Annotated in this window: 48 protein-coding genes, 1 tRNA gene, 1 pseudogene and 1 riboswitch (1 of these 51 only partly in view); of the genes and pseudogenes, 21 read left to right on the top strand and 29 right to left on the bottom strand. The window is 73.3% G+C overall.

The window, feature by feature from the left end; genetic code table 11:
- The 7 genes from IE263_RS43800 to IE263_RS43775 form a co-directional block, all read right to left on the bottom strand.
- Positions 1-957, bottom strand: the 5' portion of a protein-coding gene (locus tag IE263_RS43800; RefSeq protein WP_189943721.1) for an ABC transporter substrate-binding protein. Its footprint begins 69 nt before the window's first position; only the first 957 of its 1,026 coding nucleotides appear in the window; it begins with the start codon at positions 955-957; its stop codon lies off the left edge, out of view.
- Between the two features lie 82 nt (positions 958-1,039).
- The gene (locus tag IE263_RS43795; protein WP_189943720.1) at positions 1,040-1,822 is read right to left on the bottom strand and encodes an amino acid ABC transporter ATP-binding protein; all 783 of its coding nucleotides are present in this window, start codon (positions 1,820-1,822) and stop codon (positions 1,040-1,042) included.
- On the bottom strand, positions 1,819-2,802 hold the full coding sequence (locus IE263_RS43790) for an amino acid ABC transporter permease (protein WP_189943719.1): 984 nt from the start codon (positions 2,800-2,802) through the stop codon (positions 1,819-1,821). Before IE263_RS43790 ends, IE263_RS43795 begins: the two co-directional genes overlap by 4 nt.
- Positions 2,803-3,159: 357 nt before the next feature.
- Positions 3,160-3,268, bottom strand: a riboswitch (SAM riboswitch).
- A gap of 68 nt (positions 3,269-3,336) precedes the next feature.
- Complete coding sequence (locus IE263_RS43785; RefSeq protein WP_189943718.1) at positions 3,337-4,233, bottom strand: glutathione S-transferase C-terminal domain-containing protein; 897 nt, start codon at positions 4,231-4,233, stop codon at positions 3,337-3,339.
- A gap of 141 nt (positions 4,234-4,374) precedes the next feature.
- Positions 4,375-4,494 (bottom strand): putative leader peptide, encoded by a 120-nt coding sequence (locus tag IE263_RS50235; protein WP_373312278.1) that lies wholly within the window; start codon positions 4,492-4,494, stop codon positions 4,375-4,377.
- Between the two features lie 340 nt (positions 4,495-4,834).
- Positions 4,835-5,764 carry a carbohydrate kinase family protein gene (locus IE263_RS43780; RefSeq protein ID WP_189943717.1) on the bottom strand — a complete coding sequence of 310 codons (930 nt, stop codon included), beginning with the start codon at positions 5,762-5,764 and terminating at the stop codon, positions 4,835-4,837.
- Positions 5,761-6,447 carry a class II aldolase/adducin family protein gene (locus tag IE263_RS43775; protein ID WP_189943716.1) on the bottom strand — a complete coding sequence of 229 codons (687 nt, stop codon included), beginning with the start codon at positions 6,445-6,447 and terminating at the stop codon, positions 5,761-5,763. Before IE263_RS43775 ends, IE263_RS43780 begins: the two co-directional genes overlap by 4 nt.
- A 57-nt stretch (positions 6,448-6,504) precedes the next feature.
- On the opposite strand from IE263_RS43775, the gene IE263_RS43770 reads away from it, so the two are divergent.
- From IE263_RS43770 to hypA, 10 genes are all read left to right on the top strand, one after another.
- Positions 6,505-7,155: a TetR/AcrR family transcriptional regulator gene (locus IE263_RS43770; RefSeq protein WP_189943715.1), complete on the top strand. Its 651-nt coding sequence runs from the start codon at positions 6,505-6,507 to the stop codon at positions 7,153-7,155.
- A 148-nt stretch (positions 7,156-7,303) separates the two neighbouring features.
- On the top strand, positions 7,304-7,813 hold the full coding sequence (locus IE263_RS43765) for a hypothetical protein (protein WP_189943714.1): 510 nt from the start codon (positions 7,304-7,306) through the stop codon (positions 7,811-7,813).
- A gap of 174 nt (positions 7,814-7,987) precedes the next feature.
- Positions 7,988-9,664, top strand: a complete 1,677-nt coding sequence (locus IE263_RS43760) for a hypothetical protein (RefSeq protein WP_229911501.1) — start codon at positions 7,988-7,990, stop codon at positions 9,662-9,664.
- A gap of 264 nt (positions 9,665-9,928) precedes the next feature.
- Positions 9,929-11,017, top strand: a complete 1,089-nt coding sequence (locus tag IE263_RS43755; protein ID WP_189943713.1) for an NADH-quinone oxidoreductase subunit B family protein — start codon at positions 9,929-9,931, stop codon at positions 11,015-11,017.
- 93 nt (positions 11,018-11,110) lie between these two features.
- Positions 11,111-12,910: a nickel-dependent hydrogenase large subunit gene (locus IE263_RS43750; RefSeq protein WP_189943712.1), complete on the top strand. Its 1,800-nt coding sequence runs from the start codon at positions 11,111-11,113 to the stop codon at positions 12,908-12,910.
- Positions 12,903-13,511, top strand: a complete 609-nt coding sequence (locus IE263_RS43745; protein WP_189943711.1) for a NifU-related iron-sulfur-binding protein — start codon at positions 12,903-12,905, stop codon at positions 13,509-13,511. Before IE263_RS43750 ends, IE263_RS43745 begins: the two co-directional genes overlap by 8 nt.
- Entirely contained in the window at positions 13,508-14,104 is a 597-nt protein-coding gene (locus IE263_RS43740; protein ID WP_189943710.1) for a DUF5947 family protein, read from the top strand. Before IE263_RS43745 ends, IE263_RS43740 begins: the two co-directional genes overlap by 4 nt.
- Before the next feature lie 64 nt (positions 14,105-14,168).
- Positions 14,169-14,375: a hypothetical protein gene (locus IE263_RS43735; RefSeq protein ID WP_189943709.1), complete on the top strand. Its 207-nt coding sequence runs from the start codon at positions 14,169-14,171 to the stop codon at positions 14,373-14,375.
- 50 nt (positions 14,376-14,425) lie between these two features.
- Positions 14,426-14,590, top strand: coding sequence for a hypothetical protein (locus IE263_RS43730; protein WP_189943708.1), 165 nt, complete (start codon positions 14,426-14,428; stop codon positions 14,588-14,590).
- Entirely contained in the window at positions 14,583-14,939 is a 357-nt protein-coding gene (gene hypA / locus IE263_RS43725) for a hydrogenase maturation nickel metallochaperone HypA (protein ID WP_189943707.1), read from the top strand. The genes IE263_RS43730 and hypA overlap by 8 nt, the downstream gene beginning before the upstream one ends.
- Positions 14,940-15,016: 77 nt before the next feature.
- Here hypA and hypE read toward each other — a convergent pair whose 3' ends face one another.
- The 8 genes from hypE to IE263_RS43685 all read right to left on the bottom strand — a co-directional run bounded on the left by hypE (position 15,017) and on the right by IE263_RS43685 (position 23,480).
- A complete protein-coding gene (gene hypE / locus IE263_RS43720; RefSeq protein WP_229911504.1) occupies positions 15,017-16,006 on the bottom strand; it encodes a hydrogenase expression/formation protein HypE in 990 nt (329 codons plus the stop codon).
- A gap of 79 nt (positions 16,007-16,085) precedes the next feature.
- On the bottom strand, positions 16,086-17,228 hold the full coding sequence (gene hypD, locus IE263_RS43715) for a hydrogenase formation protein HypD (protein ID WP_189943705.1): 1,143 nt from the start codon (positions 17,226-17,228) through the stop codon (positions 16,086-16,088).
- The gene (locus IE263_RS43710; protein WP_189943704.1) at positions 17,225-17,560 is read right to left on the bottom strand and encodes a HypC/HybG/HupF family hydrogenase formation chaperone; all 336 of its coding nucleotides are present in this window, start codon (positions 17,558-17,560) and stop codon (positions 17,225-17,227) included. Before IE263_RS43710 ends, hypD begins: the two co-directional genes overlap by 4 nt.
- 3 nt (positions 17,561-17,563) lie before the next feature.
- The gene (hypF, locus tag IE263_RS43705; RefSeq protein WP_189943703.1) at positions 17,564-19,945 is read right to left on the bottom strand and encodes a carbamoyltransferase HypF; all 2,382 of its coding nucleotides are present in this window, start codon (positions 19,943-19,945) and stop codon (positions 17,564-17,566) included.
- Entirely contained in the window at positions 19,942-20,697 is a 756-nt protein-coding gene (gene hypB, locus IE263_RS43700; RefSeq protein ID WP_189943702.1) for a hydrogenase nickel incorporation protein HypB, read from the bottom strand. Before hypB ends, hypF begins: the two co-directional genes overlap by 4 nt.
- 147 nt (positions 20,698-20,844) lie before the next feature.
- Complete coding sequence (locus tag IE263_RS43695; protein WP_189943701.1) at positions 20,845-21,438, bottom strand: hydrogenase maturation protease; 594 nt, start codon at positions 21,436-21,438, stop codon at positions 20,845-20,847.
- The gene (locus IE263_RS43690) at positions 21,435-23,231 is read right to left on the bottom strand and encodes an enoyl-CoA hydratase-related protein (RefSeq protein WP_189943700.1); all 1,797 of its coding nucleotides are present in this window, start codon (positions 23,229-23,231) and stop codon (positions 21,435-21,437) included. The genes IE263_RS43695 and IE263_RS43690 overlap by 4 nt, the downstream gene beginning before the upstream one ends.
- Before the next feature lie 175 nt (positions 23,232-23,406).
- Positions 23,407-23,480, bottom strand: a tRNA-Pro gene (locus IE263_RS43685).
- Positions 23,481-24,182: 702 nt separating this feature from the next.
- Between IE263_RS43685 and IE263_RS43680 the strand changes: the two genes are divergently transcribed.
- Genes IE263_RS43680 through IE263_RS43655 form a run of 6 tightly spaced genes read left to right on the top strand, consistent with a single transcriptional unit; the run spans position 24,183 to position 39,582 of the window.
- Positions 24,183-31,409: a type I polyketide synthase gene (locus tag IE263_RS43680; RefSeq protein ID WP_189943699.1), complete on the top strand. Its 7,227-nt coding sequence runs from the start codon at positions 24,183-24,185 to the stop codon at positions 31,407-31,409.
- A gap of 8 nt (positions 31,410-31,417) precedes the next feature.
- Positions 31,418-36,235: a beta-ketoacyl synthase N-terminal-like domain-containing protein gene (locus tag IE263_RS43675; protein WP_373312277.1), complete on the top strand. Its 4,818-nt coding sequence runs from the start codon at positions 31,418-31,420 to the stop codon at positions 36,233-36,235.
- Positions 36,232-36,549, top strand: coding sequence for an acyl carrier protein (locus tag IE263_RS43670; RefSeq protein WP_189943698.1), 318 nt, complete (start codon positions 36,232-36,234; stop codon positions 36,547-36,549). The genes IE263_RS43675 and IE263_RS43670 overlap by 4 nt, the downstream gene beginning before the upstream one ends.
- Positions 36,550-36,551: 2 nt before the next feature.
- Positions 36,552-37,364, top strand: a complete 813-nt coding sequence (locus IE263_RS43665) for an alpha/beta fold hydrolase (protein WP_189943697.1) — start codon at positions 36,552-36,554, stop codon at positions 37,362-37,364.
- Positions 37,361-38,515 (top strand): glycosyltransferase, encoded by a 1,155-nt coding sequence (locus IE263_RS43660; RefSeq protein ID WP_189943696.1) that lies wholly within the window; start codon positions 37,361-37,363, stop codon positions 38,513-38,515. The genes IE263_RS43665 and IE263_RS43660 overlap by 4 nt, the downstream gene beginning before the upstream one ends.
- A complete protein-coding gene (locus tag IE263_RS43655) occupies positions 38,515-39,582 on the top strand; it encodes a class I SAM-dependent methyltransferase (RefSeq protein WP_189943695.1) in 1,068 nt (355 codons plus the stop codon). Before IE263_RS43660 ends, IE263_RS43655 begins: the two co-directional genes overlap by 1 nt.
- A 130-nt stretch (positions 39,583-39,712) precedes the next feature.
- Here IE263_RS43655 and IE263_RS43650 read toward each other — a convergent pair whose 3' ends face one another.
- The 9 genes and pseudogenes from IE263_RS43650 to IE263_RS43610 form a co-directional block, all read right to left on the bottom strand.
- Positions 39,713-40,264, bottom strand: coding sequence for an Ldh family oxidoreductase (locus tag IE263_RS43650; RefSeq protein ID WP_229911499.1), 552 nt, complete (start codon positions 40,262-40,264; stop codon positions 39,713-39,715).
- A 317-nt stretch (positions 40,265-40,581) separates the two neighbouring features.
- Positions 40,582-41,058, bottom strand: a pseudogene (locus tag IE263_RS43645) (MFS transporter); the annotation flags it as partial.
- Positions 41,059-41,064: 6 nt separating this feature from the next.
- Positions 41,065-42,015 (bottom strand): catechol 2,3-dioxygenase, encoded by a 951-nt coding sequence (locus IE263_RS43640; RefSeq protein WP_189943694.1) that lies wholly within the window; start codon positions 42,013-42,015, stop codon positions 41,065-41,067.
- Entirely contained in the window at positions 42,012-43,088 is a 1,077-nt protein-coding gene (locus IE263_RS43635; RefSeq protein WP_229911503.1) for a 4-oxalomesaconate tautomerase, read from the bottom strand. The genes IE263_RS43640 and IE263_RS43635 overlap by 4 nt, the downstream gene beginning before the upstream one ends.
- Before the next feature lie 32 nt (positions 43,089-43,120).
- A complete protein-coding gene (locus IE263_RS43630; protein ID WP_189943692.1) occupies positions 43,121-43,828 on the bottom strand; it encodes a 4-carboxy-4-hydroxy-2-oxoadipate aldolase/oxaloacetate decarboxylase in 708 nt (235 codons plus the stop codon).
- Between the two features lie 100 nt (positions 43,829-43,928).
- The gene (locus IE263_RS43625; protein ID WP_189943691.1) at positions 43,929-44,678 is read right to left on the bottom strand and encodes a PIG-L deacetylase family protein; all 750 of its coding nucleotides are present in this window, start codon (positions 44,676-44,678) and stop codon (positions 43,929-43,931) included.
- A gap of 49 nt (positions 44,679-44,727) precedes the next feature.
- Entirely contained in the window at positions 44,728-45,378 is a 651-nt protein-coding gene (locus IE263_RS43620; RefSeq protein ID WP_189943690.1) for a GntR family transcriptional regulator, read from the bottom strand.
- A 172-nt stretch (positions 45,379-45,550) separates the two neighbouring features.
- A complete protein-coding gene (locus IE263_RS43615) occupies positions 45,551-46,063 on the bottom strand; it encodes a hypothetical protein (RefSeq protein WP_189943689.1) in 513 nt (170 codons plus the stop codon).
- A gap of 67 nt (positions 46,064-46,130) precedes the next feature.
- A complete protein-coding gene (locus IE263_RS43610) occupies positions 46,131-47,138 on the bottom strand; it encodes a LacI family DNA-binding transcriptional regulator (protein ID WP_189943688.1) in 1,008 nt (335 codons plus the stop codon).
- A 131-nt stretch (positions 47,139-47,269) separates the two neighbouring features.
- On the opposite strand from IE263_RS43610, the gene IE263_RS43605 reads away from it, so the two are divergent.
- Complete coding sequence (locus tag IE263_RS43605) at positions 47,270-48,433, top strand: Gfo/Idh/MocA family protein (RefSeq protein ID WP_189943687.1); 1,164 nt, start codon at positions 47,270-47,272, stop codon at positions 48,431-48,433.
- A 352-nt stretch (positions 48,434-48,785) separates the two neighbouring features.
- Here IE263_RS43605 and IE263_RS43600 read toward each other — a convergent pair whose 3' ends face one another.
- A complete protein-coding gene (locus IE263_RS43600) occupies positions 48,786-49,820 on the bottom strand; it encodes a LacI family DNA-binding transcriptional regulator (protein ID WP_189943686.1) in 1,035 nt (344 codons plus the stop codon).
- A gap of 120 nt (positions 49,821-49,940) precedes the next feature.
- Here IE263_RS43600 and IE263_RS43595 point away from each other — a divergent pair, with 120 nt between their 5' ends.
- Genes IE263_RS43595 through IE263_RS43585 form a run of 3 tightly spaced genes read left to right on the top strand, consistent with a single transcriptional unit; the run spans position 49,941 to position 52,948 of the window.
- On the top strand, positions 49,941-51,104 hold the full coding sequence (locus tag IE263_RS43595) for a phytanoyl-CoA dioxygenase family protein (RefSeq protein ID WP_189943685.1): 1,164 nt from the start codon (positions 49,941-49,943) through the stop codon (positions 51,102-51,104).
- Positions 51,105-51,120: 16 nt separating this feature from the next.
- Positions 51,121-51,897: an SDR family oxidoreductase gene (locus IE263_RS43590; RefSeq protein ID WP_189943684.1), complete on the top strand. Its 777-nt coding sequence runs from the start codon at positions 51,121-51,123 to the stop codon at positions 51,895-51,897.
- Positions 51,898-51,943: 46 nt separating this feature from the next.
- Positions 51,944-52,948, top strand: a complete 1,005-nt coding sequence (locus tag IE263_RS43585) for a Gfo/Idh/MocA family protein (protein ID WP_189943683.1) — start codon at positions 51,944-51,946, stop codon at positions 52,946-52,948.
- 54 nt (positions 52,949-53,002) lie between these two features.
- Here the strand turns inward: IE263_RS43585 and IE263_RS43580 are convergent, their stop codons facing one another.
- Positions 53,003-54,247, bottom strand: coding sequence for a serine hydrolase domain-containing protein (locus tag IE263_RS43580; RefSeq protein WP_189943682.1), 1,245 nt, complete (start codon positions 54,245-54,247; stop codon positions 53,003-53,005).
- 194 nt (positions 54,248-54,441) lie between these two features.
- Between IE263_RS43580 and IE263_RS43575 the strand changes: the two genes are divergently transcribed.
- On the top strand, positions 54,442-54,654 hold the full coding sequence (locus tag IE263_RS43575; RefSeq protein ID WP_189943681.1) for a hypothetical protein: 213 nt from the start codon (positions 54,442-54,444) through the stop codon (positions 54,652-54,654).
- A gap of 18 nt (positions 54,655-54,672) precedes the next feature.
- On the opposite strand, the gene IE263_RS43570 is transcribed toward IE263_RS43575, so the two are convergent.
- The 3 genes from IE263_RS43570 to IE263_RS43560 all read right to left on the bottom strand — a co-directional run.
- Complete coding sequence (locus IE263_RS43570; protein ID WP_189943680.1) at positions 54,673-55,230, bottom strand: GNAT family N-acetyltransferase; 558 nt, start codon at positions 55,228-55,230, stop codon at positions 54,673-54,675.
- A gap of 26 nt (positions 55,231-55,256) precedes the next feature.
- Positions 55,257-56,159 carry a sugar phosphate isomerase/epimerase family protein gene (locus tag IE263_RS43565; protein ID WP_189943679.1) on the bottom strand — a complete coding sequence of 301 codons (903 nt, stop codon included), beginning with the start codon at positions 56,157-56,159 and terminating at the stop codon, positions 55,257-55,259.
- 1 nt (position 56,160) lies between these two features.
- Positions 56,161-56,823: ATP-binding cassette domain-containing protein (locus IE263_RS43560; protein WP_189943678.1), on the bottom strand; the 663-nt coding region annotated here is incomplete at its 5' end.

Here is a 56,823-nt window from a genome sequence, read left to right as displayed (position 1 = left end):
CCAGGCGGCGAGCCACTTGGCGTACTGACCGTTCTCGATGAGGTGGTTGATGGCGTCGGCGAGGGGCTTGGCGAGGCCGCTGTCCTTCTTGGCGGTCGCGGCGATCAGGCCCTGGAGCGTCTCACCGGCACCGGAGAACTGGCCCCCGATACGGGTCGCCTGGGGCGTGCCCGCGGTCTTCGCCGCATGGTAGGCGAGGTTCGGGTTGGGGCCGAAGTAGGCGTCGATCTTGCCGCTGTTCAGCGCCAGATAGATGCTGTTGGTCTCCTGGAAGTACTTGACCGTGAGGGGCTTCTTGCCCTCCTTGGCCAGCTTCGCCTTCCACTCCAGGAGGATCTTCTCCTGGTTGGTGCCGTTGCCCACGGAGACCGTCTTGCCGGCGAGGCTCTCGTAGTTGCCGTCGAAGTTCCAGGTGTTGTCCTTCTTCACCTCGAAGGCGAGGTCGTCCTTCCGGTAGGAGGCGAACTCGTACTTCTTCTTGCGCTCCTCGGTGTCGGTGATGTTCGAGAAGCCGACGTCGACCTTTCCGCTGTCGATGCCGATGAACAGGTTCTCCCAGGTCGACCGGCGCACCTCGGGCTCGAGACCGAGGACGGCGGCCACCAGCCGGCCGAGGTCGACCTCGGAGCCCGTGAGCGTCTTCTGGTCGCTTCCCACGAAGCCGAGCGGGGGGCTGCCGGACGGCAGCGTGCCGGATCCGATCACCAGCTTGCCGCTCTTCTTCAGGGCCTCGGGAAGTTCGGCGCTGATGGACTTCACCTCGGAGACCTTCAGGGTGGTCTCCTTGGCCGCACCGTTGGACAGCCGGCCCACGGTGACCGTGCCGGCGGCGTCGGTCGTCTTGGTGGCGGCGTCGCTCTCGCCCCCGCAGGCGGCGAGCCCGGTGGCGAGGGTGGCGACGGCGGTCGCCGTGGTGATGCCGCGTATCAGGCTGCGTCGGGAGAACTGGGTGGGCATGGCTGTCCTTGTCGTTCGGAGTGGGTGGTGGAGGTGACGTGGGGGGTGGGGGGATGCAGGGGTACCGGCGGAGCCGGCCGGGTCAGAGCACCTTGCTCAGGAAGTCCCGGGTGCGCTCGTGTCGCGGCTTGTCCAGGACCTCGGCGGGCGGGCCCTGTTCGACGATCCGTCCGCCGTCGATGAAGACGACCCGGTCGGCGATCTCACGGGCGAACCCGATCTCATGGGTGACGATCACCAGGGTGGTGCCGCTTCTCGCCAGGTCCTTGATGACGGCGAGGACCTCCCCGACGAGTTCGGGGTCGAGGGCGGAGGTCGGCTCGTCGAAGAGGATGACCCCGGGACGCAGCGCCAGGGCGCGGGCGATGGCCACGCGCTGTTGCTGACCGCCCGACAACTGCCGTGGGTAGGCGGCGGACTTGTCGCCCAGACCGACCCGGTCCAGCAGTTCGCGGGCGAGTTCCTGGGCCTCGGCCCTGCCGAGCTTGCCGGTCGCCACCGGGGCGGCGGCCACGTTGTCGAGCACGGTCAGGTGCGGGAAGAGGTTGAAGTTCTGGAACACGAAGCCGATACGGCTGCGCTGGGTCAGGATGATCCGCTCGCTCAGCTCCTTCAGCCGGTCGCCCTGCCGGCGTACGCCGATCAGCTCGCCGTTGACGCTGACGTGGCCGATCTCGGGCTTCTCCAGGTGGTTGATGACCCGCAGCAGGGTGGACTTGCCGGACCCCGACGGGCCGAGGATCACGGTGACCTCGCCGGGCCGCACCGTCAGGTCGACCCCGTTCAGCACCCGGTGGGTGCCGTACCACTTGTGCACGTCGTGCACCTCGACGGCGGCGGCGTTCTGAGTCGTCTCGGCGGTCATACGGCGGCCTCCCGGCGGATGCGGGCCCGCAGGTCGGTGAGACCGGTCCGCAGCTTCTGCAACGGCGTCGGCGGCAGGGTGCGCGTGGCACCCCGGGCGTAGTACCGCTCGACGTAGAACTGGATGACGGACACGACGCTGGTGAGGATCAGGTACCAGACGGTGACGACCAGCAGCAGCGGCACGATGTCACCGGGGTAGGTGGAACCCATCGTCTGCGCGGTGCCGAACAGGTCGAGCAGCGACACGTAGAAGACCAGCGAGGTGCTCTTGATCAGGCCGATGAGCTGGTTGACGTAGTTCGGGGTGATGGAACGCAGGGCCTGCGGCCAGACGATCTTCCGGAACTGGTAGCTCTTCGGCAGGCCGAGCGCGGAGGCCGCCTCGTGCTGGCCCTGGTCGACGGAGAGGATGCCGCCGCGGACGACCTCGGCCGCGTACGCCGCCTCGTTGAGGCTGAGGCCGACGACGGCGACGACCATGTCGGTGGCGAGCCGGGACTCGTCGAAGGTGAAGAAGGCCGGTCCGAAGGGGACACCCACGCTGAGGGTCTGGTACAGGGCGCTGAAGTTGTAGAGGAACAGCAGGACCACGATCAGCGGGATCGAGCGCAGCGCCCAGACGTAGGTCCAGCTGACCGCGCGCAGCACCGGGCTCCTCGAGAGCCGGGCCAGGGCGAGCAGGATGCCGCCGAGGAGGCCCAGCACCGCGCTGTAGGCGGTGACTTCGAGGGTGATGAGGAGCCCGTCGAGGATGGTGGGCCGCAGGAACCAGTAGCCGAAACGGTCCCACTGGTAGAAGGGGTTGGAGACCAGACCGTGGACGAACTGGGCCGCGAGGACGAGGACGATCGCGGTGGCGATCCAGCGGCCGGGTCGCCGCAGCGGAAGAACTCGCTGGGCGGCGAGCTGTTTTGACGGGGTGTCGGAGGACGGAGGTGCCTCGGTGACGGACACGGCGGCGCCTGGGGGTTGACTCATGAGGGGCTCCGGCGGAGTCGGGACCCCCCGGGACACGGCGGACACGCTGTGGCCACGCCGGCCGCTCAGCGGCAGGACGGGACACAGGGAGACGCACGGGCACCGGGGGCTGGGCGGACGGACACACCGCGACAGGAGCGGCGTTCGTCAGGAAGGCGGGGCTGCGGAGGGGGACGTCAGCCCCGACAGCGGGCACAGCCCGGTGCGGTACACAGTGCGCTGTTCACACGCAGCAGATCGACGGCCCGGTCGGCGACGAGCAGGTCTGCGGGCGGCTGTCCGCAGCCCTGAGGGCGGCGTACGGCCGTCCTGGGAGCTGCGTACATGTCCGTCACCCGTCTCTTCCGGCCCCGTGGGCCTTCGCGCTTACCGAATCGTCGTCGGTCCGGTCGTCACCTGGGGCACCCCACCGCGGTGCGAGGGTTGCCGGTCAGCAAGCCAGGGCTTGTCGCTGACGCTCATGACCGTTCTGGCCCGTAAGTAAGACAGCCGGCCGAACGGATGTCAACGCCGTGTCCACGGAGTGGACTTGGTTCAGGGGCGGTTGACCTGCGGTCGTGTGCCCGTGGCTGGGGTCGAGTGGGTCGCCCAGTCCAGGATCTGGACCGCGGCGCCGGCGGCCTCCAGGCCCTGGCAGCGGGCTCGGTGGCGGCGGTGGATACCGTCGAGGTCGAGGTGGGTGCCGAAGGCCGGGTGGGCGGCCAGACGGCGCGCGTAGGACCACAGGGCGGGGTGGTCGGCGATGCGCTGGACGGCGGCCGCGTCGAGGTGGGTGCGGTGCACGGTGTCGAGTTGGACGAGGGTCACCCACAACTCGACGTCGGCAGCGGTGATCTGATCCCCGATCAGGTACTTGTGCACTCCGAGCCCTTGTTCCAGTACGCCGAGCGTGGCGAGCAGGGTGTCGAGGGCGGCGGTGCGCTCCACCTCCCCGACGCCGGCCGCTCCGGCGCGCTGCGCGGCCTCCTCGATGCCCTGCGCGCACATCCGCTCGACGGCCTCGAGCTCCGACTCGGCGCCGCAGGGGTACAGCGTGACCCGGCCGCCGGCGAAACGCCGGGCGAGATCGCGGGCGATGTCGGGGCCGTGGGTGGAGACGATCCGCCCGGACCAGTCGTCGCTGAGCACCGGCCCGAGGGCGGGTCCGGTGTAGCGGTGGGCGCTGGCGTCGTAGAGCGGGCGCAGCGCGGCATGACCGCCGTCCGGACAGTCGGGGACGGCGGGCAGGAACGTCACGGGACAGGCCCGGTCGAGGCCGAGGAGGCCATGGGTGACGGCGATGCGCAGCCCGTCGGGGTCGGCCGGTGAGAGGTGGAGGCGGTAGCGGCGCGGCACGGCGTAGTGGCCGCTGCGTGCGTCGCGGCCGATCCGGCCCCGGAAGGCGGGGGCGGGGCGGACGGACGGGTGGGCGGCCGGCGGTGTGACGGACATGGGTCTCCCCGGGGGCGGGCGCGCGACGGACGCGCGGCGGATGCGACGTCGGACGGGGGGCGCGGCTCCGGTCCGCGCGCGCCGGACGGGACGGCGTCCAGGGGACACCGCCGGTGCGGTTCGGCGCGGGGACGGGCCGGTTCAGCCCAGGGGGATCGCGCTGCAGACGCGCAGCAGATCGATGTGACGGCGGGAGGTGAGAAGGGGCGACGACCATGCCGCGCGGCTCGCTCGGCCGGTGACCCGCTCAAGGCACCCCATGTTTCCCTACCTGTTCACTAGGATTCCTGGATCCGAGTGTCGATCCGCCTCCGGCCGGCGTCAAGAGGGTGTCCATCAGGTGAGTGGAGGCCCCGAAAAAGGCGTCCGCGACGGCCGTCGGCTGCAGGACTCGGCGAAGGCTCCGGCGGTCAGGAACCCGCCAAGAAGGCTGCGCCCCCCGGAGGACGGCATCGCGGAGCACCGCCACGAAGGCGGCGTCCGCCGCGAGTCCACCTGACCCGCGCGGCCCGGCCGGCGGACGACGCCGGCGAGGCCCCCGCAGGGAGTTGCGGGGGCCTCGTCACACGCAGTGCTGCGGTTTCACCTCACGGGCGGGTCCTCACGGGCGGGTCTTCTGGTTCGCCGCGAACTCGTCGGCGGCGGCGAGGTCGAAGTCCCCGTGGTCGCTGCCGAGGCCCTGCGCGACGAGTGCCGCCGCGGCGCATCCCAGTACGGCGGCGTCCCGGGGCGCGCGCCCGAGGCCCACGCCTCGCAGGTAGCCCGCCGAGAAGGCGTCACCGCACCCGGTGGTGTCGACGACGTCGACCGCGAAGGCGGGCACTGTCTCGCCGCCCTCCCCGGTCGCCACGAGCGCGCCCTCCCCGCCCCGCGTGACCGCGACGACCCCCGCACCGGCGCCGAGCAGCTTCTCGACGCCCGCCGCCAGGTTCTCCTCCCCGGAGAAACCGAGCACCTGGTCCTCGTTGGGCAGCAGATGGTCGACGTAGGGCAGCGCGGCCGCGATCTGCTCGAAGCTGCCGAGGACGCCGGGGGCGAGCAGGTCCACCGAGGTGACGGTGCCGTGCTCCTTGGCGTACGACAGGATGCGCGTGGCGACGTCGACGCCGATCAGCTCGGGGCCGCCGAGGTGCAGGTGGGTGGCCTCGGCGAGGGCGTCCCAGGGCACGTCGTCGAGGCCGTAGGTGATGTTGGCGCCGAGGAGGTGCAGGGAGGGCCGGTCGCCGTTGGGGCGGATCGGCAGGACGCTCGCGGAGGTGGGGGTGTCGGCGCGGCGGACGAGGAACTCGGTGCCGATTCCGGCGCGTCGGAGGAGCTGGACGAGCATGTCGCCGGTCGGGTCGGTGCCGATGGCGCCCGCGCTGCGGACCGACGCACCGAGCTTGGCGAGGGTGAGGGCGGTGCCGCCGGCCGTACCGGCGGCGGTCATCCGGATGTCCTCCACCAGCGTCGCGCCCTGGCCCTCGGGTATGGCCTCCACCGGCCGTACCAGCACGTCCAGGACGTGCACGCCCATCGTGACGACCTTCATCGGTTTCCCTCCTGCGCGGGTGGTACGGGGTGAGTGGTGCCGTAGTCGCGGGCGAGCGCGGCCTCGATCACCGCGAGCTGCTGCTGTTCGTCGAGGACCCGGGGCCGGCCCATGGAGGCGGCCCGCTGGTAGACACCGCAGGCCCATTCGAGCAGCAGCGCATGCTCGACCGCCTTGCCGAGGGTGGCCGCGTGGGTCACGGCGCCGTGGTTCGCCATCAGGGCGGCGCCGCGCCCGTCGAGCGCGTCGAGCACCGACTCGGCGAGCTCCGGGGTACCGAAGGTGGCGTACGGCGCGACGCGCACGGTGCCGCCCAGGGCGAGCAACTGGTAGTGAACACAGGGGAGTTCGTCGAGCACACAGGAGACGGCGGTGGCCATCGGCGCGTGGGTGTGGACGACCGCGCCGGCGCCGTACCGGCGGTAGACGCCGAGGTGCAGCTCCAGTTCGGAGGTCGGCTGAAGGGTCCCGGCCACGACCTTCCCGTCGAGGTCCACGACCGTCACCTGGTCCGCGGTCAGTTCGGCGAGGACCGCTCCGGTCGCGGTGATCGCGACCCGCTCCCCCGCCCGCAGGCTGACGTTCCCGGCCGTGCCGATGAGGAGGCCCTCGGCCCCCAGGCGCCGGCAGGCGTCGGCCACGGCGGCCCGCTCCTGACCCAGCGCGGAGCTTGAGTCGGTCATGGGCGCGACGCTAGCGTAAAGGTGAAACAATGTCACGTTCATGTTCGGAGGCCGTCCTTGGGCCAGGCGACCGCTGATCCGGGCCGCACTCCCCTGCGCCGTACACCCCGCCAGGCGCGCAGCAAGGCGCGGCTCGCGCTCGTCCTGGAGGCCGCTGAGCGCGTACTGGTCGACGAGGGGGTCGAGGCGCTCACGACGACCCGGGTGGCGGCCGAGGCACAGGTGTCGGTGGGCTCGCTGTACCAGTACCTGCCCGACCGGGACGCCATCGTCGACGCCCTCGCGGCGGGCTGCTTCACGCGTCTCGAGGCCGTCATGGACGACCTGGTCCGGGCCGCGGCGGCCGAGCGGTGGGACGACCCCGTGGGCGTCCTGATCGACACGTTCGCCGGCCTCTACCGCACCGAACACGGTTTCCGTGCCCTGTGGTTCGGCAGCGGGCTGACCGAACGGACCCGTGCGGCCGACCGCGAGCACAAGCGCCGCATGGCCGAGGGCGTCCGCCGCGTCCTGCTCGCGCTGGGCACCGTCCGGGACGACGAGGCCCTCGCCCGGTCGTGTCACGCGGCGGTCCTGGCGGCGGACGCGCTGGCGCAGGAGGCGTTCCGGCGGGACGCCGGGGGTGACGCGGAGCTTCTCGACGAGGCGAAGGTGATGTTGCGGGGTTATCTGGCCGCGGTCGTGGGGCGCTCTCCGTCCCGCCCGTGAAGGCCGACGCCCGACCGCCCGGGACGTCGCCTCGGCGGGATCGTTGAGGCAAACGGTGCAACTCGGGGCGCAGTCCTCGTCACCGCGCTGCTTTCCTGTCTGCGGAAACCCTCATCGGGAGGGCCCCTACAGGAAGGCGAGGACGACCATGACCGAGGCAGACCGGAGGCCGTCCGCCCTGCTCCGGGCCGGTGCCCGGGGGCTGGTGGCCGCCATGGCGATGACGGGCATCCGCACGGTCACCACGACCCTGGCACCGCAGCAGAAGTCGCCACCGGAGGCGATCGTGGAGAGGTTCGCGCCGACCGCGGTCCTGCGGTCGCGGGAACACCGCCGGGAGGCGGTCACGGAACTGCTCCACTGGACCTACGGCGCCACCGGCGGTGCCGTGTTCGGGCTGCTGCCGGCCCGTCTGCGGGGCATGCCGATGACCGGGCCCGCCTACGGACTGCTGGTCTGGCTCGGCTTCGAGCTGGCCGTCGCTCCGGCGCTCGGCGTGCAGCGCGCGGAGCAGCGGCGCGCGCTGTGGCGGGTGGTCGTCGCGCTCGACCACATGCTCTACGGCGTCGTGGTGGCCGGACGCCTGGCTCCTGAACCCGCGGTCACCGCCCGCACGGCCGAGGCGGTCGACGACGAGGACGACGGCGTGCGCCGGTAGGCCCGGCTCCCCGACCGGCCCCACTTCTCCCCGGGCGTTCCACGGTCGTTTCCAGCACTTGGGTGCCCTCGATCCCCCTGAAGGCCCAATCCCGCCGCGCTCGCCGGGTGCGCTCGCGCAAGGAATGTCACGGTATGGGAGGAACTGCACACATATGCTGATCGGAGGAGCGGAATGCCGCAGGCCGGAGTCGACGATGCCGTCACGTCCGCTGTCGCGACAGCGGACGCGGCCGTGGCCGTGGCCGTGGCCTCGCCGGGCCCGGGGCGTGACTTCGGTCGGTTGAGCGCCGTCGCCGACGCGGTCCTCTACGAGGGCTACCTGCTCTACCCCTACCGCCGCTCGTCGCCCAAGAACCGGGTGCGCTGGCAGTTCGGTGTGCTGTTCCCCCGTGACTGGGTGGAGCGGGAGGGCCCGGTCACTCCCGGGCTCTCGGGTTCCGCCGACTCCTGGTACCAGCAGACCGAGTGCCTGCTGCGGATCCAGCGGCCGGAGGCGGTGGTGCGCGTGCGGGTGCGGTACCTGCAGATGCAGCACAAGCAGGTCGAGGAGGCCGGCCGGGACGGAAGGCACCGTCCGGTCGAGTCGCTGCGCACGGCCGACGGCACGGTGCACCTGACCTTCGACGAGGCGGTACCGCGCGAGACGGACCTCGTCGTCCGCCTGGACGAACTGCTGCGGCGGGAGTCCGTCTTCCCGGTCGGCGCACCCGCCGGGGAGGAGACCGAGGAGATCCCCGGGGGCACCGGGCGGGTGGTACGGCGGCGTGCCGCCGTCCGGGCGAGCACAGCCGTCGTCGCCGAGCGGCTCGGGGACGACGTCTGCAGGCTTCGGATCCGTACCGAGAATCAGGGGCCGGCGCCGGACCCGCGGGCCGTTCGCGACGAGGCACTGCGGGGCGCGCTCATCGCGACGCACACGCTCGTCGGCGGCGACGGCGTGGAGTTCGTCTCGCTGATCGACCCGCCCACGGACCTGCTCGGGCACGCCCGGGCGTGCCACAACGCGTTCACCTTCCCCGTCCTCGGCGGACCACCCCCCGAGGGGGTCCCCGATGAGAACGGCGCCGCGGGAGCCCGGGACGGAGCCTGCGGCTCCACCCTCATCTCCTCGCCGATCATCCTGCCCGACCATCCGCAGGTGGCCCCGGAGAGTCCGGGAGACCTGCACGACGCCGCGGAGATCGACGAGATCCTGACGCTGCGCACGCTGCTGCTGACCGACGAGGAGAAGCGCGAGGCGCGCGCCACCGACCCGCGGGCCGCCCGGATCCTGGACCGGGTGGAGACCATGCCGCCGGAGGTCTTCGCCCGGCTGCACGGCGCCATCCGGTCACTGACCCCGGCCACGCCGTCGCACTGCGCACCGCCCTCGTCGGCCCCCGCGCCCACGGCCTCCCCCGGTCCCGCGTCCGCCCCCACGGCCGACCGGCCCGCATGGTGGCGGGAGGGCGCCGACGACGGCCTGTCCCCCACGACCGACACAGTGCCGGTCGACGGCGTCCCGGTGGGCGGCGGCAGCCGGGTGCGGCTACGCCCGCGGGGCCGGGGTGCCGACGCCCAGGACATGTTCCTGGCCGGGCGGACCGCACGGGTCGCGGCCGTCTTCCACGACGTGGACGGCAGCGTGCACCTCGCCGTGACGCTGGACGACGATCCGGCGGCCGAGCTGAACGGCTGGTACGGCCGTTTCCACTACTTCCGGCCCGACGAACTCGAGCCTCTGGAGCCCCCGGTGTCCCGGCTCGCCGCGGGTCGGGCGGAGCCGTTCGAGCCGTCCCGGCCGCCGCACGAGCGGCCCGAGCAGCCGGCCGGCGAGCCGGCGGAGGGACGGTCCGGTGGACAGGCCTGAGAGACCGGCACCGGGCCACCGGGCGGCCGGCCGGCCGGGGTGCGGACCGTCCGGGCACGCGGCGCCGGACGAGCGGGCGAACCGTTTCCTCGCCGTGCGGCCGGCGCCCGACGGCGAGAAGCCGGCCCGCGACGGCCTCGGCGCACGACGCACCGCACCGGCCCGGCCGCATCCTCCCGCCCCGGACCGTCCGCCCGCGCTGGCTGGGCCGTCGGCCGCGGGGCACGACCGACTCGGGGACCGACTGCAGCGGAGGCCCAAGACATGACCATCGACAGCGGCACGCACGACGTTGCCACCGAGCCGAGCCGTGCCGAGGCACGCGAAGGCTTCGACGAGATCACCATCCTCTGGATCTCCGAGGGGATGAGCTGCGACGGCGACTCGGTGTCGTTCACCGCGGCCGGCCAGCCCGCGATCGAGGACCTGGTCCTGGGACTCATCCCCGGTCTGCCGAAGGTGAACCTGCACAACAAGGTGCTCTCGCCGAGCCTCGGCGGCGAGGACTTCCTCGCTCCGTACCGCGCGGCGCTCCGCGGTGAGATCGCACCGTTCATCCTGGTCATCGAGGGCTCGATCCCGAACCAGAAGATCATCGAGGGCGACGGGTACTGGACGTCGTTCGGCAACGACCCGGAGACCGGTGAACCGCTGACCCTCAACTGGTGGATCGACCGGCTGGCCCCGAAGGCGTGGGCGGTGGTCGCCGCCGGCACCTGTGCCACGTACGGCGGCATCCACGCGATGGCGGGCAACCCCACCGGCTGCATGGGCCTGGCCGACTACCTCGGCTGGGACTTCACGTCGCAGGGCGGCCTGCCGATCGTGAACGTCCCCGGCTGCCCCATCCAGCCGGAGAACTTCATGGAGACCCTGGTCTGGGTCCTCTACCACGCGGCCGGGTCCGCCCCGCCGCCCCCGCTGGACCAGATGCTGCGCCCGCAGTGGCTGTTCGGCAAGACCGTGCACGAGGGCTGCGACCGCGCGGCGTACTACGAGCAGGCCGACTTCGCCCGGGACTACAACTCCCCCAAGTGCCAGGTGAAAGTGGGCTGCTGGGGACCCGTCGTCAACTGCAACGTCCCCAAACGCGGCTGGATGGCGGGGATCGGCGGATGCCCCAACGTCGGCGGCATCTGCATCGGCTGCACCATGCCCGGCTTCCCCGACGCGTTCATGCCGTTCATGGACGAGCCGCCCGGCGGCAGCTTCTCCACCCTCATGGTCAAGCCCTACGGGGCCTTCGTCCGGCGGATGCGCGGCATCACCAACGCCGTCGTCAACCGCGAGCCGAAGTGGCACCACAACAAGCCGGTGCTCACCTCCGGCTACGACCCCCACTGGCGGCCGTGACCTGGAGCCCGGCACCACCGTGCCGGGCCGCGTCACCCGCCGCACACCCTCCTCCACCGTCCGACGCAGCGCGCAGCGAGAACAGGAACGCACATGACCGCAACCGAGGACCGGACCCGGGCCGCCGAGCGGAAACCTCCGCAGATCGTGGACATGTCCTGGGACCCGATCACCCGGATCATCGGCAACCTCGGCATCTACACGAAGATCGACTTCGCCAACCAGGAAGTGGTGGAGTGCCACAGCACCTCGTCCCTCTTCCGCGGCTACTCGGTGTTCATGAAGGGCAAGGACCCGCGCGACGCCGGCTTCATCACCTCCCGCATCTGCGGCATCTGCGGCGACAACCACACCACGTGCTCGAACTACGCGCAGCAGATGGCCTACGGCGTGAAGACACCCCCGCTGGCCGAACACATCGTCAACCTCGGCGAGGCAGCCGAGTACATGTTCGACCACACGATCTTCCAGGACAATCTCGTCTTCGTCGACTTCTGCGAGGCGATGGTCAAGGCCACCAACCCGAGCGTGCTGGCCCGGGCCGAGCGGACCCCGGCGCCCCGCGGGGACATCCACGGCTACCGGACCATCGCCGACATCATGCGCGCCTTCAACCCCTTCGAGGGCGAGGTGTACCGGGAGGCCCTGAAGGTCAGCCGCATCACCCGCGAGATGTTCTGTCTGATGGAGGGGCGCCATGTCCACCCGTCGACGATGTATCCCGCCGGCGTCGGCACGATGCCGCAGCCGAGCACCTTCACCGACTACCTCTCCCGCCTGACGAGGGTCATCGACTTCGTCAAGGAGGCCGTGGCGCTCAACGACGACGTCTTCGACTTCTTCTACGAGGCGCTGCCCGGCTACGAGGAGGTGGGCCGCCGCCGCATCCTGCTCGGCTGCTGGGGCGCCTGGCAGGACCCGGCCGTCGTCGACTACCGCTACGAGAACATGAACCGCTGGGGCAAGGCGATGTACGTCACCCCGGGCATCATCGTCGACGGCGAACTGGTCACCAACGACCTCGTCGACATCAACCTCGGCCTGCGCGTCCTGCTGGGCAGCTCCTACTACGAGGACTGGGAGCGCCAGGAGCCCTTCGTCACCCACGACCCGCTCGGCAACCCGGTCGACATGCGCCACCCGTGGAACCAGACCACCGTGCCGGTGCCGCAGAAGCGCGACTTCGACGGCAAGTACAGCTGGGTGATGAGCCCGCGCTGGTACCACCAGCCCAGCGACTCCCACCTCGCCCTCGACACCGGCGGCGGCCCGCTCGCCCGGCTGTGGTCCACGGCCCTGAGCGGCCTGGTCGACACCCCGTACATCAAGGCCACCGGGCACAGTGTGCGGATCTCGCTGCCGAAGAGCGAGAAGCTGCCGGAGACGACGCTGGAATGGCACATCCCGAGGTGGAGCAACACCATCGAACGGGACCGGGCCCGCCCGTACTTCGTCGCCTACGCCGCGGCCATGGCCTACCAGTTCCTGGAGGAGGCGATGCAGATGATGCGCGCCGGCGAGACCAAGGTGTTCCAGGACTTCGAGGTGCCCGACGAGGCCATCGGTGTCGGCTTCCACGAGGCGGTGCGCGGGGTCCTCTCGCACCACCTGGTGATCAAGGACAGGAAGATCGCCAACTACCACCCGTATCCGCCCACCCCCTGGAACGCGAGCCCGCGCGACAGCCACGGCACTCCCGGCCCGTACGAGGACGCCGTCCAGGGCCAGCCCGTTTTCGAGGAGAACGGGCCGGACGACTTCAAGGGCGTCGACATCATGCGCACCGTACGCAGCTTCGACCCCTGTCTGCCCTGCGGTGTGCACATGTACCTGGGCAAGGGCAAGACGCTCACCACGATGCACTCCCCCACCTACGGGGCGTCCCATGGCTGAGCCCGGCGCCGCGGCGGTCGTGGAACCGCGCGACGCCGCCGGGCCGGCCTCCCGGCTGGACGACGGCGAGGTGGCGGCGCGGGTCGCGCGGATCGACGAGCTGCTGGAGAAGGTGCAGATCGCGCCCGGGCCCATGGCGCAGACCGCCCTCGACACCGTGCGCGCGCTCACCGAGGTCTACGGCGAGGCGCTGGCCCGGGTCCTGGACCAGGCGGACGCCGCCCTGGCCGGGCGCCTGGCCGAGGACGAACTCGTCGGCCACCTGATGGTGCTGCACGACCTGCACCCCGAGCCACCCGAGCGCCGCGCCGCCCGCGCCGTCGAGCGGCTGCGGCCCGCCGTGCGGGAGCGCGGCGGGGACGTGACGCTGGACGGTGTCGAGGGGCCGGTGGCCCGCGTGCGGCTGCGCACCGCCGGATGCGGCTCCGGCTGCGGCTCGGGGTCCTCCGGGGTCGAGGAAGCCGTCCGGGAGGCCGTGCTCGCCGCGGCGCCGGAGCTGACGACGGTCGAAACGGTGCCGGAGACCGAGTCCCGGCCGGCCGCGTTCGTCCCCGTCGACTCGCTGCTGCGCCGGCCCGCTCGGCCCCAGGGGGCGACGTGACCGCCGGCGGCGCCCTGGCCGCGCTCATCCGCTCCTCCGCCGACCGTCGGGCGGGCGGTCCCGAGGAGCGGTGCGAGCTGTGCGCCGCGCCGCTCGCGGGAGACCACCGGCACCTGTACGACACCGGCCGTGAGGAGGCGCTGTGCGCCTGCCCGGCGTGCTCGGTGCTGTTCGCGGACAACGGGGCGGGCGACGGCCAGTACCGGTTGATCCCGCAGCGGCGGCGCAGGCTGCCACCGGTCGAGACCGGGCCGCTCGGCGTGCCCGTCGGCCTGGCGTTCTTCGTGCCCGAAGCGGACGGCACGGTGATCGCGCACTACCCGAGCCCGGCGGGGGCCACCCGGTGGGAGGTGGACGCCTCGGCGTGGCGGGAGACGGTGTCACGGTGTCCGGATCTCGGCGGCGTGGTACCCGAGGTGGAAGCGCTGCTGGTGAACACCGCCCGGGGCCTGCGGCACCACTGGATCGTGCCCGTCGACGACTGCTTCCGGCTGGTGGCCCTCGTCCGCCGGGAGTGGCGGGGGCTGTCCGGCGGCGGCCGGGTGTGGCCCGCCGTCGACGCGTTCTTCGCCGGGCTGGCCGAACGGCCGTGACCGGCGCGGCGACAGATCCGCCACCGTGACCCGGTGGCGGACCACCAAGGGAAAGGAGCACGCCATGGGCACGATCAAGGTCGGCAGGCGACAGGCGAAGCCCACCACGCCCACTCACGTCAGAGGCCTCCACCAGGGCAACTGGGGCCCGCGCCGCCGGCAGCCCGGGCACCACGAGGACGGCACGGCCGACGCGCGCCGCTCCACCGGGATCCACTGGAAGCGGCACAACAGGGTCATGGACAGCATGCCGAGCATCTCCCCGGGCTGAGCCCGGCGGACGGGCACGGCACGAGGAACACGAGCGAGCAGGGAGCGGCGATGAACGCCAAACGGATTCTGATGGCCGAGGCGGTGGTGCTCGGCGGAGCGGCCCTCGCGCTGCTGGTCGCGGAGTTCCCGGGGATCGTGCGGGAGATGCGGCTGTGGCGCATGGCCGGCTTCCGCCCCGGCCCCGGCAACCCCCTCCGGGCCAAGCGTGCATGAGCTGTCGATCGCGACCGCGATCGTGGAACAGGCCGGCGAACTGGCGCGGGCGGACGGGACGGACGCCGTCTCGGCGGTGACCGTACGGGTCGGCGAGCTGGCGGGTGTGGTGCCCGAGGCCCTCGATTTCGCCTTCGAGGTGGCCCGCGAGGGCACCGCCCTCGCCACGGCCAGGCTCGTCGTGGAGCGGGTGCCCGCCCGCGCCTGGTGCGAGCCGTGCGCCGAGGAGTTCCCGGTGGGCATGCCACCGTTCTTCTGGTGCCCGGACTGCGACCGGCCCGCCCCGACGCTGCGCAGCGGCCGGGAACTTCAGATCGTCGGGGTCGAGGCGGCACCGGTGCGGTCCTGACCGGCCGACGGGTACGGCCCTGACGGTGCGGGTGATGTCACCCCTCCGTCAGGGCCGTTCGGCGTGTGCCGGACGCGTCAGCAGATACGCGGCAGCTGCTCTCCGAGGGGCATGTCCACCACCCGGGTGCCACCCAGGCCGGTGGAGACCACCACCATGCCGGGGTGTTCGGCGACGCACTCGCCGACGATCACGGCGCCCGCGCCCCGCGGGTGGGCGCGCATCGCCGCCAGGACCTCGTCGGCGGCCGGGCGGGGTACGAAGGCGACCAGGCGGCCCTCGTTGGCGACGTACAGCGGGTCCAGCCCCAGGAAACCGCAGGCGTTGGCGACCGCCTCCGGCACCGGCACGTCCCGCTCGCGCAGCCGTACGCCGGTGCCGGACGCGCGGGCGATCTCGTTGAGCGACGCGGCGAGCCCGCCCCGGGTCGGGTCGCGCAGCACATGGACGTCGGCGGTGGCCGCGAGCACGGCCGCCACCAGGTCGGCGAGGGGCGCCGTGTCGCTGGCCACCTCGACGCCGAAGTCCAGGCCCTCTCGTACGCTCATGATCGCCACGCCGTGCAGGCCGATCGGGCCGCTGACGATGACGGCGTCGCCCGGCCGCGCCCGCTGTGGGCGGATGTCCACACCGTCGGGGACGAGCCCGATCCCGGCGGTGGTGACGTACACGCCGTCGCCGTGCCCCGCCTCCACCACCTTGGTGTCTCCCGTGACCACCGTGACCCCCGCGGCCTCGGCCGCCTGCCCGAGAGCGCGCGCGATCCGCTCGACCACGGCCACCTCGACGCCCTCCTCCAGGACGAACGCGGCGGACAGATGGGCGGGCCGGGCGCCACTCATCGCCAGGTCGTTGACGGTGCCGTTGACCGCGAGGTCGCCGAGGCTGCCGCCGGGGAAGAACAGCGGCCTGACCACGTAGGAGTCGGTGGAGAACGCCAGCCGGGCGCCGCCGAGGTCGAGGACCGCGGAGTCACCGAGCGCGGCGAGCGTGGCGTTGCCGTACGCGGGGGTGAAGACCTGCTCGACCAGTTCGGCGGACAGGGTGCCGCCTCCCCCGTGTCCCATCACCACGATCGGCTGGTCGCGCAGGGGGGCCGGGCACGTCCAGTTCGCCGGGTCGACGAGGACCGAGGGGTCAGCGAGTTCAGCCAACGGGGTTCATCTCCTCCTGCGGGGCCCGGGAGCCCCGCGGGGCCGGGCCGTCCATCCGGCGGTACAGGTAGTAGGCCGCGCAGGCGCCCTCGCTGGAGACCATGGTGGCGCCGAGCGGGGTGCGCGGGGTGCAGTCGGTGCCGAACGCGGGGCACTCGGTGGGCTTGATCAGCCCCTGGAGCACCTCGCCGCTGCGGCAGACCGCGGGTTCCTCGGTGCGGATGCCGGTGACGTCGAAGCGGTGCTCGGCGTCGAAGGCGCGGTAGGCGTCCGTGAGTCGCCAGCCGCTGGCGGGGATGCGGCCGATGCCGCGCCAGGACCGGTCGGTGACCTCGAAGACCTCCTCGATCATGCGTAGCGCGGCCGGGTTGCCCTCCGGGCGCACGGCGCGGGCGTAGGCGTTCTCCACGCGGTGCTCGCCGCGCTCCAGCTGGTGGACCGCGAGGCGGATGCCTTCGAGGATGTCCAGCGGTTCGAAGCCGGTCACCACGATCGGTACCCGGTGGCGTTCGGCCAGGTCCGGGTATTCGGCCGTGCCCATCACGCTGCACACGTGCCCGGCGGCCAGGAAGCCCTGCACCCGGCAGGCGGGGGCGGTCATGACGGCCTCGACGGCGGGCGGGACGCGCACATGGGACACCAGCAGGCTGAAGTTGCCGACGCCGAGGCGGCGGGCCTGGTGGACGGCCATCGCGTTGGCGGGCGCGGTGGTCTCGAAGCCGATGGCGAAGAACACCACCTCGCGGTCCGGGTGCCGGCGGGCGAGCCGGAGCGCGTCGAGCGGGGAGTACACCACGCGGACGTCGCCGCCCTCGCCCTTGACCCGGAACAGGTCCCGGCCGGTGCCCGGCACCCGCAGCATGTCGCCGAACGAGCAGAAGACGACCTCGGGGCGGGAAGCGATCTCCAGCGCCTTGTCGATCATCTCCAGCGGGGTGACGCACACGGGGCAGCCGGGCCCGTGGATCAGCTCGACCTCGTCCGGCAGCAACTGGTCGATGCCGTGCCGGATGATCGAGTGGGTCTGGCCGCCGCACACCTCCATCAGCGCCCACGGCCGGGTGACCGTCGCGCGGATCTCGTCCAGCAGCCGCCGGGCCAGGTCCGGGTCGTTGAACTCGTCGATGTACTTCACCGGGCCGAGCTCCCGCTCTCCCCGCGCTCGACGCCGGCGGGGGCGTGCGGGGCCTCGCTCCCGGCCTGCTGCGCCGCCTGCTGCCAGGCGTCGCCGAACTCCTCCTCCAGCAGCCCCAGTTGCTCGAAGAGCTCCAGGGACGCCCGGGCCGACTCCTCGTCGAGCTTCTGGAGGGCGAACCCGACGTGGACGATGACGTACTCCCCGACCCGCACGTCGGGCACGTACTCCAGGCACACCTGTTTCTGCACGCCCCCGAAGTCGATCGTCCCGGTGAGCGGGTCGGCACGGTCGTCGATGGCCACGACTCTGCCGGGCACTGCCAGACACATGGGTCACTCCGTCTCGTCGCTGTGTGCGGTTGTCGTTTCCTCGTGCCGCACCCGGGCCGCGACCACGAGCTGACCGAGGGCCAGTCCCCCGTCGCCGGGCGGTACCTCGCCGTGGCGGAGCACCGTGAAGCCGTCCGCGGCCAGCAGTGCCGTGCACTCCTGCTCCAGCAGGCCGTTGGTGAACACGCCGCCGGTCAGGGCGACGGTGGCCAGTCCGGTGGCGCGGCGCGCCCTCCGGCAGATCTCGGCGACGGCCCCGGCGACGCCCCGGTGGAACCGGGCCGCGAGCACCGGCGCCGGGGTGCCGCGGCGCAGATCGGTGACGAGGGCGCGCAGCACCGGCGCGGGATCGCAGCGCACGGGGCCGCCTGCGGCCGCGAACCCGAAGGCGTACGTCGCCGTGTCCGCGTCCCACGCGCCGGCGGCCGCGGCCTCCAGCTCCAGCGCGGCCTGCGCCTCGTACGCCACGCGGTGGCACACGCCCGCCAGGGAGGACACGGCATCGAAGAGCCGCCCCATGCTCGATGTGGGCACACACGCGACCTCGCTCACCAACTGCCGTCCCAGCAGGGTCAGTTCCTCGCGTGAGCAGGCGGCGACGCTGGGCAGCCCGAGGTCCCACGGCAGGCCCGCGGCCCACAGCCGGGCCAGTGCCGCGCGGCAGGGGTTGGCGACGGCCGCGTCCCCGCCGGGCAGCGGGGCCGGGGTCAGATGGGCGAAACGCCGGTAGCCGGCGTAGTCGGCGAGCAGCACCTCGCCGCCCCAGACCGTGCCGTCGTCGCCGTATCCGGTGCCGTCGAAGGCGACGCCGATCACGGGGGTGGTGCCGTCGAGGCCGGCTTCGGCCATCGCCGAGGCGATGTGCGCGTGATGGTGCTGCACGAGTACGGGCCGCGTCCGCGCCAGTTCTTCGGCGCGGCGGCGGGCCCATCGGGTGGAGTGGTAGCCCGGGTGCTGGTCGGCGGCGACGAGTGCGGGGGTGACGCCGGTCAGGCGCCGCAGGTGCCGCTCCGCGCGCCCGGCGGCCTCCAGGGCGGCCAGGTCGCCCAGGTCGCCGATGTGCGGGCCGAACCAGGCGTGGTCGCCGTCGCCGAGGCAGAGCGCGTTCTTCAGGTCGCCGCCCACGGCGAGCGCCGGGCGGACCGCCAGCGGGAGCCGCAGCGGGCGGGGCACGTAGCCGCGGGAGCGGCGCAGCACCTGCTCTGTTCCGTCGGGGCGCACCCGCAGCAGCGAGTCGTCGCAGGGCGAGGCGATGCCACGGTCGTGGACGAGCCAGGCGTCGGCCACCTCCGCCAGCCGGGTCAGGGCCTCGTCGTCGTCCGTGACGATCGGCTCGCCGGAGCGGTTGCCGCTGGTCATGACGAGCGCGCGAGGGCCCGGAGGATCGCCGGGCAGTCCGAACAGCAGGGTGTGCACCGGGGTGTACGGCAGCAGCACGCCGAGGTGCGGGCTGCCCGGACACACCCCGTCCGCGAGCCGGAGGCCGTCCGGTTCGGTGCGTCGGCGCAGCAGCACGATGGGGCGCCGGGGGCTGGTGAGCGCCGCCCGTTCGCCGTCGGAGAGCCGGGCGATGCGCCGCACGGTCGGCAGGTCGGCGCACATCACCGCGAACGGCTTGCCGCCCCGCGCCTTGCGGGAGCGCAGCGCGGCGACGGCCCGCTCGTCGCTGGCGTCGCACGCCAGGTGGTAGCCGCCGACGCCCTTCACGGCGACGATCCGCCCGGCGGCCAGCAGCCCGCGGGCCGCCGCCAGGGCATCCGCGTCCCGCGCCGGGCGGACACCGGTGCCGGCGGCGGGCACCAGGCGCAGCCGGGGCCCGCAGTCCCGACAGGCCACGGGCTGGGCGTGGAAGCGCCGGTCGCCGGGGTCGCCGTACTCCTGCGCGCAGGCGGTACACATCGGGAAGTCCGCCATGGTCGTGGCGGCCCGGTCGTACGGCAGGGCCGTGGCGATGGTGAAGCGGGGACCGCAGTGGGTGCAGGTGACGAACGGGTGCCGGTGGCGGCGGTCGGCCGGGTCGGCCAGCTCACGCAGGCAGTCGGCGCAGGTCGCGGTGTCGGGCGGGAGCTGGGTGCGTCCGGGTGACTGCTCGGAGGGCCGGATGGTGAAGCCTTCGGCGGCGCCCGTGGCGGGAACGTCCTGCACGCCGACACCGGTCACGGCGGCCAGCGGCGGCGGCTCCTGGGCCAGCCGGGAGCAGAACCGCTCGACGCCTGTGGGCGGCCCCTCCACCTCGATCAGCACCCCCTGTGCGGTGTTGCTGACGAACCCGGCCAGTGCGAGGTCGGCGGCCAGGCGGTGCACGTACGGGCGGAATCCCACGCCCTGCACGGTGCCCCGCACGGTGATGCGGCGGCGCACCGCCGCGGTGGCGGGCGCGGTCACGAGGCGGGGGCGGACGTGACGTGCGGGTGCGGGGCCGCGGCACCGTCGGGCCCGTGGACGTGCGGGGTGGGTGTGAGGGGAGGCCGGTGCACGGGCACGCCGTCCCGTGCGGCGAGGGCGCGTTCCAGGACGGTGTCGACGCCGTCGCCGGTGCGCGCGCAGGACCGTACGATCTCCACACCCGGATTGACCTGGTGCACATGGGTGTGGAAGGCGGCCTCGTCGAAGCCGGCGGGCTCGGCCAGGTCGGTCTTGGTGAGCGCCACCAGATGGGCGGAGCCGAAGGCGGTCGGGTACTTGAGCGGCTTGTCCTCGCCCTCGGTCACCGCCATCAGCACGATCCGCAGGGTCTCACCGAGGTCGTAGGACGCCGGGCAGACGAGGTTGCCGACGTTCTCCACGAAGAGCAGCTCGGCGTCCTCGGGCAGCCATCCCTCGAGGTGGCCGCGCACCTGACGGGCCTCCAGATGGCACAGTCCGTCGGTCAGCAGCTGCTTCACCGGGGCTCCTGAACGGGCCAGCCGGCGGGCGTCGTTCTCCGTGGCGAGGTCGGCGGTGAGCGCGGCGACCGGGATGCCGCGCCGCACCGCCTCGGCCAGCACCCTCCCGAGCAGCTCCGTCTTGCCGCTGCCGGGGCTGGAGAGCAGGTTGACCACGGTGACGCCCCGCCGCGTGAGGTCGTCGCGCAAGGCGGTGGCCAGGCCGTCGTTCTTCGCGAGGACGGCCTGTCTGACGTCGGTGGACTGACACATGCGGGCCGCTCCTCAGGGTCGGGACGGGGCTGGAGGGGACGGACCGGGCTACGGGCCGGGCCGCCCGCTGTGGAAGGTGGGGGGTGGCCCGCGGCCGCGGACGGGCCGGGTGGTCGGGGCGGACCGGGAGGGGCGAGCCGCGGACCGCTACCGATCCTGTGTGCCGTCGGCCGCCCCCGGTGGGAGACCGGCCGGGCACGGGTCGGGGGATTCCTCCGGGCGGCCCAACGGCGGGGTGGCCGCGGGGTCGGCGAGCAGGGCCGGGACCATCGTGTGCAGCGCCGTGACGGCCCGCTCGACCGCCTCCCGCACGGGCGCGCTGAGCCCGGCGAGGACGTCCTCGTCGCCGGTCGGCCGCACCAGGGGTTCGCAGGCCAGCAGCAGGACGCGTGGCAGCGGCCCGTCGCCCAGGTGCGCGGCGAGGGCCAGCACCCGGGCCGGGTCCATGCCGTGGGCCTCGGGCGGGGCTGCGGCCGTGGCTTCGGGGAGGTCCGGTTCGACCAGGGACAGGGTGCCGGGCCGGTGTCCGCGTGGAGCCGCGTCGACCAGGACCGCGGTGCGGTAGCCGTCCAGCAGCTCGTAGGCGAGGTCCAGGCCGCGGATGCCGAAGTCCTTGACCCGTACGCCGGGCGGCAGCGGGCGGCTGTCGAGGGCGCGGATCACCTCGGGGCCGAAGGCGTCGTCCGCGAGGAAGATGTTGCCGACGCCCGCCACCAGAAGGCGGGGAGTGGGAGCGCTCACCGGCTGCCTCCGGTGACGGTCTCGCCGACCGGGGCCAGGGGCCGGGCGGAGCCGCTGGGCGTCTTGCGGACGAAGGCGGAGCGCAGGGCGTGGTAGGGGGCGTCCGGGTCGAAGAAGACTCCGCGCATGAGGGCCAGTTCCTCCCGGCGGTACTCCGCGAGCGGCCGGACCGCCTCGTCGCGTCGGCGTGCCGCCGCCTTGGCCGCGATCCGCCGTCCGAGGTCCGGGGCGGCGGCGAGCGCCGTCGCCAGCCGGTCCACCTCGGCGGTGAACTCCTGTGCGGCGACAGGCACCGGACGGTCCACCAGCCCGATCCCGGCGGCTGTCGCGGCGCTCACCGGCAGCGCCCCGGCCGTCAGCCGCTCGGCCGTCTCGGGACCCACCCGGCGCGGCAGCGTGTACGTCCAGAACTCCGACCCGTACAGGCCCATCCGCCGGTAGTGCGGATTGAGGACGGCGCCGGTGCGGCACCACACCTCGTCGGCGGCGAGGGCCAGCATGACCCCGCCCGCCGCCGCGTTGCCGCCGAGGGCCGCGACCACCAGCCGGTCGGTGGTGCGCAGTACCGCCTCGACCAGGTCGTTCATGGCGTTGAGGTTGGTCCAGGACTCCGCGGCCGGGTCGGCGGAGGCCTCGATGACGTTCAGATGGATGCCGTTGGAGAAGAAGTCGCGGGCACCGCCGAGCACCAGCACCGAGGTGGGGCGGGCGAGGGCGTACCGGTACGCGGCGAGCAGCCTGCGGCACTGGTCGGTGCTCATGGCCCCGCCGGGGAACGAGAAGGCCAGGAACCCGACGTCGCCGCTCTGCCGGTAGCGGATGTCGGTCCAGGTCCGCCGTCCGTCGGCGGGCTGCGGCGCGGCCGCCACCTCCGGCAGCCACGGCGGCCGGTCACCGGCAGCAGGGAGGAGGCCGCCCTCCGGCGACCGGACGCCGGGAACGGGGCCCTGCGGGCGGGACGCAGCCGGGATCGAGGCGAGCACGGAGGCCGCCGGGCGCCGGAAGGGCGCGTGATCACCGGTGGCCTTGCGCGGTCTGAACTCGGGGATCCAGACGGCGCCGTCACGGGTGGCCCGGCACACTGCGCCCGCGCGCGTGGCGAGCAGTTCTCCGGGGCGTCCGCGCAGTCGGTCCTCGGGGTGCCCGCCGTGCAGGTACACCTCCAGGCCGAGGACCTCGTCGAGCACTCCCGGCTGCGAGTCGGCCCCGCGCAGCTTGCGCAGCACCGTCTCGGTGCTGTCGTGCTCCCAGTCGATCCGCCGCAGCTCCTGGCGGAAGGGGTCGCGCCAGACCACCTGGACCGACGGGTCGTTCTGCGGCTGCGGTTTGAACGAGCCGTCGCCGTACCGCCGTACGGCCAGCAGGACGGCGGCGACGGCGGCGTCGGAGACCTCGTTGCGGTACAGGTCGCTCTTGCCCACCGGCGGCACGTCGAACGGCACCGTCGCCCAGACGGGGCCGGCGTCCATCGCCGCCTCGGCCTGCAGGACCGTCACCCCCCACCGTGGCGCGTCCTGGGCGATGGCCCAGTCCAGGGACGACGGACCGCGGTCCCCGGGTGGCCCGGGGTGCACGATGAGGCAGGTGTGCTCGCACCAGATGTCCTCGGGCAGCGCCGTCCTGAGCATCGGCGCGATGATCAGCTCCGGGCTTACCTCGTGGACGGCGGTGCGGATCGCGGCCGCGCCGTGGGAGGCGAGTACGGCGTCCACCCGGTGCCCCAGGTCGGACAGTTCGGCGTACACGCGCTGGGACAGGCTGTTGAACGCGCTCACCACGAGCAGAATGTCCATGATCCGGGAGTGTCACCGGTGCGCAGGATGCCCGGAAGGACCCTCGCGGCGTTTCTCCGCTCCCGCCCGGGCTGTTCCTCCGTCCGGTCGCCCTCCGCGGCGGGCCGACCGGTCCCCGAAGACACGAGAGGCCGGGCCGGATTGCTCCGGCCCGGCCTTCGGGCTGTCCTTCTCGTCGGGACGACAGGATTTGAACCTGCGACCCCTTGACCCCCAGTCAAGTGCGCTACCAAGCTGCGCCACGTCCCGTCGCGCTCCGCGACGGTGGACCGCCGGAACACGCAGGTAAACCCTACCGTACGCGTAAGGGTGCCGGGGCCGGGCCCGGCGGGACGGGCCCGGCCGTCCACGCGGGATGTCCTGGCCGTCGGCCCTTCGTGGTGTCGCGGGCGCGCACGGGTGCGGTGGAGTCTCGTTCCTGCAACTCGACGGACAAGTCGGTGGGTTGGGCCGCGAGTGGCCCGCCCTCGAGGGCGGCGGTGAGGACGTCGACCGCCGGAAACGACGGCCGCGGGGTGAGACGTCCGCGCGATCCGTCAACAAGGCCTTCCCGGTCACTCCGGCGCCGACACACAGAATTTCCCCGACGTCCACGCGGCGCCGAAAATATAGACTGCCGTTTCGGACATGCGGTCCAAAGGAACCCATTTCCTTCGGTCGTGCATGTTTCAACAACGTGAGACGAGGGTGAACAAGGCTGTCCCGCAAAGCAATTGATCCGTTTTCCTCCACCCTGGCCATATCCCGACGCCTGACCGAATCAATGCGACCGGATACCGACGGGTCGATGAAACGTTGACCAGTCAGTAATAACGCCACTACCTTTCAAGGCGTTTCGAACAAGCGCTTTAATCGGCGTTCCGCGGTGATCCGTGCCCGCTGGAATCCGGTGTGCCGCCTTTGCTGTCCCGAACCCCCCATCGTGCAGGCTCACCCTTGATTCGGAGAATCATGACGTCCGCTGTGCGTTCCGAGGACATGATCATCGGCATCACTCCTTTCGGTGAACCCGACGCCGCGCTCGCCCTGGCGGTCGGCCGGGCCGGCGGACTGGGCGTGCTCGACCTGGGCGACGGAGACCGAAGAACGCGCGCGGCGCTGGCCCGGCTGCGCCGCGCCTCCCCGGGCGCGTACGGAGTCAGAGTCGGCCCGCGTTGCCGGCTGTCCCCCGCCGACCTCGAGCCCGCCGGCCCTCATACGGTCGTCCTCGCCGCCGACGCGCCCTGGCCGGTCTCCGACGCGGCCGGGCGGTACCGCGTGCTGGTGGAGGTCACCGATCTGGCGGGCGCGCGGGAGGCCGCCCGCGCCGGGGCGCACGGGCTGATCGCACGGGGCAGCGAGTGCGGCGGCCGGATCGGAGAGCTGAGCACCTTCGTCCTGCTCCAGCAGCTGCTCACCGCCTCCGACGTGTCGCTGCCGGTGTGGGCGTGCGGCGGCATCGGTCCTCGGACGGCCGCCGCCGCGGTGGCCGGCGGGGCGGCCGGGGTCGTCCTGGACGGACAGCTCGCGCTGCTGGCCGAGTCGGCGCTGCCCGAGCCGGCGGCCGCCGCGCTGCGCACCCTGGACGGCTCGGAGACGGTCGTCCTGGCCGGTCACCGGGTCCTGCTGCGCCGTGGTCCGGACGCCCCGCGGGTCCCCGACGACGCGGGGCCCGAGGCGGTCGCGGCGATGCTGGGCGCGCAGGATCCGCGCACCCAGCTCCTGCCGGTGGGTCAGGACGGCTTCCTTGCCGCCCGGTTCGCCGACCGCTGGGGCGACGTACGGCGGACGGTGCGGGCGGTCGCGGAGGCGGTCCGGGACGCCGTACGCGAGGACGGGGCCGTACGGGCGCTGGGGGCGCGGTCCCCGATGAGCCGGGCGCTCGGCACCCGGCTGCCCGTGGCGCAGGGCCCGATGACGCGGGTCAGCGACGGGGCCGCGTTCGCCGCGGCGGTCGCCTCGGACGGGGCGCTGCCTTTCCTCGCGCTGGCGCTGGCCGACGGCGAGCGGACCCGGGCGATGCTGGCGGAGACCCGGGAGGCGGTGGCCGGCCGGCCCTGGGGCGTGGGGGTGCTCGGTTTCGCGCCGGAGGACGTACGGGCCGCCCAACTGGAGGCCGTACGGGAGCTGCGGCCGACGCACGCGATCATCGCGGGCGGGCGGCCGTCGCAGGCGCAGGCGCTGGAGCGGGACGGCATCCGGACCTTCCTGCACGTGCCCTCACCGGGGCTGCTGCGGCAGTTCCTTCAGGCCGGGGCGCGCCGTTTCGTGTTCGAGGGCTCCGAGTGCGGCGGACATGTCGGGCCGCGCGGCAGCTTCCCGCTGTGGGAGGCCCAACTCGCGGTCCTGGAGGACTTCCTGGGCGGTGATGACGCCGCCGACGTCGAGGTGTTCTTCGCGGGCGGGGTGCACGACGAGCGGTCGGCGGCGATGGTGGCCGCGCTCGCCGCGCCGCTGACCGCGCGCGGGGCGGCCGTCGGCGTGCTCATGGGCACCGCGTACCTGTTCACCGAGGAGGCGGTGGCGCACGGCGCGATCCAGCCCCTCTTCCAGCGGCAGGTGATGGCCGCCGAGCGCACCACGCTGCTGGAGTCGGCGCCGGGTCACGCCACCCGCTGCGTGCCCAGCCCGTTCGCCGCCGGATACCGCGAGGAGGAGGCCCGGCTGCGCGCGGAGGGCGTGCCCGACCGGCGGATCTGGGAGGAGCTGGAGCGGCTCAACGTCGGCCGGCTGCGCATCGCCAGCAAGGGCGTGACCCGCGCGGCGGACGGCTCGCTCGCGCCCGTCGACGAGCAACGCCAGCTCACCGAGGGAATGTTCATGGCCGGTGAGGTGGCCGTGCTGCGCTCGGCGACCACGACGGTCGCCTCCCTGCACGCGTCGGTGACGACCGGTGCGGCCGAGTTCCTGTCCCGGCGGGCGGCCGAACTGGGCCTGGAGACGGCCACCCCGCAGCCGGAGGCGCCGGCCCCGCTCGACATCGCTGTCGTCGGCATGGCCTGCATGTTTCCGCAGGCGCCCGACCTGGCCACCTTCTGGGCGAACGTCGTCGGCGGCCACGACGCCGTCACCGAGGTGCCGCCGGAGCGCTGGGACCCGGCCGTCCACCACGGCGCGTCCACACCGTCGAAGTGGGGCGGCTTCCTGCCCCCCATCCCCTTCGACCCGCTGCGCTACGGCATCCCGCCCGCCTCCCTCGGGTCCGTCGAGCCGGTCCAGCTGCTGGCCCTGGAGGCCGCCCGGCGCGCCCTGGAGGACGCCGGATACGGCGACGGGGGGCGGGAGTTCGACCGCTCCCGCACCTCGGTGGTGTTCGGCGCGGAGGCGGGCAGCGACCTGTCCAACGCGGCCACGCTGCGGGCCGTACTGCCCTCCTACTACGGCAAGGTCCCGCAGGGCCTGGACGACCAGCTCCCGCAGCTCACCGAGGACTCCTTCCCCGGCATGCTCGCCAACGTCATCTCGGGCCGGATCGCCAACCGGCTCGACCTCGGCGGCGCCAACTACACCGTCGACGCCGCCTGCGCCTCCTCGCTGGCCGCGGTCGACGTCGCCTGCAAGGAACTCGTCGGCGGCACCAGCGACGTGGTGCTGTGCGGCGGCGCCGACCTGCACAACGGCATCAACGACTACGTCCTCTTCTCCTCCGTGCACGCCCTGTCCCCCACCGGCCGCTCCCGCGCCTTCGACGGCTCCGCCGACGGCATCGCCCTCGGCGAGGGCGTGGCCTGCGTCGTCCTGAAGCGGCTCGCGGACGCCGAGCGCGACGGCGACCGGATCTACGGCGTCATCAAGGGCCTCGGTTCCTCCAGCGACGGCCGCTCCCTCGGCCTGACCGCACCCCGCCCCGAGGGGCAGCGGTCGGCCCTGGAGCGGGCCTACCGCAACGCGCGCGTCTCCCCGGCCGACGTCGGGCTCGTCGAGGCGCACGGCACCGGCACGGTGGTCGGCGACCGCACCGAGCTCCGCATCCTCGGCGAGGTGTTCACCGCCGCCGGCGCGGAGGCGGGCGGCTGTGTGATCGGTTCGGTGAAGTCGCAGATCGGGCACACGAAGTGCGCCGCGGGTCTGGCCGGGCTGATCAAGACGCTGCTCGCCCTGTACACGGGTGTGCGCCCGCCGACGCTGCACGTCGAGTCACCCAACGCGGCCTGGGACGCGGACAGCAGCCCGTTCGCCTTCCACGCCGAGGCCCGGCCGTGGGCCGCGCCCCCGGAGGAACGCCTCGCCGGTGTCAGCGCGTTCGGCTTCGGCGGCACCAACTTCCATGTCGTGCTGGGCGCTCACGCCGACGGCGTGCCGCCGGTGGGCGGGCTGGACGCCTGGCCGGCCGAGCTGTTCCTCTTCCGCGGACGGGACGAGAAGGCGGCCCACCGTGCGATGGAGGAGCTGCTGAGGACCGCAGAAGCGGCGGGGCGGCCGTGGCGGCTGCGGGACCTCGCGCTGAGCGCGGCGCGACGGGCGGACGCGAGCGGGGACGCGGTGCGGGTCGCGATGGTGGCGACCGATGTGGACGACCTGGTGGAGAAGCTGCGGGGCGTGCTGGCGGGAACGGCCGAGCATGCTCCGCCGCGAGGGGTCCACACGGCGGGCCGGGACACCCTGCCTGCCGGAAAGCCCGCCGTGACGCAACTCGGGGCACCCGGCTCCGCCCCACCGCTGAACGGCGACGCCACCACCTCCGTGCCCGGCGAAGCCGCCAGGGTGCCCGCCCCCGCCGACGGCACGCCCAGCGCTTCACCCACCGGCCACGCCCCAGCTTGCGGTCCCGGCAGTCCCGGCGAGGAAGCCCTTGCCAAGGCCGTCACCTCGGTACCCGGCGAGGCCGACAACGCGGCCGCTTCGGCCAACGGCACAGCCAGCTCCGCCGCCGGCCACACCACAGCTTCCGTTCCCGGCAGGCCCGGCGAGCCCGCCCCCGGCAAGGTCGCGTTCCTCTTCCCCGGTCAGGGCAGCCAGCGCGTCGGCATGCTCGCCGAGTTGTTCGTCGCCTTTCCTGAGTTGCGCCCCTATCTGGAGCTCGGGCGTGCCCACGCGGACGTGCTGTATCCGCCGGCCGCCTTCGGCGACGCGGTGCGGGAACGGCAGCAGGCGGCGCTGACCGACACGCGGGTCGCGCAGCCGGCTCTCGGCATCGCCGGGCTCGCCGCGCACGCGGTGCTCACGGCGGCCGGGGTCCGGCCCGACATGGCCGCCGGGCACAGTTACGGCGAGCTGGTGGCCCTCTGCGCGGCGGGCGCCCTCGCCCCCGAGACGTTGCTGGAGCTGAGCTCCGAGCGGGCGGCGGCGATCCTCGAAGCAGCCGGGTCCGCCGGAGAGGAACCCGGAAGCATGGCGGCGGTCGCGGCCGGCGCCGAGGACGTCGTCGAGGCCCTGAAGGCGGCGGGCGCACCCGACTCCGTCGTCGTCGCCAACCGCAACTCGCCGAGGCAGACGGTGATCTCGGGGCCGTCGGACGCGGTCACCGAGGCCGTACGGCTGCTGCGCGAGGCGGGTCTCGGTGCCCAGCGCATCCCCGTCGCCTGCGCCTTCCACAGCCCGCTGGTCGCCGGCGCCGGCGACCGCTTCGCGGCGGCGCTCGCGGCCCGCCCGGTGTACGCGCCCGAGTTCCCGGTGTGGTCCAACCGCACGGCCGCTCCCTACGCGCCCGACGCGGACGCGGTGCGGGCCGAACTCGCCGCCCAGATCGGCGCCCCGGTCGCCTTCGTCGAGCAGATCGAGGCGATGTACGAGGCCGGAGCGCGCGTCTTCGTCGAGGCGGGTCCCGGGTCGGTGCTGACCCGGCTGGTCGGGCAGATCCTCGGCGACCGCCCGCACACCACCGTGGCGTGCGAGCCCCGCCCCGGCGGGGGTCTGCGCGGCTGGCTCGACGCCCTGGCCCGACTCGCCGTCGCGGGACTGCCGGTGCGCACCGGCCGGCTGCTGCGCGGACGGGACGCCGTCGACGCGGTGCGTACGCCCGCGCCGAAGCGGCCCGGCTGGACGGTGGACGGACAGCTCGTCCGTACCGCCGCCGGCGACCTCCTTCCCGGTGCGCTCGCGCCGGCCCGACGAGTCGTCGACCCCGCCGAAAGGACTGTGACGACTGTGACGACCAACCCCCCACAAGGCGTCCCGTCCGACCGGGACGCGCTCATCTCCGAATTCCTGCGCACCAGCCGGGAGATGATCGCCGCCCAACGGGACGTGCTGCTCACCTACTTCGGGGCGGCACCCGGAGCGACGGTTGCCTCGCCCGTGCTCGTGGAAGCGCCCGCGCCCGTGCTGCCCGCTGTACCGGCGGCGCGCCAAAGCCCGGTCGTCGCGGCGGAGTTGTCACCTGCGCCGGAGGCGCCCGCCGGCCCCGCCGACGTCCAGCAGGTGGTCCTGGAGATCATCAGCGAGCGTACCGGCTACCCGATCGACATGATCGAGCCCGACCTCGACCTGGAGGCGGACCTCAGCATCGACTCCATCAAGCGGGCCGAGATCGCCGGTGAGCTCGCGAAACGCCTCGGTGCCGGGGACGGCGCCGACCTGGCCTCCATGGACGACGCGGAGCTGGAGGAGCTGGCGAAGGCACGTACGGCAGCGGCGGTGACCGACTGGCTCACGGCACGGCTGGGCAAGCCGACCGGACCCGAGGGCCGGGCCGGGTCCGAGGGTCCGGTCGGGTCGGAGGGTCCGATCGGGTCGGCTGCGGTGACGCCCGCCCCGGTCGAGCCCTCCGCTCCGGCCCCCGAGGAAGTCACCGGCGAGCCGCCCCGCCGCCACGCCCTCCGCCCGGTCCTCCTCGACGGCCCGGACACCCCCGCCGACCCCGCGTCCCTGCTCTCCGGCACCCGCTGGACCGTGCTCGGCGACGGCCCCGACGTCGCCGCCCGCCTCGAGGCGTCGGGCGCCGACGTCGTCGTACGCGGCCGGGACCACGTGCTGAGCGACGCGGACGGTTCGGTGGACGGCGTGCTGTACCTGGGTGCGCTCGCGGGCGACGACGACGCGGTGCTGCCGGACGCGTTCCCCGTCCTGAAGGCGGCCCTGGCGCGGGCCCCGCGATGGCTGCTGGCCGTGCGGCCCGCCGACGGGGAGGCGCCCGACCCGCGCTCGGCGGGGCTGCACGGGCTGTTCCGTACCGTGGCGCGTGAGTGTCCGGAGACGGTGGCGCGGGTCGTCGACCTGGCCGACGTCTCGCCGGCCGCCGTCGCGGACGCGGTGGTCGCGGAGGCCGCCGCGCCGGACCGTACGCCGGTCGTGCTGCGGACGGCGGCCGGACGGCACGGGTTCGAGCTGGTGGAGGCGCCGCTCGGCGCGCTCGGCAGCACGGGGGCCGGGCCGGCCGGGGACGGCGCCGCCGAGGCCGCCGCGCTGGGCCTGGACCGGGACTCGGTGGTGGTGCTGGCGGGCGGGGCGCGGGGCATCACCGCGCAGTTCGCCGCCGCGCTCGCCGGTGCCGCCCGCTGCCGGCTGGAGCTGCTCGGCCGCACGCCCGCGCCGGACGGCCCCGAGGACGCGGACACCGCCGCCGCACGCACCCCGGCCGAGCTGCGCGCGGCACTCGCCGCCCGGGGCGGCGGGAAGCCGGCCGAGATCAACCGCGCCGCCGAACTCCTGCTGGCCCAGCGGGAGATCAGGGCGACGCTCGACGAACTCACCGCGCTGGGCAGCCGGGTCCGCTACCGCTCCGTCGACTTCCGCGAGCCCGAGGCGGTGCTCCAGGCGGTGAAGGAGATCCACGCCGAGCACGGCCGCCTCGACGGCGTGGTCCACGCGGCCGGCGTGATCGAGGACCGGCTGATCGCGGAGAAGACCCCCGAGTCCTTCCAGCGGGTCTACGGCACGAAGGCGACCGGCGCCCACGCCCTGCTCACGGCGCTGGAGGAACTGTCCGCCTCCCCCGCGTTCACGGTGCTGTTCGGCAGCATCTCGGCCGTCCTGGGCAACCGGGGCCAGGTGGACTACGCGGCCGCCAACGACGCCCTGGAGACCCTCGGCGCGGCCTTCGCCGCCCGCACCGGGCACCGGGCGCTGACCGTGCACTGGGGGCCGTGGGCGCCCGCGGCCGGTCACGCCGGCATGGTCGGCGCGGAACTGGCCCGCGAGTACGCCCGGCGCGGCATCCGGCTGATCGACCCCGAGGAGGGCACCGCGGCGCTGCTGCGGGAGCTGGCCTGGGGCGAGCAGTCCGCGACCGCCGTCGTCTACACCGCCTCGGGCTGGTGACGGTCCCGGTGACACCTCGAGTGCCGACGGGAGGGACACCTCGCCACGTTCCCGTCGCCGTCGTGGGGATGGCGGTGCTGTTGCCGGGCGCCGCCGACCTGGACGCGTACTGGCGGAACCTGCGGGACGGCGTGGACGCGATCGGCGACGTACCGGAGGGGCGCTGGGACGCCGACTACTACCGTCCCGGCACCGCCTCCGAACCGGCCACCGCCGACCGGGTGTACGCCCGGCGGGGCGGGTTCGTGGACGGGCTGGCGCGGATCGAGGTCACCCGGTTCGGGATCATGCCGAACTCGGTCGCCGGCACCGAGCCCGACCAGCTCATCGCGCTCCACGTGGCCGCCGCCGCCCTCGACGACGCGGGCGGCACCGACCGCCTGCCCGACCGGGGGCGTGTCGGCGTCGTCCTCGGCCGGGGCGGCTACCTCACGCCGGGGCTGGTCCGACTCGACCAACGGGTGCGTACGGCGGGGCAGCTCGTCCGCACGCTGGGCGAGTTGCTGCCGGACCTGACGTCTGGTCAACTCGACCGGGTCCGGGAGGCGTTCACCGACCGTCTCGGCCCCGACAGCCCCGAGTCGGCGATCGGCCTGGTGCCCAACCTCGCCGCCTCCCGGGTCGCCAACCGGCTCGATCTGCGCGGCCCCGCGTACACCGTGGACGCCGCCTGCGCGTCCTCCCTGGTCGCCGTCGACCAGGCGGTGGGCGAACTGGCCACCGGCCGCTGCGACGTGATGCTCGCCGGAGGCGTCCACCACTGCCACGACATCACGCTCTGGAGCGTCTTCTCACAGCTGCGCGCGCTCTCCCCCAGCCAGCGCATCCGCCCCTTCCACCGGGACGCCGACGGCATCCTGATCGGCGAGGGCACGGGCGTGGTGGTTCTCAAGCGGCTCGCCGACGCCGAGCGCGACGGCGACCGGATCTACGCCGTCATCCGGGGTACCGGAGTGGCCAGCGACGGCCGGGCGGCCGGTCTGGTCAGCCCCGATCCGGGCGGTCAGGCGCAGGCGGTACGGCAGGCCTGGCGGGCCGCCGGACTCGACCCGGCGGCGCCCGGCTCGGTCGGCCTGCTGGAGGCCCACGGCACCGCGACCCCGGCCGGTGACGGCGCCGAACTGGCCACGCTGGCCGAGGTCTTCGGGCCCGGTGACGGGGAGCCGGCGGTCCTGGGTTCGGTGAAGTCGATGATCGGGCACACCATGCCCGCCGCCGGGGTGGCCGGTCTGGTCAAGGCCGCGCTCGCCGTCCACCACGGCACGCTGCTGCCGACCCTGCACTGCGACGACCCGCATCCCGCGCTGGCCCGCACCCGCTTCCGGCCCCTGGAGAAGGCGGCGCCCTGGGAGACCGTCCCCGAGCAGCCGGTGCGCCGGGCGGCCGTCAACGCGTTCGGGTTCGGCGGGATCAACGCGCACGTGGTGCTGGAGGAGGCGCCGGGGGCCCGCACGCCCGCACGGCCCCGCGCGAGCACGGGAGGCATGTCAGGCACGGCAGGCACAGGCACGGCAGGCACAGGCACGGCGGTCACGGCGGTCACGGCGGTCACGGCGGTCACGGCAGATAGATCAGATACGTCAGCCCCCGTAGCCGCCTCAGTCACAGGGATCACCTCCGTCGCCGAACCCGAGCCCGTCCTCCTGCTCGCCGCCGACTCCCCCGAGCGCCTCGCCGCCCTCCTGGACGCCGACGACACCACCGTGCGTGCCGCGGGCCTCGACTCCACCCGCCCGCACCGAGAGGCCGGTCCGGTCCGTCTGGGCGTCGTCGATCCCACGGCCAAACGGCTCGCCCTCGCCCGGCGCGCGGTCGCCAAGCAGCGTGCCTGGCACGGCCGCAGCGACGTCTGGTTCCGGCCGAGCCCGCTGCTGGGCGCCGGCCACGGAAAGCTGGCGTTCCTCTTCCCGGGCCTGGAGGGGGACTTCACCCCGCGCGTGGACGACATCGCCGCCCACTTCGGCCTGCCCCCGCTCGCGGTCGACGACGGCCAGGTCGACGACGTCGGCCGGCACGGCCTCGGCGTCGTGGCCGTCGGCCGGCTCCTCGACACCGCGCTGCGCCGGACGGGGATCGTGCCGGACGCGGTCGCCGGGCACAGCGTGGGCGAGTGGACGGCGATGGCGGCGGGCGGGCTGTACGCGGGGGACGAGGTCGACGCCTTCATGGCGACCTTCGATCCGGACGCCGTGACCGTGCCGGGCCTCGCCTTCGGGGCGGTCGGCGCGCCCGCCGAACGGGTGCTGGCCGCCCTGCGCGACGAGGGCTGGGCCGAGGCGGGTCTGGTGCTCTCCCACGACAACGCGCCCGGCCAGTCGATGGTGTGCGGCCCGGAATCGGCGGTGCACGACTTCGTACGGGCGTTCCGCTCCCGGGGTGTGGTCAGCCAGATGCTGCCGTTCCGGTCCGGCTTCCACACGCCGATGCTGGAGCCCCACCTCGGCCCGATCAAGGAGGCCGCCGACCGCTTCCGGCTGCACCCGCCGCACACTCCTGTGTGGTCGGGCACGACCGCAGCGCCCTTCCCCGAGGACGAGGCGCGGGCCCGGACCCTGTTCGTCCGGCACCTGCTGGAACCCGTCCGCTTCCGGCAGCTGACCGAGGCCCTGTACGCGGCGGGCCACCGGGTGTACGTCCAGGCCGGTCCCGGCCGGCTCGGCTCCCTCGTCGGCGACACCCTCGGCGGCCACGACCACCTGGTCGTCCCCGCCAACTCCCCGCACCGCACGGGCCTCGCCCAGCTCCGCCGGGTGGCGACCGCGCTGTGGACGGCCGGAGCAGCGGTGGCCCCGGCGCTGTCCCGGACCGCCTCCCCGACCGCCGCCGTACGGCCCGGGCTGCCACCGGTCCGACTGGACCTGGACGGCGCCCTGGTGTCCCTCGCGCCGGCGAAGCTGGCCGCACTGCGCACGGAACTGCGGCCCGCCCGCACCGCGAGCCCCGAGGCCGGCTCGCCTCTGGACGCCCTCGCCTCCCGCTCCCCGATCGCCGCCGAACTCAGCGCCCTGCTCCACGACACGGCGGACACGGCGGCCGCCCTCATGACCGCGCCGACCCGCACCCGGCAGCACACCCGCTCCGCGCCACCTCCCGCGTCACCCCCCACGCCGGTCCCCGCGCCGGCCCTCACCTCCCACCGCACCACCGTCCATGTCTCCCCCGACACCATGCCGTACCTCCTGGACCACTGCTTCTTCCCGCAGCGGCCCGGCTGGCCCGATGTGGCGGACCGGTGGCCGGTGGTCCCGGCGACGACGATCGTGCAGCACATCGTGGACACGGCACAGGCGGCCGCCCCCGGCCGGGTGCCGGTGGCCGTGCACGGGGCGCGGTTCGAGGAGTGGCTCACCGCCACACCCGCCGTCGACGTCCCGGTGACCGCGACCCCCGAGGGCCCGGACCGTGTGGCGGTCTCCTTCGGCCCCCGGGCCCGCGCCACCGTCGAACTCGCCGCCGCCCACCCGCCCCCGCCGCCCGCTCCCTGGTCGATCGATCCCACCACCGAACGCACCCCCGACCACACCGCCGCGCAGCTCTACGACGACCGCTGGATGTTCCACGGCCCGGCGTTCCGGGGCGTCACCGAACTCACCGCGATCGGAGACCGGCACGTGCGGGGCGTGATCACGACGCCGCCGGCGCCCGGCGCCCTGCTCGACAACGTCGGCCAGATCCTCGGCTACTGGATCATGGCGACCCGCACCGAGCGGACCGTCGTGTTCCCGGTCGGGATGCGGGAGATGCGGTTCCACGGCCCGCATCCCGAGCCCGGCACCGAGGTCGCGTGCCTCGTACGGATCACCTCGCTCACCGACACCTTCCTGGAGGCCGACGTCCAGCTGACGGTCGACGGCGCGGTGTGGGCGGAGCTGTACGGCTGGCAGGACCGGCGTTTCGACAACGACCCCAGGACCCGTCCCGTCGAGCGCTTCCCGGAGCGCAACACCCTCTCCGAGGCCCGCCCGGGCGGCTGGACCCTGCTGCACGAACGCTGGCCGGACCTGGCCTCCCGTGAGCTGATCATGCGCAACTCCCTCGGCGGCGTGGAGCGTTCGCAGTACGCCGGGCACGCGCCGCGCGGGCGCCGGCAGTGGCTGCTGGGCCGGATCGCGGTCAAGGACGCCGTACGGCAGTGGCTGTGGGAGCACGGCGAGGGCCCGGTCTTCCCGGCGGAGCTGCGGGTGCACAACGACGAGGCGGGCCGCCCGTACGTCACCGGCGTGCACGGCCGTGTCCTGCCCCCGCTGGACGTGTCGCTGGCCCACTGCTCCGAGGCGGGCGTCGCGATCGTACGGCCCCACACGCCCGGCCCGGGCCCCGGCATCGACATCGAGGAGGTCACCGACCGCACGCCCGAGACCCTGACCACGGCCCTCGGCGCGGACGAACTCCGCCTGCTGAAAGACCTGTCGGCGTCCGCCGGCGGCTCCGAGGCGCTGTGGTTCACCCGCTTCTGGGCGGCGAAGGAGGCGGTCGCCAAGGCGGAGGGCACCGGATTCGGCGGCCGGCCGAGGGACTTCGTCGTCCTCGGCGCGACACCGGGCGGCGAACGGCTGACCGTCGCGGGCCGCCTGGAGCGCGCCTACACCGTGCACTGCGCACCCGCCGCCAACCCGCCGCGCCTGCCCGACCGGGAGTACGTCGTGGCCTGGACGACGGGCCCCGCCCAGACGGTCCCCGCTCAGACGATCTCCACGCAGACGGTCTCCCCGCAGACGGTCTCCACACAGACGGTCTCCGCTCTGACGGTCCGCACGCAGACGGTCCCCGCTCAGACGGCCCCCGCTCAGACGGCCCCCGCTCAAGCGAAGGAGTACGACCGATGACCCCCCACACCCCCGTCACCGCCGACGAGGAGACCGTCCTGGCCGACCTCGCGGGCATGCTCGCGCGGCTCCTGGAGGACGAGTACGGCCTCGACGACGTCGAGATCGGCATGCACACCACGTTCAACCGCGACCTGGAGCTGGAGAGCATCGACCTGGTGACCCTGGCCGGGCTGCTGGAGGAGCGGTACGGCGACCGGGTCAACTTCGCCGAGTTCCTGGCCGGCATGGAGTTCGACGAGATCATCGAGCTGACCGTCGGACGGCTCGTCGAGTACGTCGTGACCAGCCTGAAGGCCGCGGAGGCGAGCTGACCATGGCGATGGTCGACACCGGCGCCGTCCGGTTGCACGTGCAGAGGATCGGCCCCAGGGACCGGCCGGCCACGGCCACCGTGGTGCTGGTGCACGGCCTGCTCACCGACAGCCTGGCCAGCTACTACTTCACCGTGGCCCCCGCGTTCGCGGCCGCCGGCCTCGACGTCGTCATGTACGACCTGCGCGGCCACGGCCGCAGCGAGCGCCCCGCCGACGGCTACACCCTGGACCACAACATCGACGACCTGGAGGCGCTCCTGGACCGGCTGGAGGTGACCGGTCCGGTGCATCTGGTCGGCAACTCCTACGGCGGTACGGTCGCGTTCGGCTACGCGGTCCGCCATCCGGAGCGGGCGGCCGGCGTCACCCTGATCGAGTCGGAACCGGCCACCGCCGCCTGGGCGGTGAAGCTCGGCGGCATCCTGCACCGGGTGGTGCATCAGCTGGCGTACAACGAGCCCGACGCGATCGCCTGGATCACCGCCCACCGCAGCCACAACACCGCCCGCCTGGCCAGGGGCGCGGCCCGGCTCGCCCGCGAGACCAGCCTCGGCCGGGACATCCCGGCCAGCCGGGTGCTGACGGAGGATCAGATCAGGTCGGTGCGGTGTCCGGTGCTCGGTGTGTACGGCGGCGACTCCGACCTCGCCGAACTCGCCCCCTGGCTGGAGTCGTTGCTGCCGGACTGCCGGACCGTGGTGATCCCGGGGCACGAGCACTCCGTGCTGGTGGAGGCGGCCCAGGCCGTGGGCGGTCACATCCTGGAGCTCGTGCGGGGTGCCGAGTTGGCGGGGGCGGCGGAGGCGCGGTGAGCCGGTTCCTGTTCGTCGTACCGCCGTTGACCGGGCACATCAATCCCCCTGTGGGCGTCGCGGCCGAACTGGCCGCACTCGGGCATCGGGTGGCGTGGGTGTGCGCCGATCCCGGGCTGGTCCGGCGGCTCGCGGGTGACGGGGCCGAGGTGTTCGCCTGTGCCGGGGCCCCGGAGGGGAGCCGGCCGCCCGAACTGCGCGGGCCGGAGGCGCTGAGGTTCCTGTGGGAGTGGTACCTGCTGCCGCTGGCCGAGGCGATGGCGCCGGGGGTGGGGGCGGCCGTCGAGGAGTTCCGGCCGGACGTGGTGGTCGCCGACCAGCAGGCCTTCGCGGGCGCGCTGGTCGCGGAGCGGCTCGGTGTGCCGTGGGCGACCTCGGCGAGCACGTCGGCCGAGTTCACCGATCCACTGGCCGGGCTGCCCAAGGTCCGGGAGTGGCTGGACGAGCGGCTGGCCGGCCTGCGGGCCGCGATCGGGGATCCGGCGGGCACCGCCGACCCTCGCTTCTCGCCGCACCTCGTTCTCGCCTTCAGCACACCGGAGCTGGCGGGGCCGGCCGAGGCGGTCCGCTGGGTCGGTCCCTCGATCGCGGCCCGCCCCACCGCGTCCGGCTTCCCCTGGGAGTGGCTCGACCCCGGCCGCGCCACCGTGCTGGTCACGCTCGGCACCGCGAACACCGATGTCGGCGGCCGCTTCCTGGACGTGTGCGTGAGCGCGCTGCGGGAGCGGGCGGACCGGGTACAGGGCGTGGTCGTCGACCCGGGCGGGATGCTGGGCGGGGGCGTCGACGACAAGGACGTCCTGGTGGTGCCCTTCGTCCCCCAGCTCGCCCTGCTGGAAAGGGCGGCCGCGGTGGTCTGCCATGCCGGGCACAACACCGTGTGCGAGGCCCTGTGGCACGGGGTTCCGCTCGTGGTGGCGCCCATCCGTGACGACCAGCCGGTCGTGGCCGGGCAGGTCGCGGACGCGGGGGCCGGGGTGCGGGTGCGCTTCGGCCGGGTCACCGCGCACAAGCTGGGCGCGGCCCTCGACGCCGTCCTGGACGAACCCGGGTACCGCGCGGCGGCCGACCGGATCCGTACGGCGTTCCGTGCCGCCGGCGGTGCGCCCGCCGCAGCGGCCCATCTCGACGAGCTCGCCAGGGAGCTGTGATGAGCGACGAGACCAAGCCCACCGAGCGGATCGCCGCGCTGCGCCCCGGCTACCAGGCCGACCTCGCGGCCGGCCTGGACCGCTTCTTCGAGCCCCGGCGCACCACCTGCCCCTGGTGCGGCTCGGACCGCCTGACCACACGGCTGCGCACCACCGACCTGCTCCAGCACAAGCCGGGCCGCTTCGTCCTGGACCGGTGCGAGGGGTGCGGGCACACCTTCCAGAACCCTCGGCTGAGCCCGGAGGGGCTGGAGTTCTACTACCGGGACTTCTACGACGGGCTCGGCGAGAAGAAGCTCGGCGACACCTTCGGCGGGCGCACCGGGATGTACCGGGGGCGGGCGGAGTCGATGCTGCCGCACGACCCCGAGCCGAAGACCTGGCTGGACGTGGGCACCGGGCACGGCCATTTCTGCGCGGCCGCCCGGGAGGTGCTGCCGGGGACGACGTTCGACGGACTCGACTTCACCGACGGCGTCGAACTCGCCGAGCGGGAGGGCCGGGTGGAGCGCGGCCACCGGGGCAGCTTCCCCGAGCTGGCGCCGGAACTCGCGGGCCGTTACGACGTGGTGAGCATGTTCCACTACCTGGAGCACAGCACCGACCCCGACCGCGAGCTGCGCGCCGCGAAGGAGGCGGTCCGGCCCGGCGGGCACCTCCTCATCGAGGTCCCGGACCCGCAGAGCCGCTACGCCCGCCTCCTCGGCCGCTGGTGGCTGCCCTGGCTCCAGCCGCAGCACCTGCACTTCGTGCCGGTGGCCAACCTGCGCGAGCGGCTGGCGGACCTGGGCTTCACGGTGGTGGCGGAGCAGCACGCCGAGCCGCACGACCCGGTGGACCTGCTGGCCGCCGTATGGCTGGCGCTGGACCACATGGCGCCGCGCGACGACGCGCCGTGGCTGCCCGAACCGCCGAACGCGCTGCGCCGCACACTGCGCGGGGCGCTGCTGGTCGCCGGGATCCCCGCGCTGATCGCGGGCACGCTCCTCGACCGGTTCGCGGTCCGGCCGCTGTCGCACCGGCTGGGCGTGTCCAACGCCTACCGGCTCGTCGCCCGCCGCGACTGACGGGTGCGCGTGCGGGGGCCGCCACCGACGTCCGTCGCCCCGGCCCCCGGTCCCGGTGTGCGCACCCCCGACCGGGACGGCGACGCGTCCGCCCGTCCACGTCGTCGACGTGGACGGGCGCCGATCACGGCTACGACACCGAGGACGGCGAGAAGGCGCGCCGGGTGTACGCGCCGACCGCGCGCCATGTGCGCGCTGCCACACACGCCGTCTGACGGCTCGGGTCGTGCTGCCGGTGGCGTGGGGCCGGTCGTGCCACGCGGCGGAGCCGCATGTCGACACAGCCCCGTGCCCCTGAGGCAGGCAGCGCCACCCCCAGTTTCCCGGCGCGCTCCGCCAGGTCGCGCCACACGTTCGGCGCCACCGGGATGCCCTTCTCCGCGCGTCCGGCGGCCACGGCGGCGCTGCGCTCACCGGGGTAGAAGACGCCCTCCGCGTCGTCCGCGGCCGGCAGGCCCTTCAGCGTGCTCAGCGTGGCGTCGACGGCCTCGGTGAAGGCCCCCGCGTCCCCGAAGGCGGCCGGGTCGAGCGCTATGAGCAGGGCGTTCTGGCGGTGCTTGCGGCCGGCCGGGTCGTCCGAGTGGAAGGACGCGAAGATCGGCGCGCCGACGAGCACGCTGGTCAGCAGCTCGAACGCGAGCGACATGCCGGACCCCTTGGCCCCGCCCAACGGCAGCGGCATGACCGCCTTCTCCGGGTCGGTCTCGTCCCCCGCGTCCCCCACAGTGCAGCCGGCAGCGCCCCGCGGAGGGGGCACATGCTGCCTGTGCAGGGCACCGGCCCCCGGCCTCGCCCGAACGGGGTGACGCCCCGTACCGTCCGGGACGGGAGCCGTGACAGCCGCCGCTCCCTGGATCGGCTTCCCCTCGTACCGCACGGACGTCCTCGTACCGCACGCCGGAGGGCGTGCCCCGCGCGCCGAACGCCGGCCCCGCACCTCGCTCGTGCGGCGGCCGGCGTTCGTCCGTGCCCGCGGGGGCCGGGCAGCCCCTGACCGGCTGCCCGACGCCGGCCGACCGGCTCCGCGAGCCACTTGGCGACGTACGCGGAGAGGATGCCGCCGGCGGGGTGGGCGGTCATCAGCAGGCCGATGACGAGGGCGCCGCGGCCGCGCGGGTCGTAGTCGGAGACCATGCTGATCGCGGTCGGCAGCAGGCCGCCGAGGCCGATGCCCGCCACGGTCCGGCCGAGGCCGAAGACCGCGACGCTGTCCGCCAGCGCGCACACGCCGGAGGCCAGGGAGAAGAGGGTCACGCAGGCGACCATCAGCTTCTTGCGGCCGATCCGGTCGGCGACGGTGTCCGCGGTGAGGGCGCCGACCAGCATGCCGAAGGTGGCGTAGCTGCCGAGGTCGCCGGCCTGGTCGGGGGTGAGACCGAAGGTCTTCGTCGCGAGGAGGTGCGGCAGCACCGAGCCGTAGATGAACATGTCGAGGCCGTCGAAGAGGACAGCCAGCCAGCACAGTCCGACGGCCAGGAAGGCCTATGCGACCGGCGGCGTGCCGTGCGTATGGAAGGACTCGATGGTCTTCAGGCCCCAGGCCTGGCCCTTCTTGCGTTCCTCCTCGGTCCAGGTGATCAACGGCCAGTCGGGGGCCAGCACGAGCCGCGTGAGCGGGTTGCACAGCTCGATCCGGTTGCCGCCGGGCTCGTAGACGTAGAGGAAGAAGGTCTGCTGGATGGCGTGCTTGTGCGGGCCCGTCTCGATGAACACGCCGGTGTCGATGGCGAGGTCGGCGGCGCGCAGGATGTCCTCACGGGTGTCGGTCGCGAAGGCGATGTGGTGCAGCCGCCCGGTGGAGCCGGTCCAGTCCGAGGTGTAGACGACGTCGTACGACTTGTTCGTGTACGTCAGCCAGCGCGCCGCGATCTTCCCGCTGTCGAGCCGGATCTGCTCGGTGGGCCGGGCGCCCAGCACCCGTTCCTGGAACTCGGCGTTGGCGAGGACGTCGGCGGCGAGGAAGTTGACGTGGTCCAGGCGCCGTACGCCCACGCCCTGGTTGGGCTTGGCCTGCGGCTGGTTCTTCAGGGCCGGCCTCAGCTCGTCGGGGGCCCGGTAGTGCTCGCTCTCCCAGTAGAGGGCGTGCTCGTGGCCGTCCGGGTCGGTGGTGACGTAGAGCTTGCCGAGACCGGGTTCGTCCTCGGCCCAGCGGCCGGTGCCGCCCGCCTCCTCGACCGCCTCGACCCGGCGCCGGAGGGCCTCCTCGCTGGAGGTGCGCAGGGCGAGCCGGCCGAGGCCGGGCTGCTCGCGGGCGGTGAGCACCAGGCTGTGGTGCTCGTAGTCGTCGAAGGTCCGCAGATAGACCGTGTCGCCGTCCCGCCCGTTGACGGTGAGCCCCAGGTAGTCGGTGAAGAAGTCGACACTGGCGTCCAGGTCCGGGGTGAAGAGCTGGGCGTGGCCGATGTGCGCGATGTCGCCGAGCGGCGGAGTCATCGTTGATCTCCAAGGGGGTGCGGGGACATCGGTGCCGTCTCGGCGGACCGGGGGAACACGGTGCCGTCGAAGATCTTGCGGGCCGTGCGGACCACGGCGGTGCGGCGGGCGGAGGGCAGGCCGTCGGCAGTCCTGCCGAGGCTGCTTTCGATATCCAGGAATCCAGTGGGATGTTCTATGCGAATGCGGTCACTGCCGGAGTCGAGTACGGCGATCTCCGCGCCCACACTGCCTTCGATCCGCAGGCCGGCCGCCACACTGGCCGCGCCGAGCACGCCGATCGAGGTGTGGCAGCGCACGGGGATGAAGGTGCGGGTCGTGACCGCGCCGCCGCTTCGGGGCGGGGCGAGCAGGGTGGGCTTGGGCACGGTGGTGTCCGCGACGTCGCCGAGACCCATCAGCCGGCCCGCCGCCAGGCGGATCGCGCGGAGGCGGTCGGCGAGCGCCACGTCCGCCTCCAGTTCCCGGGGCGTCTCGTAGCCGGTGACCTCGAGCGAGCCGGCCGCGACGAGGACCGTCGGCATGCCGTTGTCCACGCAGGTGACCGGCACGCCGTCGATCACGTCCCGCACGCTGCCGGTGGGCAGCAGCGGGTGGGCGCTCGGCGGGAACTCGATCACGACGGGCGCGGCCGTCCCCGGCACGCCCGAGATCTCGGCGTTCCCGGTGTAGCGCACCCGGCCGCCGGGGGTCGGGAAGGTCGCCGTCGCGTAGTCGCCGGTGTTGACCATGCGGATACGGACGGAGGTCTCCGGCTCCTCCGCCGGCACGAGCCCGCGCTCGACGGCGAACGGGCCGACGCCGGCGAGGAGGTTGCCGCAGTTCTGACGGGCACTCACCTCCGGTCGCTCAACGGCGACTTGAAGGAAGAGGTAGTCGACGTCGGCACGCGGGTCGGTGGACGGGGAGACCACGGCGACCTTGCTGGTGAGCGGGTGGGCGCCCCCCAGGCCGTCGATCTGGCGCTCGTCCGGGCTGCCCATGATCCGCAGCAACAGCTCGTCGCGCGGGGCCGGTCGGCCGGGCAGGTCGTCGGCGAGGAAGTAGGCGCCCTTGGAGGTGCCGCCCCGCATCAGCAGGCAGGGCACTTCCTCGAGCCCTGGCGTCACGACGGCTCCCCCGCCGTGTACTCCTCGTACGTCCGGTACTCGACGCCGAGCTTCTTCAGCGTCTCCCTCAATCCGTAGCGGTCCAGGCCGAGTTCGCCGTCGAGGAAGGCGGCGCGGGACTTCGCCTCCTTCGCCTCGCGGGCCTCGGACGCCTCGACCGTGGCGCGGGCGCGCTCACGCGGAACGACCACCACACCGTCGTCGTCGGCGAGGATCACGTCACCGGGGCGGATCACCTGTCCGTCGATCGCGACCGGCACGTTGACCGAGCCGCCGGTGGCCTTGACCGTGCCCTGCGCAGAGACGGCCCGGGACCAGGCCGGGAAGTCCATCTCCCGCAGTTCCTGGGTGTCGCGGACACCGGCGTTGATGATCAGGCCGCGCACGCCCCGCTGCTGGAGCGCGGTGGCGAACAGCTCGCCGAACATGCCGTCGGTGGACGGGGAGGTGGTGGTGACGACCAGGACGTCGCCCTCGCCGCACTGCTCGACGGCGGCGTGGATCATGAGGTTGTCGCCGGGCCAGCTGAGGACGGTGACCGCGGTCCCGGCCATCCGCACCCCCTGCTGGACCGGGCGGATCTCCGGGCCCAGCAGGCCCGTTCGGCCCATCGCCTCGCTCACGGTCGCCACGCCGAAGCCGGACAGCGCGTCGACGTCCTTCTGCTCCGCCTTCGGCGGGTTGGTGACGATCACGCCGCTCATGCCTCCTCCTTCTGCAGAGCTCCGCTGCGGCTCCGCTGCGGCCGGGTGCCCGCTCCGCTTCGCTCCGCGGACCCTGAGCCTCCGCTGCGCCTCAGCTCGCTCATGCCAGCTCCTTAGCGATCTGCGGGTAGGGGCGCATGTACGCCTCGGCCATGGTCTTGTGGGCCAGGCCCAGGTTGGGGCCGGCGTTGCGCTTGAGCTGGACGCCCCGGCGGACGGCGAGGTCGGTGTAGTAGTCCCACAGGTGCTGCTGGGCGGCGAGGCACTCCATGGCCTTGCGCTTGGTCTCCCACACCTCGGTGATGTCGAGGAGGACCTCGGGCTTGAAGCCGCTCATCTCGGGCTGGTGCGGCTCGAAGTAGAAGACGGGCGGGGCGCCGATGATGCCGCCCGGGCCCGGGTAGCCGATGGCCTGGGCGAGGACACGGGCCTCCAGGGCCATGCGGTTGGCGGCGGGGTGGTCGCCGTTGTACGGGTCCTCGGTGGGGTGGGTGAGGACGACGTCCGGCTGGGTCTCGCGGTAGACCTCGACCAGTGTGTCGGTCAGTTCGGCGGTGGGGATCAGCGGGTAGTCGCCGGCGTCGAAGAAACGGACCTCGGCGCCGAGGGTGGCGGCGGCGCGCTCGGCCTCGTCCCGGCGTATCGCCTTGATCTCGTCGAGCTTCCTGCCCTCGCGCCACGCCTTGGCGGACTCGCCGCGCTCGCCGAAGGTCAGGCACGCGATGGTGACCTTCTCCCCCCGGGAGGCGGCCAGGGCGATGGCGCCGCCCGCACGCCACACGAAGTCCCCGGCGTGCGCGGTGACGACGAGGGTCGATCGTGGGGTGGCGGGCGCGTTGGCCTGGGTCATTCTCAGATCTCCTTGGTGACAGGTGGGCGCCCGCCCCACTCAGCCGCGATCAGTCGCGCAGCGCCTCGATCACGCTGGTGAGGTGGGCGCGGACGGCCGTCTCGGCCGCCTGCGGGTCCCTGGCCCGGATCGCTTCGATCATGGTCAGGTGCTCGTTCAGGGATTGCTGCGGACGCCCCGGCCTCAGCGCCAACTGGAAGCGGTGCCGCACCAGTTGGGCGTTGAGCCGCTCCAGCAGGTCCACGGCCGTCTGCTGCCCGGAGAATTCCCGGACCTTGGCGTGGAGTTCCTGGTTGAGGTCGGAGTAGGTGACCGGCTCGCCGTCGGCGACGGCCTTGGTCATCGCCGTGCCGAGGTCGGTCAGTTCGGCCAGTTGCTCGTCGCTGGCCGCGACGGCCGCCTTCGCCGCGCACAGCCCTTCGAGGACCATGCGGCACTCGGTGATGGCGAGCGCTTCGTCCACGGTCACCACGCGCACCCGCGAGCCACGGTTGCGGATCCGCTCGACGAGTCCCTGGGACTCCAGATCGATCAGTGCCGCGCGGATGCTGGCCCGCGTCACACCGAACTGCTCGGCGAGCTCGTTCTCCACCAGCCGCTGCGCCGGTGCCATCTCGCCGTGCAGGATCGCCTGCCGCAGCTGCGCGAGCGCATGCTGTTTGGCCTGCTCTCCGGTGCTCGGACGGGCTTCTTTCGGCATCGTGCCCTCCCTGAGTGAGTGCCTGTCGAACCTAAAACTAGCCAAACAACATTGTCAACAATTTTGTCTGCCGTATTGCAGGCACGGCTCCGCACGGGAGGGGCGAGGGCAGCGGAAAGGCCCGGGGACGCCTCGGCGCCACCGGGCCCCTGCTCCACGGGGTCTCCGTCCGCTACTTGATGATCGCGTTCGCCACGACCACGACCACCCCGAGCAGCGCGTCCCCCGCGCCGATCAGTACCGCGACCGGCCATGGGCGCCGCGACCAGCGGGCGGTGACCAGGCCCAGGGCGAACAGCAGGGCGATGTTCAGGGTGAACGCGGGGTACTCCACCCTGTCCGCCGGCCACCACCCCCAGCCCGCGCCGGCGAGGATGACGACGCTGGGCAGGACGGCGGCGACCAGGGGCCACTCGTCGGTGAGGACGCGCAGCACGTCCGACCTCCGGCGCGGTCCCCGCTCGGCGACGAAGTGGGCGTAGCCGTGGGCGAGGGCGGAGGCGAGAGCGGTCACCAGCAGCCAGGCGGCGTCGTAACGGCGGCTGTCCTGGGAGGTATGCCCGTACTCGGTGAGGGCGGCGACCATCGCACTCGCCAGGACGGCGCCGTAGACACCGCCGAAGAGGACGGACTCACGCGTGCCGCGCCGGTGCGGCGCTGCAGCGGCCGCCGTGGGGATCGCCATGCCCTCCACGATCACCCGGGCCCGCCCCGGCCGCCAGTCGCGACGAAGCCGCTCCCGGCCGGGACGGTCAGTCGTCCCCGCGCGGCGGGGCTGTCGTCCCCCGCACCTCCAGCGTCGGCGCCGCCAGCTGCACCCGTCCCTCTCCCCCGGGCCGTTCCAGGCGGTCGAGAAGGCATCGGGCGGCGCGGCGGCCCACCTCGTGGCCCGCGTGGTCGACGGTGGTGAGCCACAGATGGCGCAGCCGGGAGATGCTCGTGTTGTCGTAGCCGACCACGGACAGGTCGTGTGGGACCCGAAGGCCCAGTTCCTCGGCGGCCGACAGGGCACCGACGCAGGTGATGTCGTTGACGGCGAAGACGGCGGTGGGCCGGTCGGAGCGGGCCAGCAGCCGGACGGTGGCGCGGTAGCCGCCCTCCTCCGTCATGTCGCACGGCTCGACCACCGCCCGGTCCGCCAGGCCGTGCGCCCCCATCGTCGCCTCGAAGCTGCGCCGGCGCAGCTCACCCACGGCGCCGTACCCCCCGAGGTGCGCGATCCGCCGGTGGCCGAGCCCGACGAGGTGCTCGGTGACCAGGCGGGCGCCCCGCTCGTCGTCGTTGGCGACGACGTCCACGCCCGCCGGCACCGGCTCACGGGCGGCCGCGACGACCACGGGGATACGGGCGGCGACCGCGTCGAGGGCGGCCGGGTCGGGCAGTGTGCCGACGACGACCAGGCCGTCGGCCCGCAGGTCCAGGAAGGGCCCGGCGAGGTCGTGGCCGACGCGGCGGTTCAGGCGGGCGTCGGCGAGCAGCATGTGCAAGCCGCTCGCGTGCAGCAGGGAGTTGAGGCCGTCGAGGAGGTCGACGTACCAGGGATTGCGCAGGTCGTTGAGGAGGACGCCGACCGTCCTGGAGCGCTGCTCGCTGAGGCTGCGGGCGGCCGCGTTGGGCCGGTAGCCCAGCTCGCGCACGGCCCGCAGGACGGCCTCCCGCTTCTCGGCGCGCACCTGCTCGGAGCCGCGCAGGACGAGGGAGACCAGCGACTTGGACACCCCGGCCCGGTCGGCGACGTCACGGATGGTCGGCGGTCTCATGCCGTGGACCGTTCCACGCGCCACGCCGGTTGTCAAAGGGACCCCGAACGCCTTGACATCCTGGGAAACCGGCCCTCAGGGTGGCCTGGACAAGAAATGGACCGGTCCAAAGAGGGGCTGTGGTGGCTGTCATGGTCGATGCGCTGGGTGTCGCCGTCGTCGGGTTCGGCTGGATGGGCCGGGTGCACACACAGGCGTACGCGCGCGTGCTCCACCATTACCCGCAGCTCACGGTGCGGCCGGAACTGGTCACGGTCGCCGAGGAGGTCCCGGGCCGGGCCGAGGAGGCCGCCGCGCGGTACGGGTTCGCCTCGACGACTCGTGACTGGCGCGAGGTCGCCGCCGATCCGCGGGTCCGGGCGGTCAGCGTCACCGCGCCGAACTTCCTGCACCGCGAGATCGGCGTGGCGATGGCCGAGGCCGGCAAGCACCTCTGGATCGAGAAGCCGGTGGGCCTCACGGCCGACGACGCCCGCGCGGTCGCGGACGCGGTCGCCAAGGCCGGCGTCCACAGCGCGGTCGGCTTCAACTACCGCAACGCCCCCGCCGTCGAGGCCGCCCGCGACCTGATCGCCTCCGGTGAGATCGGCGCGGTCACGCACGTCCGCATCCGTCTGTTCAGCGACTACGCGGCGCACCCCGACGGTGCCCTGACCTGGCGCTACGAACGCGAACGCGGCGGCAGCGGGGTGCTCGGCGACCTGGCCTCGCACGGCGCCGACCTGGCCCGCTTCCTCCTCGGCGACATCACCTCGCTGACCGCCGACACCGCGATCTTCGTGCCGCAGCGGGCCCGCCCCACCGGCGCCACCGCCGGCCACACCCTGGCCACCGGCGGCGACCTCGGCCCGGTGGAGAACGAGGACTACGTCAACTGTCTGCTCCGCTTCACCTCCGGCGCCCGTGGCGTCCTGGAGGCCTGCCGCGTCTCGGTCGGCGAGCAGAACAACTACGGCTTCGAGGTACACGGCACCAAGGGCGCCGTCCTCTGGGACTTCCGCCGTATGAACGAACTGGGCGTCAGCCGCGGCACCACATACCAGGACCAGCCGGTCAGCACGGTGTACGTCGGCCCGGGCGCCGGCGAGTTCGGCGCGTTCCAGCCGGGTGCGGCGAACGCGATGGGCTACGACGACCTGAAGGTGATCGAGGCGTACCGCTTCCTGCGCTCGATCGCGGAGGGCACGCCGCACGGGGCGACACTCGCGGACGCGGTGCACAGCGCGGCCGTGCTGGACGCTATGGCGCGGTCGGCGGAGACCGGGGCGTGGGCCGACGTCCAACCGGGAGGGTGACGGCAGGGCCACCCCGAGTCCGGTTACCGGGCCCAGTGACGGCGAGCCCGGGAACGGCAGGCTTCGTGGCGGGCGGGCTACGTGGCGTGGGTCCGCAGGCTTGGCGGCGTGCGGGCATCGTGGCATGGGACCGCAGGCTTCGTGGCGTCCAGGCCTCGTGGCATGGGACCGCAGGCTTCGTGGCGTCCAGGCCTCGTGGCGTGGGACCGCCGGCTTCGTGGCGTCCAGCCTTCCTGGCGTGGGGCCGCCGGCCCTGGGAACCTCCCGCCACCGCAGCGCCGTACGGGCCGTCCCGGCGACCGGAGCCGTAGCGGCCCGGAGCCGGCACCCCGCCCCGGAACGCGGTCCGGCGTCAGCCGGCCGTGGCCTGGGGCGGCATGTTGTACGGGGTCACCACCTGGATCGCCGACGGCAGCACGGGCCCCGCGGGCGGCAGCGCCCCGTGAGCCCGCATCACGACGTGGCAGGCCTCGCGCATGTCCTGGCGCAGGTCGTGGTGGAGGACGGCCGACAGGCGGTGCTCCCGCAGCAGGCGGGTGTTGTCGTGGTCGAGGTCGTGCGCGACGAACACCGCGCACTCGCGGCCCAGGTCGGCGAAGGCGCGCAGGGTGGCGATGTTGCCGCCGCCGATGGAGTAGACGGCGCGGATGTCCGGGTCGCGGGCGAGCGCGGTGCGGACGAGGTCGTACTGGGTGGCGTCCAGGCCCTGGCCCTCGGCGATCTCGACGAGGGCGCGCTCGGGGTGGCGGGCACGCATGGCGCCGCGGAAGCCCATCTCGCGCTCCTCCTCGTTGCGGAAGAAGCCGCTGCTGAGGCTGGTGAGCACATTGCCGGGCCGCTCGCCCAGCCACTGGCCCATGAGGTACGCGGCGGTGGCGCCGGCGGCCCGGTTGTCGATGCCGACATAGGCGAGGCGGGCACTGGCCGGGAGGTCGGTGACGAGGGTGACGACGGGGATGCCGGCGGCGGCCAGCCGGCCGACCGTCGCCGTGACCTCCGGGACGTCCGGCGCCTTGAGGATGACGCCCTGGGAGCCGCGTCGGGCGATCCGGTCCAGGGTCGCGACCAGCTCCTCGACGGGGCCGGTCTCACGGAAGTGGAAGCGCGAGCGCAGCACGGCCGGGTGCAGGGAGGGCAGCTCGGCCTCCAGGGCGGCGCGCACGGCGGTGCTGAACCGCTCCGGCGCCTGCACCACGACGTCGACCATGAAGGTGCGGCCGACGAGCCGGACCTGGGTGCGCTGCCGGTCGAGGTCGGCGATGGCCCGCCGCACCTCCTGCTCGGTGGACGCACGCACCCCTCCCCGCCCGTTGAGGACCCGGTCCACGGTGGCCTCGCTCAGGCCTGCCTGACGTGCGATCTCTCGGATGGGGAAGGGGTGGCCCACAGCACTCTCCGGGGAAGGTCGTCTTGAGGGGTTTTTGAGGGCTCGCTGCCGGTTGTTCGAGGGGTTTGTACTGACAAGAATGTCAGAGCCGCATGGCTCCCCGTGACCGAAGGGACGACGATGTCCTTCCCCTCCGCAGCGTCCTCCGCCTGGCTCACCGAGCAGGACTGCGACCTCGACGCCTTCCGCGCGCTCGTCGAGCACCGGACGGACCTCGCCGCCTACCCGTACGCCACGTCGGTGGAGGGCGACGCCCTCGTCTACGACGGCGACCGGCTGCGGGCCGCCGACGGGCCCGCGGTCCGCGCGGAACTGGTCCGCGCCCTCGCCGACGGGCCCGGCATCGTGGTCTTCCGGGCCGCCTTCCCCGACCCCTCGGTCGTCGACCGGCTCACCGCCGTGTTCGAGGCCCTGATCGCCGAGCAGCGCGCCGCGGGCGCCACCGCCGGCGACCACTTCGCCAAGCCGGGCGCCAACGACCGCGTCTGGAACGCCCTCGAGAAGGCGGCCCTGCGCGACCCGGAGGCCTTCGCCGACTACTACGCCAACGACCTCCTGGCCCTGGTCTCCACCGCCTGGCTCGGCCCCGGCCACCAGGTCACCTCCCAGGTCAACGTGGTCAACCCGGGCGGCGCGGCGCAGACCGCGCACCGCGACTACCACCTGGGGTTCCTCTCGAACGAGACGGCAGCCGCCTACCCGGCGCACGTCCACCGCCTCTCCCCCGTGCTCACGCTCCAGGGCGCGGTGGCGCACTGCGACATGCCCGTCGAGTCCGGGCCGACGATGTACCTGCCGCACTCGCAGAAGTACGAGCCCGGCTACCTGGCCTGGCGACGGCCCGAGTTCCAGGAGTACTTCGAGGCCCACCACGTCCAGCTCCCGCTGGCCAAGGGCGACGCCGCCTTCTTCAATCCCGCCCTGTTCCACGCCGCCGGCACCAACCGCTCCACCGGCATCCGCCGGACGGCCAACCTCCTCCAGGTGTCCTCCGCGTTCGGCCGGGCCATGGAGACCGTGGACCGCGAGGCGATCGCGAACGCGGTCTACCCCGTGCTGCTGAAGCGCGCCGCCGACGGCGCGGACGAGGCATGGCTGGAGCGCGTGATCGCCGCGAGCGCCGAGGGCTACCCCTTCCCCACCAACCTCGACAGCGACCCGCCGGTCGGCGGTCTGGCCCCGCCCTCCCAGGCGGACACCGTACGGCGGGCGCTGCGCGAGGCATGGACACCGCAGGCTCTGCGGGACGAGCTGCGGGCCGGCGCCGAGCGGCGCGAGAGCTGAAAGGAACTCCCGGTCCATGGGACTTCTCGACAACAAGGTCGTCCTCGTCAACGGCGGCAGCCAGGGAGTGGGCGCCGCGATCGCACGGGCCGCCGTCCGCGAGGGCGCGGTCGTGGCCGTCACCGGCCGGCGCCCGGAGCCGGGCGAGGCGCTGGTGGCGGAGCTGGCGGCGGCCGGCGGCAAGGCGATGTTCGTCCGCGCCGACCTGGCGGACGCCGAGCAGGCGAAGACCTCCGTCACCCGGGTGGTGGAGTCGTACGGCAGGATCGACTGCCTGGTGAACTCCGCCGGGCTGACGTCTCGGGGCACGCTCCTCGACACCACGCCCGAGCTGTTCGACCAGCACATCGCGATCAACCTGAAGGCGCCGTTCTTCGCGATGCAGGCCGCCGTCTCCGACATGGTCGCGCGCAAGGCGCCGGGCACGATCGTCAACATCATCACGTCCTCGGCGCACGGCGGGCAGCCGTTCCTGGCGCCCTACGTCTCCGCCAAGGCCGGCCTCGTCGGGCTGACCCGCAACGCCGCGCACGCCCACCGCTGGGACCGGATCCGGATCAACGGCCTGAACATCGGCTGGACCGCGACCGAGGGTGAGGACGCCACGCAGAAGACGTTCCACGGCGCCGGCGACGACTGGCGCGAACAGGCCGCCGCCAGGCTGCCGATGGGCAAGCTGGGCCAGCCGGACGAAATCGCCGACTTCGTGGTCTTCCTGCTGTCCGACCGGTCCGGCGTGGTCACCGGCTCGGTGATCGACTGGGACCAGAACGTCCTTGGCGGACTCGACTGACCTTCCCCACCTCCCCGTACCACCGCTTTCAAGGAGCACCACCCCCATGCGTATCGGAATCCTCGGCCTCGGCCGCATCGGCGCCTTCCACGCCGAGACCCTCTCCGGACTCGACGCGGTCGACTCCCTCGTCGTCACCGACCCGTTCGCGGACGCCGCCAAGGCCGCCGCCGAGCGGTTCGGCGCCGAGGTCGTGGACTCGCCCGAGGCCCTGCTGGCGGCCGGCGTGGACGGCATCGTCGTCGCCGCCGCCACGGACGCCCACCCCGCGCTGATCCTGGCCGGGGTCGAGGCCGGCATCCCCGTCTTCTGCGAGAAGCCCGTCGCCAGGACCATGAGCGAGGGCGTCGAGGTGCTCAAGGCCGTCCAGGGCAAGGACGTGCCGATCCAGATCGGCTACAACCGCCGCTTCGACGCCGGCTTCGTCGCCGCCCGCGCCGCCGTGCAGGCCGGCGAGCTGGGCAAGCTGCACACCGTCCGGTCGACCACCCTGGACCCGGCGCCGCCGCCCGCCGCGTACATCGCCGCGTCCGGCGGCATCTTCCGCGACTGCTCCGTCCACGACTTCGACATCATCCGCTGGGTGACGGGTCGCGAGGTGACCGAGGTGTACGCGGTCGGCGGCAACCGGGGCGCCGACTACATCAAGGAGGCGGGCGACGCCGACACCACGGGCGCGATCCTCACCCTGGACGACGGCACGATCGCGGTGGTCTCCAACTCCCGTCACAACGCCCGGGGTTACGACGTCCGCATGGAGATCCACGGCTTCACGGACTCCATCGCCGTCGGCCTGGAGGACAAGCTGCCGCTGCGCTCGGTGGAGCCCGGCGTGACCTTCCCGTCCGGCACGCCGCACGACTTCTTCATGGACCGCTTCACCGCGGCCTACCGCGCCGAACTCACCGCGTTCACCGAGGTCGTCGCCGGCACCCGGCCCTCCCCCTGCACGATCGAGGACGCCCTGGAGGCGGGCTGGATCGCGGAGGCGTGCACGCAGTCGCTGCACGAGCACCGGCCCGTGACGATCGCGGAGGTGCGCTCCGCCTGACGAGCACGGCGGGGACGTACCCGGCTCCACCACCGGGTACGTCCCCGACTCCCCTCACCTGGCCGCCGGCTGCGCCGGCAGGTTGAAGACGTGGTCCGGGCTGATGATCTTCGTGATGGCATCACCGAGGACGGTGCTGGGTTCCTGGCCCTTGTAGTTGATGTCGGTGTTCAGCACCACGACGAGGGTCGCCTGCGCCGACGGCAGGTAGACCGTCAGGGACTCGTAGCCCGGCAGGGAACCGTTGTGGCCGATCCAGCCCTGCACGTTGAAGATGCCGAGACCGTAACCGGCGCCCGGGATCGGGGTCGGGGGTGTGGTCAGCCGCTGCTTCTGTGTGGCGGGGCTGATCAGTGTGCCCCCGTCGGGCAGTCGGCCGGTGGCCACCGTGCGCGCCCACACGCGCAGGTCCTCCAACCGGGAGATCATGGCTCCGGCGGCCCAGCCCCAGGAGGGGTTCCAGTCTGCCGAGTCCTCGACCTTTCCGGTCGCGGTCTGGTCCGTGTAGCCCTGCGCGTGCGGCTCCGGGAACTCGTTGCCGGTGGGGAAGAGCGTGTGCTTCAGGCCGACCGGATCGAGGACGTGCTCCTGGATGTAGTCCGCCAGCCGCCGGCCGCTGACCTTCTCGACGACCAGGCCGAGCAGGATCAGGTTGGTGTTGGAGTAGTAGAACTGCGCGCCGGGCTGGAACATCACCGGATGCTTGAAGGAGTAGCCGAGCAACTGCTGGGGGGTGAACGGCCGTTCCGGATCGGAGGTCAGCGCCTTGAAGAAGCCTTCGTCCTCGGAGTAGTTGAACAGCCCGCTGCGCATACCGGCCAGCTGGCGCAGGGTGATCCTGTCGCCGTTCGGTACGCCGTCGACGTACTGGTCGATGGTGTCGTCGAGACCGATCCTGCCCTCGTCGACCAGTTCGAGGAGTGCGGTGACGGTGAACGTCTTGGTCTCGCTGCCGATCCGCATGTACAGATCCGGCGTCATCTTCTCGCCGGTGCTCTTGTCGGCGACGCCGAAGGACTTCACGTACTCGCCCTTGTCGGGTGTCCAGATGCCGACGCTCACACCGGGGATGTCCGCCTCCTTCATGACCCGCTGCACGGCCTGGTCGATCTGTCCCCGCACGGCGGGGGTGAGCGCGCGGACGGCGTCCTCGGACGGCGACGGCGAGGGTTGTGCGGCTGCGGTGGCGGCCGGGTACGGCAGCGTCGCGGCGACCCCGCCCGCGGCCGGCCCCACCAGCGCTCCCACCGTGACGGCGACGACGACCCCCCTGCGCAGTCGAATGCACGGACGCGTCATGGGCTCACTCCCCCACGAGGAGACGAACGCCGCAGGCCACAGCCGCACCAAGGGTACGGGCCGCGTGCGGCGCATCAGCACCAGCATAGGAGCGCCCGCCCGCCCCCGCCTGTCGGCGGAGGCGCTGCCCACGCGTACGCCCGTGGCATCCCCGGGCACCGGCCGGGGAACGCGCCGCTGCCATGATCGGCGCCATGTCCGTGCCCATCACCCGCGCCCATGTCACCGACATCCAGCAGGCTCTCGCCGACCACCACCGCTACTGGGGCGAGCGCGACCCGCGCGCGCTCCATCTCCTGCCGCTGGTCCACGAGTTCGACTGCCTCGGCTTCGCCGTACGGGTCGAGGAGGAGTACAACGGGCCCGGTCAGCCGCGGGTGGTGTTCACCCGGGCGCTGACGGCCTGACGGCACGCTCGGCGGCCGTCACCTGCCGCGCACCCGTACATGCAGATGACCGTCGAGCGGGAACTCCGGCGGAGCGGCGAGCAGCAGGCCGTCATAGCCGTACCCGGTCTTCTCCGCGACCCGGCAGGAGGCCAGGTTGTCGACCTGGTGCAGGAGGGTGAGGCGCGTCAAGCCGGCGAAGGCGGTGAAGGCCCAGTCCGTCAGGGCGCCCAGCGCACGGGAGGCCACGCCCCGGCCGCGGGCGTGGGCCGCGGTCCAGTAGCCGACCTCCGGGGACGGGCCGTGGGGTGTCTTGAGGACGACATGGCCGGCCAACCGCCCTTCCCCGTCACCGGATCGGGTCTCCAGAACGGCGAAGGCGAGCCGCTTGCCCGACTCCCAGCCCTCCCGCTGCACCCGCACCCAGCGCACCGCGTCCGCCTCGTCCGCGATGGTCACGCTCGACCAGCGGCGCATGGCGGGATCCCCGTACACCTCGGCCAGGCCGACCGCGTCCTCCAAACGCCACGGGCGCAGCGACAGCGCGGAGGCCGACGCGGTGGCGCCGGCCTCCAGGTGTATCTCGTTGTCGTCCATGTCCCAAGGATAGGCCGGAGACCGGATCAAGCCCCGCAGGAGCGGAGGAACTTGCGGGTCCGTACCGCGATGGGCAGGGGTTTGTCCGGCTCGCACGGGTACATGTCCTGCTCGACGATCGCGAACAGCTCGACCCCGAGCCGCTGCGCCGCGACCAGCACCGGCTCCAACTCCGGTACGCCGGACGGTGGTTCGCACATCACCCCGCGCTGGACCGCAGGCCCGAACGGCACCTCGTTCTTCACGACCTCGGCGAGGATCTCCGGGTCGACCTGCTTGAGGTGGAGGTAGCCGATGCGCTCGCCGTAGGTCTCGATCAGCTTGACGCTGTCACCGCCGCAGTAGGCGTAGTGACCGGTGTCCAGGCAGAGGTTGACCAGTTCGGTGTCGGTGGAGTCCAGGAACCGTTCGACGTGGCCCTCGGTGTCGATGTGGGTGTCGGCGTGCGGATGGACGACGATGTCCAGGCCGTACGTCTCCTTCACCTCGTGACCGAGGCGTTCCATGCCTTTGGTGAGGTGGGCCCACTGCTCGGCCGTCAGCTCGGGCGGTTCGAGGATCTCGGCGGTCTTGTCGTCGCGCCAGAAGGACGGGATGACGACCAGGTGCCGCGCGCCCATCGCCTGGGTGAGCGCGGCCACCTGGCTCACGTGCGCCCAGGTGTCCTCCCAGACGGAGGGGCCGCGGTGCAGGCCGGTGAAGACCGTGCCCGCCGAGACCTTCAGGTTCCGCTTGGTCACCTCGTCGGTGAGGCGGGCCGGGTCGGTCGGCAGGTAGCCGTACGGGCCCAGTTCGATCCAGGAGTAGCCGGCCTCCGCGACCTCGTCCAGGAAGCGCTCCCAGGGAACCTGTCGGGGGTCGTCGGGGAACCAGACGCCCCAGGAGTCGGGGGCGGAACCGATGCGGATGCGGTCCAGTGCGGCGGACACGTCAGGACTTCCCCTCGCCGGTGCTCGCCACGGGCGCGGTGAGGTCTTCCTCTTCCGGAAGCTCCTCGACGTCGACGCCACGCACCTGGGCCAGCTCGTGCTTCAGTGCCGCGAGTTCGGCGCCGCCGGCCATGTGGTTGGTGAGCTCTTCCAGGCTGACCTCGCTGCGGTCGGCGGAGAGTTCCATGGTGCCCAGGCGCAGGACGCTGAAGTGGTCGCCGACCATGTAGGCGTGGTGGGGGTTGTGGGTGATGAAGATGACGCCGAGGCCGCGGTCGCGGGCGGCGGCGATGTACTTCAGCACGACACCGGACTGCTTCACGCCGAGGGCGGCGGTGGGCTCGTCCAGGATGAGGACGCGGGCGCCGAAGTAGACGGCGCGGGCGATCGCCACGCACTGGCGCTGGCCGCCGGAGAGGGTGCCGATGGGCTGCTCGAGGTCGTCCAGGATGATGCCCATGTTGCGCAGCTCTTCGTCCGCGGTCTTCTTCATCTTCTCGATGTCGAGACGGCGGATGGGCCAAGGGCCCTTGGTCATCTCGGAGCCGAGGAAGAAGTTGCGCCACACCGGCATCAGCGGGACGGTCGCCAGGTCCTGGTAGACCGTGGCGATACCGCGGTCCAGGGCCTCGCGCGGGGTGGAGAAGCGCACCGACTCGCCGTC

Source organism: Streptomyces aurantiogriseus, from assembly GCF_014649375.1.
GTDB lineage: Bacteria > Actinomycetota > Actinomycetes > Streptomycetales > Streptomycetaceae > Streptomyces > Streptomyces aurantiogriseus.
Note: the sequence above shows the minus strand (reverse complement) of the source record. Positions and strands in the feature narration are given on the sequence as shown.

Excerpts from the sequence above, each read along its gene's own strand:
- IE263_RS43795 (WP_189943720.1), bottom strand. The coding sequence starts at position 1,822 with ATGACCGCCGAGACGACTCAGAACGCCGCCGCCGTCGAGGTGCACGAC.
- IE263_RS43790 (WP_189943719.1), bottom strand. The coding sequence starts at position 2,802 with ATGAGTCAACCCCCAGGCGCCGCCGTGTCCGTCACCGAGGCACCTCCG.
- IE263_RS43785 (WP_189943718.1), bottom strand. The coding sequence starts at position 4,233 with ATGTCCGTCACACCGCCGGCCGCCCACCCGTCCGTCCGCCCCGCCCCC.
- IE263_RS50235 (WP_373312278.1), bottom strand. The coding sequence starts at position 4,494 with ATGGGGTGCCTTGAGCGGGTCACCGGCCGAGCGAGCCGCGCGGCATGG.
- IE263_RS43780 (WP_189943717.1), bottom strand. The coding sequence starts at position 5,764 with ATGAAGGTCGTCACGATGGGCGTGCACGTCCTGGACGTGCTGGTACGG.
- IE263_RS43775 (WP_189943716.1), bottom strand. The coding sequence starts at position 6,447 with ATGACCGACTCAAGCTCCGCGCTGGGTCAGGAGCGGGCCGCCGTGGCC.
- IE263_RS43765 (WP_189943714.1), top strand. The coding sequence starts at position 7,304 with ATGACCGAGGCAGACCGGAGGCCGTCCGCCCTGCTCCGGGCCGGTGCC.
- IE263_RS43760 (WP_229911501.1), top strand. The coding sequence starts at position 7,988 with ATGCCGCAGGCCGGAGTCGACGATGCCGTCACGTCCGCTGTCGCGACA.
- IE263_RS43755 (WP_189943713.1), top strand. The coding sequence starts at position 9,929 with ATGACCATCGACAGCGGCACGCACGACGTTGCCACCGAGCCGAGCCGT.
- IE263_RS43750 (WP_189943712.1), top strand. The coding sequence starts at position 11,111 with ATGACCGCAACCGAGGACCGGACCCGGGCCGCCGAGCGGAAACCTCCG.
- IE263_RS43745 (WP_189943711.1), top strand. The coding sequence starts at position 12,903 with ATGGCTGAGCCCGGCGCCGCGGCGGTCGTGGAACCGCGCGACGCCGCC.
- IE263_RS43735 (WP_189943709.1), top strand. The coding sequence starts at position 14,169 with ATGGGCACGATCAAGGTCGGCAGGCGACAGGCGAAGCCCACCACGCCC.
- IE263_RS43730 (WP_189943708.1), top strand. The coding sequence starts at position 14,426 with ATGAACGCCAAACGGATTCTGATGGCCGAGGCGGTGGTGCTCGGCGGA.
- hypE (WP_229911504.1), bottom strand. The coding sequence starts at position 16,006 with ATGGGACACGGGGGAGGCGGCACCCTGTCCGCCGAACTGGTCGAGCAG.
- IE263_RS43710 (WP_189943704.1), bottom strand. The coding sequence starts at position 17,560 with ATGTGTCTGGCAGTGCCCGGCAGAGTCGTGGCCATCGACGACCGTGCC.
- hypB (WP_189943702.1), bottom strand. The coding sequence starts at position 20,697 with ATGTGTCAGTCCACCGACGTCAGACAGGCCGTCCTCGCGAAGAACGAC.
- IE263_RS43690 (WP_189943700.1), bottom strand. The coding sequence starts at position 23,231 with ATGGACATTCTGCTCGTGGTGAGCGCGTTCAACAGCCTGTCCCAGCGC.
- IE263_RS43680 (WP_189943699.1), top strand. The coding sequence starts at position 24,183 with ATGACGTCCGCTGTGCGTTCCGAGGACATGATCATCGGCATCACTCCT.
- IE263_RS43670 (WP_189943698.1), top strand. The coding sequence starts at position 36,232 with ATGACCCCCCACACCCCCGTCACCGCCGACGAGGAGACCGTCCTGGCC.
- IE263_RS43665 (WP_189943697.1), top strand. The coding sequence starts at position 36,552 with ATGGCGATGGTCGACACCGGCGCCGTCCGGTTGCACGTGCAGAGGATC.
- IE263_RS43655 (WP_189943695.1), top strand. The coding sequence starts at position 38,515 with ATGAGCGACGAGACCAAGCCCACCGAGCGGATCGCCGCGCTGCGCCCC.
- IE263_RS43650 (WP_229911499.1), bottom strand. The coding sequence starts at position 40,264 with ATGCCGCTGCCGTTGGGCGGGGCCAAGGGGTCCGGCATGTCGCTCGCG.
- IE263_RS43640 (WP_189943694.1), bottom strand. The coding sequence starts at position 42,015 with ATGACTCCGCCGCTCGGCGACATCGCGCACATCGGCCACGCCCAGCTC.
- IE263_RS43635 (WP_229911503.1), bottom strand. The coding sequence starts at position 43,088 with ATGCGGGGCGGCACCTCCAAGGGCGCCTACTTCCTCGCCGACGACCTG.
- IE263_RS43630 (WP_189943692.1), bottom strand. The coding sequence starts at position 43,828 with ATGAGCGGCGTGATCGTCACCAACCCGCCGAAGGCGGAGCAGAAGGAC.
- IE263_RS43625 (WP_189943691.1), bottom strand. The coding sequence starts at position 44,678 with ATGACCCAGGCCAACGCGCCCGCCACCCCACGATCGACCCTCGTCGTC.
- IE263_RS43620 (WP_189943690.1), bottom strand. The coding sequence starts at position 45,378 with ATGCCGAAAGAAGCCCGTCCGAGCACCGGAGAGCAGGCCAAACAGCAT.
- IE263_RS43615 (WP_189943689.1), bottom strand. The coding sequence starts at position 46,063 with ATGGCGATCCCCACGGCGGCCGCTGCAGCGCCGCACCGGCGCGGCACG.
- IE263_RS43610 (WP_189943688.1), bottom strand. The coding sequence starts at position 47,138 with ATGAGACCGCCGACCATCCGTGACGTCGCCGACCGGGCCGGGGTGTCC.
- IE263_RS43605 (WP_189943687.1), top strand. The coding sequence starts at position 47,270 with ATGGTCGATGCGCTGGGTGTCGCCGTCGTCGGGTTCGGCTGGATGGGC.
- IE263_RS43595 (WP_189943685.1), top strand. The coding sequence starts at position 49,941 with ATGTCCTTCCCCTCCGCAGCGTCCTCCGCCTGGCTCACCGAGCAGGAC.
- IE263_RS43590 (WP_189943684.1), top strand. The coding sequence starts at position 51,121 with ATGGGACTTCTCGACAACAAGGTCGTCCTCGTCAACGGCGGCAGCCAG.
- IE263_RS43585 (WP_189943683.1), top strand. The coding sequence starts at position 51,944 with ATGCGTATCGGAATCCTCGGCCTCGGCCGCATCGGCGCCTTCCACGCC.
- IE263_RS43580 (WP_189943682.1), bottom strand. The coding sequence starts at position 54,247 with ATGACGCGTCCGTGCATTCGACTGCGCAGGGGGGTCGTCGTCGCCGTC.
- IE263_RS43575 (WP_189943681.1), top strand. The coding sequence starts at position 54,442 with ATGTCCGTGCCCATCACCCGCGCCCATGTCACCGACATCCAGCAGGCT.
- IE263_RS43570 (WP_189943680.1), bottom strand. The coding sequence starts at position 55,230 with ATGGACGACAACGAGATACACCTGGAGGCCGGCGCCACCGCGTCGGCC.